Origin of the sequence: Cytobacillus sp. SAFR-174 (genome assembly GCF_051964675.1) — a bacterium.
GTDB lineage: Bacteria > Bacillota > Bacilli > Bacillales > Cytobacillaceae > Cytobacillus.
In genome coordinates, this window is record NZ_JBQCMZ010000020.1 from 1 (window position 1) to 56,749 (window position 56,749).

The following is a 56,749-nucleotide window of genomic DNA, read 5'->3' on the forward strand; positions in this document are numbered from 1 at the left end:
TGGAGCGGGTGAAGGGAATCGAACCCTCATCATCAGCTTGGAAGGCTGAGGTTTTACCACTAAACTACACCCGCATATAGAATTGTTATTTCCCGAATGGTCGGGAAGACAGGATTCGAACCTGCGACCCCTTGGTCCCAAACCAAGTGCTCTACCAAGCTGAGCTACTCCCCGTATAATGGCGCGCCCGAGAGGAGTCGAACCCCTAACCTTTTGATCCGTAGTCAAACGCTCTATCCAATTGAGCTACGGGCGCATCTATTAAAGCAACTCTTATATTATAACGATCTTAAATTCAGATATCAACAACTTTTTTTGGTGCGGCCGAGAGGACTTGAACCTCCACGGGGTTGCCCCCACTAGGCCCTCAACCTAGCGCGTCTGCCATTCCGCCACGACCGCTTAACAAAGCGACAAGTAACATCATACCAAAACGAGATGCGTTAATTCAATGGTAATTAATGGTGCGGGTGAAGGGAGTCGAACCCCCACGCCTTGCGGCGCCAGATCCTAAGTCTGGTGCGTCTGCCAATTCCGCCACACCCGCAATATGAAATTAAAATGGTGAGCCATGAAGGACTCGAACCTTCGACCCTCTGATTAAAAGTCAGATGCTCTACCGACTGAGCTAATGGCTCATTAAAAATGGCTGGGCTAGCAGGATTCGAACCTGCGAGTGACGGAGTCAAAGTCCGGTGCCTTACCGCTTGGCTATAGCCCAATAACAAATGGCGGTCCCGACGGGAATCGAACCCGCGATCTCCTGCGTGACAGGCAGGCATGTTAACCGCTACACCACGGGACCATCCATAAAAACCGTCGGAAATAAAAAAAAGTGACCCGTACGGGATTCGAACCCGTGTTACCGCCGTGAAAGGGCGGTGTCTTAACCGCTTGACCAACGGGCCGTTGTTAGAATTTTCTGGCGGAGAAGGAGGGATTTGAACCCTCGCGCCGCTTACGCGACCTACACCCTTAGCAGGGGCGCCTCTTCAGCCACTTGAGTACTTCCCCAAATATGGCTCCGCAGGCAGGATTCGAACCTGCGACCGTTCGGTTAACAGCCGAATGCTCTACCACTGAGCTACTGCGGAATAATAATAAACCTGATCAATAAAACAGTTAACATCTTATCGACTCTTCATATTATAAGGACGCGGACTATAAAAGTCAAGCATCTTTTTAGAAGAATTTATTAGCCGCTTATCCTGTATTGACCTGCGACAATTATTAAATATAAAGCGTACTTAATCTAATGTCAATTCTTTTTTGAACACTAATTTCCCTTTGCATTTACCGCAGACATATTTCTTCGTATCAACTTTTCTTTTTCTCTGATAAATTTGGCCGCATTCCTTGCACACATAAACAAGAATCTTAGCGGATTTGTTTGTTTTAGGGCGATCAGGCAAGGCTGAACAAAATCGGGGTGCTCCCACTTTCTTCATTAGCATTCTGAAATCCTGATCACGATGTTTATATCCTTTTCCCTCTAAGTGCAAATGATAATGGCAGAGCTCATGCTTAATTATTCCTGCTAATTCTTCAGGTCCAAGCTGCTCATAATACTTTTTGTTAATTTCAACATGATGTGAATTCAGCATATATCTTCCACCAGTGGACTTTAGGCGTGAATTAAAATATGCCTGGTGGCAAAAGGGCTTGCCGAAGCTTTCTAATGATATCTTTTCAACAAGTTTCTGAAGCTCCTGGTCATTCATCGCAATGTTTTCCTTTCTTATCGTAAACATGACAACCTATTATAGCATACATTATATATACCTTTTACAGCTCTGAACTCCTTGCAGAACGAGGGAGCCATTTTCAGATTCCAATTAACGGGAGGTAAATCGTATGCCTGTATGGTTTCAAAATCAAATCCAGCGTGCTTTTTATGAAAAAGACCGCTATCAGATCAAACTGCTGAATCAGTGCTGGTTTTTCTATAGAAAGAAACATTGCTCATAAAAGGCACTAATGTCTGCCGTACAATCCAGTTCCAATGCCGAAGATCCTTAGTCAAACGGAACTCATCGATAGCCAAAAAAAGCATAAGCCAAATCACGCTAGAAATAGTGATTTCCGGTGTGATTTGGCTTATGACTCGAAAACTGTGAAATTATTGGCTTCTATTAATTAGAATGGCCCAGCATTGTTAAAGCGACTCTTCCCTTGTGTTTATCAACTGAGTCAACCCAGACTGTTACCACATCACCAACGGATACGACGTCCAGCGGGTGTTTGACAAATTGGCGGCTGAGTTTTGATATATGAACAAGGCCATCCTGTTTGACTCCAATATCGACAAAGGCTCCGAAATCTACAACATTCCTCACTGTCCCTTGCAATTCCATTCCTTCCTGAAGGTCTTCAAGCTTTAGAACTTCTTTTTTCAAAAGAGGCTTCGGCAGCTCATCACGCGGATCTCTTTCAGGTCTCATTAAAGCGTCAATGATATCCTTCAATGTCAGCTCACCGATTTCAAGCTCCCGGGCTGTTCTGCTGATATCTATGCCTTTGAGCGCCTCTCTTAGCGATGGTGAACCAAGGTCATTTGATTTAAAGCCGAGATTAGCCAGCAATTTATTTACTTCTGCATATGTTTCCGGGTGAATTCCCGTCCGATCCAGAGGCTCTTTTCCATCGATAATCCGCAGGAAGCCTATTGCCTGTTCATAGGTTTTGGCACCAAGGCGGGGGATCTTTTTCAATTGCTTGCGGTCCGTGAACCTCCCCTCCTCTTCCCGTTTTTTGATTATATTTACGGCAACTGTTTTTGACAGGCCGGCTACATGCTGCAGCAATGAAGATGAAGCGGTGTTTACATTGACGCCTACCTGGTTTACTGCTGTCTCTACAACAAAGGAAAGGGATTCAGACAGCTTTTTCTGGGATACGTCATGCTGATATTGACCAACCCCAACTGACTTTGGATCAATCTTAACCAATTCTGCAAGAGGATCCTGGAGGCGTCGGGCGATCGATACAGCACTTCTTTCTTCCACCTGAAAATCAGGAAACTCTTCTCTGGCAAGATCCGAGGCAGAGTAGACGCTCGCCCCCGCTTCATTGACAATCAGGTAGAATATTTCCTCTTTCATGTCCTTTAATATATCTGCGATGAACTGTTCGGTTTCCCTAGAAGCGGTCCCATTGCCGATGGCAACCATTTTTACTTTGTAGTTTTTTAGGATTTGAATTACTTTCTCCCTTGCCTGATTCGTTTTGGAAACAGGCGGATGCGGATATATAACTCCGATATCAAGCACTTTTCCTGTTTCATCCACAACAGCCAGCTTGCAGCCTGTTCTGTATGCTGGGTCTACCCCAAGCACGATCTTTCCTTTTAACGGGGGCTGAAGCAGCAGTTTTCTTAGATTTTCAGAAAAAATCATAATTGCCTGTTCTTCTGCTTTTTCAGTCAGCTCATTGCGTATTTCACGTTCAATCGATGGCATGATCAGACGCTTGTAGCTATCATCAATGGCTTCCTTTACAATCGTGCCTGCAGGAGAACGTTCATCCTTTACCCACTTTTTATATAAGTACTTTAAAATAAATTCGGCATTTGGCTTAATGTTAATCTTTAATACTTCCTCTTTTTCACCGCGGTTTAATGCAAGTGTACGGTGTGGAACAATCTTGCTTACCGGTTCCTCATACTCATAATACATTTCATAAACGCCTTTTTCGTCATTCTCTTTGTTCTTCACAGAGGACTCAATGGTTCCCTTTCTGGCTGTTTCCATACGGATCCATTTTCTGCTCTCCGCTTCATCTGACACCCACTCTGCGATAATATCCTTTGCGCCAGCGATTGCTTCTTCCGGTGTGTTTACTTCCTTTTCATCAGATAAGAATTGTTTGGCTTTTACAGCAGGGGGTTCATTTAGCGAAAAGGTGAGAAGCCACTCAGCAAAGGGTTCCAGCCCTTTTTCTTTTGCGGCAGTGGCTTTTGTCCGGCGTTTTTGCTTATATGGCCGGTATAAGTCTTCTACCTCCTGCAGCTTCACCGCTTTGTCTATTTTGGCTTTTAGCTCTTCCGTCAATTTGCCTTGTTCTTCAATTAAGCGGACTACCTCTTCTTTACGCTGATTAAGGTTTTGTATGTATTGCCAGCGCTCCATGATATCGCGGATTTGAACTTCATCCAGTGCGCCTGTCTGTTCCTTTCTGTATCGGGCAATAAATGGAACTGTGTTTCCTTCTTCCAGCAAGCTGATTGTGTTTTTTACTTGTTTGATGGCTATCGATAGTTCCCCAGAGATTAAATTCAGTATTTGATCTTGTCTATCCAATGTTTTTTCCAAGTTCATTCCTCCATCATAGAGTCTCACTATTCATTTTATCAAAAGAACAAACAAAAAGCTTACCCTGTCTAGAGTAAGCTTCCAAGTATGAAAGTAGCATCATCTGAAGTAGATGGATACTGCTTCTTTATATCTTCCGAGATAAGATCAATAGGGAGAAATGCTTTCAGCAAAGATTTAACCCCATGGATATTAAAGCCATCTGAGTATATCAAAAATTTAGACTCCGCTTCATACGTAAACCGCTGGGTATGAAACACCTGCGGCCTTCCTGACAGATATCCTGTTACCGGCAGGGGATAAGTGAGTTTTCCTGCAGAGGAATAAAGGAAAAATCGAATATTCCCTACACAGCTGTATACAAATTCCCTGGAAGCAAAGTGCACTTTAAACAGCGCCACTGCTGCTCCTCTTTTTTGCAAAAGAATTTCGTTGCAGAGCTTCATAAGCGTATCTACATCTTTCTCATGATGCTTCTCTACAACGGAAACAACAGCAGAAGAAGCCTCATAAGCATATTCCCCGCTTCCAAGGCCATCTGCCAGCACACATACAAAGTATTCATCCGTTGCGGTAAAATAATAGCCATCACCGCAGAAAGATTTGCCTTCTTTAGCTGTCTGGTGTGCAATCACTTCGATGTTATCTCTAACCAATTTGGTCATGAAAGGCACTCCGAGTTATTTGTTTCAGAGTGGATTGCTTCCTGAAGCTTTTTGATCGCACGGCGCTGAAGTCGCGAGACATGCATCTGGGAAATCCCCAGTTTATCTCCAGCTTCCTTTTGGCTCATATTCTCAAGATATGTGTATTGAATAATTAATTTCTCTCTCTCTGACAGGACATGCAGGACTTTCTCAAGCACCAGCATTTGGTTTACTTTTTCAAAGCCCTCGTCCACATTACCGACGATATCCAAAAGGGTGACCGTTCCGCCATCAGAATCAGCTTCGATTGAATGGTCAACAGAAAGAGCCTGATAGCTTTTCCCCATTTCCATCGCTTCAAGCACTTCTTCTTCAGAAACCCCAAGCAAATCGGCTATTTCGTCTACTCTAGGCGACCTATGAAGCTCTGTTGTAAGCTCTTCAACGGTAGCTTTAATTTTCGGGCCCAATTCCTTTATGCGGCGCGGAACATGAACGCTCCAGGTTTTATCCCTTAAGAAGCGCTTAATTTCCCCGATAATGGTGGGGACAGCAAATGCCTCAAATGTTTTGCCAAAAGACTCATCATAGCGGCGGATAGCACCCAATAAGCCGATAATGCCGACCTGGACGATATCCTCATGATAGGATCTTCCTTTTGAGTACTTGCGGGCAATCGCTTCAACTAAATTCTGATATTGAAGAACCAGGGTATTTTGAGCATCTTCATCCTGGTGAAGCTGGTAGGCTTTGATTAAAGCATTTGTTTCTTCTTTGGATTTTTGGTTAGGTTGAGATTGTTTTTGCATCCCTCTCCACCTGCTCTCCTTCTAGGTATTTGGTCATGAAGACCGTAACACCCTCTTTGTGATGAATTCTTACTTCATCCATCAGTGTTTCAATCAGGTATAGACCCAAGCCTCCTTCACGCAGAAATTCCACAGAATCTGTCTGGTCATATGGCCCAATGCCTTGTCTTGCAGATTGGAAATCAAAGCTATTTCCGCTGTCTGCGACCATTACCTCAAGCCGGTCAGTGTATAAACCGAACCCGATGACCACTTCCCCTTGCTCATTCTGTTTGTATGCGTGTTGAACTGCATTGGTGCAAGCTTCACTTGTAGCGATCTTAAGATCTTCAATTTCTTCATATGCAAATCCCATTCTGCTGGCAATCCCTGATAATGTCAGGCGGATTACCCCGACAAACTCCGGCTTGGCCGGAATTTTCACCTCTATATAATCAAATGGCTCGTTCATTGTACTCCACCTTCAATCCCGCTGTTAATATCGATAATATCCGCCAGGCCTGTGATTTCGAAAAGTCTCTTTAAACGGTCCGATAAGCCAACAATTTGAAATTTGCCGTTATTGGCACGGACATTTTTAAATACACCAACAAATACGCCTAAACCGGTACTATCCATATAAGAGACTTCAGATAGGTTGACCACCATTTCTACGCCTTCTTTTTCTGTTAAAGGAAAAAGCTCTTCACGGAGTTTAGGGGCTGTATACGCATCAATTTCTCCGCTTATCATTGCTTCAATCAGCATATCATTTTCTTTTACATCTATAGTAATATTCATAACTGACCCACCTCTTTACATGTCAACTGCTTTTTACTAGTTACCCGCTTTTAAAACCCATTAAACATTTCTTTTTAAAATAATTAAGGTAAAATCATCCCGCAATTGAAAATGCTGAAGTTTTTCAAGTTCTTTATATACGCTATTAACTATTTCCTGTGCATTTAAATGAATGTATTTCTTGATTAATTCCAGCAACGATTCCTTTTCTATAAACCCTTCTTCTGTACGGCATTCAGTAACCCCGTCTGACATTAATATGATCATATCTCCGGGATTTACTCCTTTTTCGTACTGGCGGTATTTAGTTTTTTTATCAATACCAAGAAGCAGGCCTTTCGCAGTCAGCTCGGTAAATTGCTCATTTCCGGCATTATAGAACAGGCCAGGTTCATGTCCTGCAGAACCATATGAGAACATGTGGCTGTTTGTATCATATATTCCATAAAACATGGTAATGAACATGGTTAAATCTATGTTCTGCTCCACTACCCGATTAAGATTTTCAAGGACCGTTTTAGGGTCATTGCGGTTTTCAGGCACACTGTCCATGGCATATTTAATCATGGACATACAAAGGGCTGCAGGCAGGCCTTTACCGATCACATCAGCAATGGCGATGCTGATTGTGCTGTTCTCATCCTGAACAAAGTGGAAATAATCACCGTTCATATGTTTGGCCGGAACACTTATTGCGCCGATATCCAGTCCTTCGACAGAAGGAACCTGCGTGCCCAGCAGGGTTTGCTGAACATTCGCAGCTATTTCCATTTCTGTCCTGAGTTCCTGCTGAATATGTTTTAAGCTCTGATGTTCTCTATAGGCAAAACCATAGCCTATCATGACTTCCAGAAGGATATCAAAAGAATGGTGAACATATTCAGGCAAGTCCGGATAAAGTTCACCCATCAGGCTTTTATGAACGCTGATAATCTCTTCAGGTGAGATTTTGTGCTCGATCGACTTCCTGCTGAACTTCTGGCCCTGATACAGTGCCTGTTCAGATTGTTCCTTAATATAATTCTCAAGAATATCCCGATACTTTGATTCCATCATTTCTCGGAAATCCATAACGCTTCCCCCTAACGAAGCCACTTAGTTGCTTTTATATCTGTACCGGTCCCGGGATTGGAGTCAATTAAGAACTCATCCATTAACCGCTTCACACCTGGCAGGCCGGCTCCTAATCCTCCTGATGTCGAGTATCCATCTTCCATTACTTGGCGTAAATCATTGATTCCAGGGCCGCTGTCTACCGCAACTATACGCAATCCCGCTTTTCCGCCGTCGTATATTTTCTCAATACAGATTTGCCCTTGTCCGGCGTATAAGTAAATATTCCGGGCAAGCTCACTAATGGCTGTAGTGATTCTAGCCTGGTCAACTGTACCAAAACCAAGCTCTTTAGCAACATTCCGCCCAAGCTGGCGGGCTGCAACGATGTCCCATTCGTTTATGATTTTAACGCAGGATTGGTTTTCCATACAGTTACTCCCCCAATTCCTGTTGTAATTTCTCCAAACCTTTTTCTAAATCTAATGCAGTAAGGACATCATCTAACCCAATACCTAACTCAATAAGCGTAATTGCTACGGCAGGCTGTATCCCGGTTATGACTACTTTTGCACCCATCAGTTTGGACATATTTATTACGTCGCCTAGAACTTTAGCGATGAATGAATCAATAAAGTCAATAGATGTTAAATCAATCACGACTCCATTTGCGCTCGTCTCATGGATTTTATGGAGCAGATCCTCCTGAAACTGCAGAGCAGTCTGATCATCTAATTCCCACTGGATGGAGACTAATAGGCAATCGTTCAGCTTTAAAATTGGGATTCTCACTCTCATTCCTCTCCCTCCACCTTCACAATTTTGCGGCTGGTTAACTCAAGAGCCGCTTCTACACCCTTTTTCAAGGTATTTTTTGTGGTGAACTGATTTAAATCAATTCCCAGGTTTACAATCGTCTGAGCAATCTCAGGGCGTATGCCTACAAGCATGCACTTTGCACCGACAAGTCTTACAGCATCTGCTGCCTGTATAATATGATGGGCGACCATCGTATCAACAACCGGCACACCCGTTATATCTATAAGGACCACTTCTGAACGGTGTTTAACCACTCCATTTAAGAGGTTCTCCATAATCTGCTTTGCACGCTCGGTATCAATGGTACCTACAAGCGGCATGACCGTAATTCCTTCGAAAACAGGGATCAGCGGCGCAGACAGTTCCTGAAGGGCAATTTTTTGCAGGGACACAGTTCTTTCCCAAGTAGCCGAATACATATTTACCACTTCATTAACCATGGGAGTCATCCAGCCATCGAACTCGTAAATGACTTTCATTTGGTTTTCCTGGCTGACAATTCCGGCTTCCTGCATGCCCTCGAACACAATCTTTCCGAATGTTTGAAGCCCTTTTGTCACGAAACTGAGCGGCCAGCCCAATCGAACAATTTTCTCAGAGAAATCACTCAATTTTGAAGTGAATTCCTCATTTGAACTTTTTATATTTGAAATAATCAGGTCAATGAATTCCCGGCTTGTCCCGATAAATACCTGATCGGAAACTACCTTCGTAACCCTTTCATCCGCGTTTTCTTTTGTAGCCTTTAGCCAATGATTAAAAATAGAATCTTTATTATTTTGTATAAAATTCAATATTGTCGAATTCATTTGTTCCTCCCTATTTTATCATATATCTATTATTAGCCTTCCAATTCCCCTTTATTGTAAAGAAGCAAAAAAATCTTCCTGTTTTATATATACCAATTAAATGATAACAACGAATGCGAGTCAAATGATACCTATAGGGTCTGAAATTAATAATTCCCATCTTTAGGTTAATTCGACAATTTCTTATGAAAACCCTTTTTCCAGTGCACCGATTTCCCATCAAACAGGAGGTTACTCCCAACTGGAAACGGGTATATTTACAGAAACGGACAATTTTGTATATTAAACGACTTTCTTTTTTACCCTATTGAAAAAAAACTAAACCTATTTGGCTGTAAAAAAATAAAAAACGCCCTTCAAAAGAGCGTTTGCTAAAATTCGATGAGGCCTAAGCTGATTTGCACGGCTTCATCCACTTTTTCCATCATTTCGTCATCGAGATGGGTTATTTTATCGGTTAAGCGTTGTTTATCAATTGTACGAATCTGTTCTAATAAGATGACCGAATCCCTTTCAAAACCATAACGCTTCGCATCAATTTCAACGTGAGTAGGCAGCTTTGCTTTTTGAATCTGAGCTGTGATTGCTGCAACAATTACTGTGGGACTAAACCGATTCCCGATGTCGTTTTGGATGACAAGCACTGGACGGACGCCGCCTTGTTCTGAACCAACAACTGGGGATAGGTCTGCAAAATAAACGTCACCACGTTTGACAATCAAAGGATTATCCTCCGCTAACTAGACGTTCAACTGTGTGTTCTGCCTCGTATTCCGCTTGAAATGCTTCAGATGCAATCGTCAAATTTATTTTCGCCATCTCCATGTAACCACGTCTCATGGACTCGCGAATTTGTCTCTTTTTGCGTTCACGCAAATACATTTTGGTTGCTTGATAAATGAATTCGCTCCGGTTAACGTTTTCCTGTTTAGCAAATCCGTCTAACTCGGTTAAAAGATGCTGCGGTAACTTCACCATTATCTCTGTTGTTGTGCTGGACTCAGACACAAACATACACCTCCACCATCACTACACACCATTTTTATATCTACCATTTTCAATATTACCATTAATAAAGCCCAATGCAAAGGGGATTCTTTAATTCTTCTGTATTATCGGCCAAAAAAATAGTATTTTATGCATGATTAAAGAAAAGCGGAAGCTCTTCTTAACAACAATTAATTTTTTTCAATTATAACAGATAATTAATTCCCCCGATAATTTTACCATCTCTTTTATATATGCGCGGAACCCGGGAAGATACCATACAGGTAACTTCATAGTTGATGGTTTCAAGCTTTTCCGCGATTTCGTCCACCGGAATTTTTTCTTTCCCCTGCTCGCCGATCAGGGTTACCTTTGTTCCTGCAGGCATTTCATGAGGTATCTTAATCATGCATTGATCCATGCATATTCTTCCAACAATCGGAACCCTCACTCCTTCAGCAAGAACCTCCTGCCCCTGAAGCTTTCGGATCCACCCATCCGCATAGCCAATCGGCAATGTTGCAACCCATTCATCTTCTTGTGCTTCATAAGTTGCACCATAACTGACTTTCTCGCCTTTATGGAGCTTTTTCACATGAACAATTGAAGTGTGGAGAGAAAAAGCTTCTTTCAGCTCGAATGGAAGTACATGCTTTATTTCCATGGATGGAGACAGTCCATACATGCTGATCCCCATTCTGACAGCATTCATATGCGCTTTTGGAAACCTGAGGCCTGCCGCACTGTTGCTGGTGTGGACGTACTTCGGCAATACCTCCAGCCAGCCGATCATTTCTTCAAACCTGCTCAGCTGCGTTTCAAAATAGGCGTTGTCTAATGAATCCGCTGTCGCGAAGTGTGTAAATACTCCTTCAAGCAGAAAACGCTTGTCCCTTTTGATAACGCTCTCAATTCCAGCAAGCTCATCCCGGCTGCGAATCCCCAGGCGGCCCATGCCGGTATCAAGCTTTATATGAATATTGAGGGTTCCATTTTCTACATATTCAGCTGCTTTTACCAGCCATTCCTGCTGAAAAACAGTGAGGGAGATGTTATTTGATGCTGCCTCGCCTGCGTGCTCCGGACGGCTCGCTCCCATTACTAAAATTGGCGCTTCAATTTTTTTCATTCTCAATGCGATTGCCTCATCCAGGGTCGCAACCGCCAGGGAGGATGCGCCTGCTTCAAGCGCTGCCTTCGCTACAGCTGCATCTCCATGCCCATACCCATTTGCCTTAACAACCGCAATGATTTTTGCCCCTTCTTTTACATGTTTTTTCATTGACTCTACATTATATGAAATATGGTCCAGATTTATCTCTGCCCAAGTGTCCCGATACATTTTTGTCTGTTCATTCATCGATGTGTTCACGTCCTTTAGCCATTGCTTTATACATGTCGATTATCAAACTCGGCAAATGGTTTGTCAAATGAATATTTTTTTGAAACTGGGTTCTGAGGGTCCGGGAGCCCGGGCTTGATGCGTAAATCCGGGCGCTGAGTCCGAACCTTGGCCTTCTTCTGACTCAAAATGCCTAAACCTCTGGAGCTGAGTCCGAACCTTAGCCTACTTCTGACTCAGAATGCGTAAACCTCTATCGCTGAGTCCTAACTTCATCCTGCTTCAAACTCACAAAGCTATTAATCCAAAATCCAGTATCCGACCCCGTCCATCTTTCCACCCCAACACAAAAAACAGGCCCCCTATGAGACCTGCTTTAGACAATGATTTATTTCACCATTTCTCCTTGTACCGAGCGGGCAATATCGGACATTTCTTCAGGAGATAAATCGTTGGATGCGATCATATAATCCACGCCCTGGTAGGTCCAGGAGATGGTGTTGTCAGAAAGTGCACCAATGGTGAAGCCAAGGTCAACCGGCTCGCCTTTAACAGATGTAACAACGGATGATGTCGGCATGACAGCAGCCTTTTCCTGTACAAGCGTGAATGACTTTTCTCCATCGTATGTCAATACAACGCGCTTGCCGTCTTCTGTTTTCATTTCCTGTTCATCAACCAGCTTTACATCTGCCATGTCCATCTGCGGATATTTAACTGTGAATTCCTGATCCTCCACCTCGGCCATGACTGGCACTTCGAGCTGGGCGCCTGTCATGTTCTTTTGCATGTCAAAGTCTTTCTTATCAAAGCTTGCATTGAACTTTACATTTGAAAATTCTACTGTTACAAGTGCATTTTTATCGGGATCCATAACCTTCACACTGACTGGGGATAAATCGGACTTCTTCAGCTTGATTTCCTGTACAGGAAGCATCTGATTATTTTGGTAGCGTGTTTTGGTTTCAAACACATAATGCTCTTTTGTAGCGGAGAACTTAGCTTCTTTATCCTCCATAATGTCCTTGACTAATGATTCATATAAATAAGCCTGGCTGCTGTTCTGCGGCCAATCACTCTGGAAGCGGAAGCTTTTGTTCAGCGCAGGAGTGAGGACAAAAACACCGTCATTGTTTCGCAGAATCATCTGGCTTTGTTCCTTTTGGGCGTTTTTCAGGTTTACCCGGTAAAAATCCGGATCTTTATGCCACACTTCTATTTCATATGTCTGCGGGTCAGTTCCCATCTGCAGAGTCATTTTTGCCTCTGCCTTGTATCCCTTAACGTCTTCGAGCTTTTTATTAAGATCCTTCACAACATCCTCCTGTGTTTTAGAACCACAGGCAGACAATGCAAGAACAACCAAAAGCCCGGCAAGCAGCATGAACCACTTTTTCTTCATTCCTTCAGCCCCTTTGTCTCATTTCAGTGAGATTGGCCGAACTTCCGGCCTGTCTCTCCTATCGCATTATGAATATATGAGACAACCTTAAGGAATATGCTAGGAGGAATGACAAGCTTGTGAAATTCTTGCTGCAGTAAAAAGTCATTCTTTTTCTATAACCACCTGAGCCACAGCATACTCCCTGCTATGGGAAATCGACAAGTGAACCCCCTCTTTAAATGGCTTTACAATAAACGGCTTACCCTTTTCATCCTTTTCAATTTCAATATCCTGAAAGGAAAGTTCTTCGCCAATTCCGGTTCCCCATGCCTTTGAAAAAGCTTCTTTGGCCGCAAATCTTCCTGCAAGAAACTCTGCGCGCCTTTTTTCCGGCAATTGCTGATAGCCATTCAGCTCTTTAGGCGTCAGAATCCGAGCAGGAAACCGTTCCTGCCTGGCAATAATTTTCCGTATCCTCTCCAGGTCTGCAATATCAATCCCAATACCGGAAATCATCTCTCATCTTCCTTCTATTTATATTAATTGCTGCATAAAGAATACAGTAGAAGCAGGATTATGTACACATGATCCGCTGAATAAGTGTTATGGCATGCTGAAAACCCGCTTTTCAGGCTATGATGTAGATAACTATTTAAGCACGGAGGAGAGCCATGTTTACGAGAACGGAAAGCTTTAAGGAATTTATCCGCTATTACCCTGTTGTTACTGCTATCATTTGTATCCATATTATCATCTATCTATTAACCGTCATTCCCCTTTTCCCAAATTCACTTATATTTGAGAAGCTGGCTGGTGTCAATTTATATATTGTGGAGGGTGAATACTGGCGGCTGCTGAGCCCCATCATCCTGCACAGCGGCTTCTCCCATGTTTTATTTAACAGCTTTTCACTTGTTCTATTCGGTCCTGTCCTGGAAAGGCTCCTCGGGAAAACCAGATTCATTCTGCTTTATATCACTGCGGGGGCAGCCGCCAATATTGCTACACTCATCCTTGAGCCATTAACGTATATTCACGCCGGAGCCAGCGGTGCGATCTTTGGCCTGTTCGGCTACTTTGCAGCAATTCTGGTCTTTCGAAAAGAACTTTTATCCAGGGAAAACTCACAAATTATCCTGACCATCACGATCATCGGGGTCATTATGACCTTCCTGCAGCCAAACATCAATGTGACGGCGCATATATTCGGCCTTTTTGCAGGCTTCCTGATTGGCGCAGCCTCTCGTTCATCTTCTTCATCCGGCATCATAAGGTCAGGCGGATTTTCCGGCATCAGGCCTTCTTTAAAAGGAGTGCCTGCATCAAGGCTTGCTGTTTGGGGAGTTATCGTTATTTTAGCCATAGTGGGGTTTTTAGCCAGATAATAACGCCCACAGCTGGACAGTTAAACAAAAAAAGCGCTCACGGGCGCTTTTCTTTTTGTTTCAGTCCGGTATAAGAATACCATTTATAAATAGCATATACTTCTTTCCTGTCGAGATCCCGAACGGTTCCCCCTGTCCCGCCTGCCCCGGACATAGCCGCGGCTTCTATAGTAGCCAGACTGCGTTTTTTCTGGAAATAACTTTCTTTCATAGATAGGGACTGAATTCGATTTCTTCTCATAAAAACAGTTGTCCTTACTATACCTCGATATCTGAGTGCAAGCTGCTGTGAGCTGATATCCCAGCCTGCATCCCTGTATTTGAGATGTGACCATCCCAGCGCAAGAACCAGCAGCACCAAAGAAAAGTATCCCCACGGCCTGAAAAAGAGGAGCGGCACAGCGACAAAAGGCAGGATCCACAGAAACCCTCTCCACAAATAGCGGTTGAGCGCTCTTTTCGGAGCTTTAAAGAAACCCGGCTGCAGTTCATACTGTGGCAAGTGCGGCTTTAACAGACCGGCAATCCTTGTTTTTTTCACGATCGGCAGGATCATTAGCCGGGCGCTTTCATTGTCTTCAATGGAACCTCCCGCACTTTCGATATAGACAGTCGCCAGGCCAAATGGCTGCCTAAGCAGGTTTTCCCTTATCTGAATAGCCTGTATGCGGTTCAGCGGGATCGTCATTTGCCTCTTTTCGAGCAAGCCTCTGGTGACAATCAATTCATTCTCGTTTTTTATTAATGTAAAACCGGCATATTTCAGCATGCTTCCAATAAGAGCGATCAGCCATGCGATTAGAAAGACAATGAAGACCAGTATACTCACAAAAATTATTCCGTTGGCAATAAATCCTTCGAGCCCGGCAAACACCTTTTCATACGGAATGATTTCTTCAAATTGAAAAACAAAGGCAAAAACAGCTGAAATCACGACTCCTGCCCCGCCTGAAGTTGATGACAGAAGGAACAGTTCGCCAGGTGTAATTTTATAAATCACTTCCCGTTTCTGAACTGCTGGTTCCGGTTCTGAAGGATTGTTTTTGGCAGCTGAAAATGCCTGCTGAATGAAATCCGCATCTTCTTTGGAAATAGCCGTCAATACCGCTTCTGCCTCACCAGCACCGCTTGTGCCCGCTGTCTCCACCTTCATTTTCACAAGTCCAAAGGGTCTTTGCAGCAAGCCTTCCGATAAGTTGAGACTTTGGATTCTTTCAAGCGGAATATATCTTTTCTTCCTAACCAGAACACCATACTCGATTCGAAGCTCGCCTTCCTCCAGTCTATAGGTAAATCTCCACCAGGTAAGAATCCCGATTAAAAAAACCGCGATTATAACCCCTATAGACAGGACAAGCTGAACAATTTCGCCATTTCCTCCTCTGCTTCCAAAGACGACAAAAATAAGAAAAGGCACCAGCATTTCCTTAAGGTGTTTCAGGAAATTGACTGCCGCGGATATTGGGTGCAGCCGTTTCGGATTAGACATCATTTTCTGCAGCCCTTGCCAGCTGAGAAATGAAAAAGCGCAATTCCTCGGCTTCATCCACATCCAATGCCGGTATTTCATGAACGGTAGCTGCTGTCGAGATAGTGACAGTAGCCAGGCGATATTTACGCAATATCGGCCCTTGCCTCGTATCCACATGCTGCACCCGAATCATGGGAACAAGCGTCCTTTTTATCACAAACAGTCCATATTTAAGCTCTATTTCATTTTCCCGGACCTCATACCTCCATCTTTTCCACCTTAAAGATGGGAAAGTCATAATGACGAGGTAGGCATAAGCGGAATAGAACATTAAAGAAGCTCCAAAAACCCAAATAGGCCAATTAAACAGGATGGCAGCAGCAATAGCGCCCCCTGACAACACAAAAGGAAAAACAGAATGGAGCGTGCCGGAGATTCTCCAGGCAAGCAGTCCCCTTGCCGGAATCCTTTTATGCGGCTCTGTAATCATGCAGTACCCCCCGCAATTCCATAAAATTAATAGCATTAAATCCGCTCTTTCACTTCTATAAGTATACATGACAGAAAAAAGAAGTGTCTCCCTTTTATGAAAAAATTGGGGTACTGGTTATATTTCAAAGCTGGATGAATCAATAAAAGTCAGATTGGGGTTCATTTTCAAATCTTCAGCAAGCTTAAACAGGGCGCTGTCCTTCATTTTCGCTTCAATCATGCAATGAATCTCAGGCACTGACCCCTTAATGTTCTGCAGAAAATCCATAAACATATCCACATCAATATAATCCGCATGCGCTCTGAAGTCTTTGTCTGATTTGGGACTGGAAATATGCATTTTCACAGGCAGTTCAGAATGGTCCCATGTTGCTGCTGCCCTTTCCCATTGCCCTATCCAGTCATCATTCATGAAGTTGGCAAGGTGGTGATGGTAATCAAATACCAGCGGAATCCCAAGCTTTTCACAAAGGTAGAGCGTATCATCAAGTGTAAAAGTGGTATCATCATTCTCAAGAATAATCATTTGCTGGATTCCGGCAGGCGTAAAGGCCCAATTATGGATAAATTGTTCGAGAGCTTTTTCTTTATCATCATAGCCTCCGCCAACATGCAGAACACAGCGGTGAGCCGGATTCAGACGCATGCCTTTCAGCAGGGCTTCATGCATAGCCAGCGTTTTGATGGACATATTCAATGTGTCCACTTTCGGTGTATTAAGGAGCACAAAATGGTCAGGGTGAAAATCCACACGCATGGGATGTTCATCCAGAAAGTCGCCGATGCCCGACAGAATTTCTTTGAGTGGACGCATATACTTCCAATCAGAAAGTTCCTCATGATTAGCAAGGGGAATCAGCCGTGAACTGAAGCGAAAAAAATGGATATCATGGGTTGCATTGTGCTTTAGCAGCCTCAGGCAATTCTCCAAATTGGAAACGGCAATTCGCTCCAGTCTTGCAATAGCCGCATCACGGTCCTTAATACTTGAGAATTGTTTGAACGTCATCGTTTGTGATGGCGATGCATTTTTCAGATTCACACTCATCGCAACATACCCAAGGCGTACAATCGTCATGTCGATTCCTCCCGTACAGCTTTTCCCTTTAGTATGTACGGCAGCTGCTGAGAATTTGCATGTGTGGACGCACCCTGCATACAGACAAAATAAAAAGAGAGCAGAATTTCTGCTCTCCAAATTTCTTATCTATAGCTGTTGCTGTTTGAACGGCTGTTATTGTGGCTTGGGCGTTTTCCAGTGTGGCCCTGGCGGGATTTGTATGATCCTTTTTGGCCGCCCTGTCTGCCTCTGCCATTGTATCCTCCGCGGCTGCGGTCATTTGGCTTTCTGTCGCGCTTAGATGGAAGCGGCTTTTCCTCTGTTAATTTAACAGGGGTTGTATCCGGTTCTTTTGTCAGCATCTTCAGCACTGCCTGGACAACTATTGAAGCGTCCTTTTGTGCCAGAAGCTGATCTGCCGCTTCTTTATAGCTTCCAAGATTGTTTTCCTCGATGGTTTGCATGATTTTTTCCATTACAGCTTTTTGCTGGCCCTCTAGTGCCTCATCCAGTGTTGGAGCATCCATGCGTTCCATCTTTTTCTTAGTTGTACGTTCCACAACATGCAGATACGATTTCTCGCGCGGATTGATGAAGGTCATCGCAACACCCGTTTTTCCTGCACGTCCGGTCCGGCCGATGCGGTGAACATAGCTTTCAGGATCCTGAGGGATGTCAAAGTTGTAGACGTGCGTGACGCCGGAAATATCTAATCCGCGCGCTGCCACATCTGTTGCCACAAGGACATCAATGCTTCCCTCTTTGAACTTCCTGAGAACAGAAATACGTTTAGCCTGGCTTAAGTCACCATGGATTCCTTCAGCCATGTATCCACGAAGATTCAAGGCTTCAGCCAATTCATCAACACGGCGCTTTGTGCGTCCGAATACGATCGCCAATTCCGGTGATTGAATATCCAGAAGTCTTGTCAGCACATCAAATTTATTTTTTTCATGCACTTCCACATAGAATTGTTCAATAGATGAAACAGTCATTTCCTTAGCTTGTACGCGGACAACCTGAGGGTCCTTCATAAAGCGTTCTGCCATTCTGCGGATTGGCGCTGGCATTGTAGCAGAGAAGAGCAGTGTTTGGCGCTCTTCAGGAATTTGCGCAAGAATCGCTTCAATATCATCAATGAATCCCATGTTAAGCATTTCATCCGCTTCGTCAAGGATGGCCGTATGGACATGGTCCAAACGCAAAGTTTTGCGGTTGATGTGGTCCAGAATACGTCCTGGCGTTCCCACGATGATATGCGGTTTGTTCTTTAAAGCGCGGATTTGGCGATTAATATCCTGACCGCCATAAATGGAAAGGACTTTCGTTCTTTTTCCGTAGCCGATTTTATACAGTTCTTCCGATACCTGAATCGCCAGCTCACGTGTTGGGGCAATAACAATTCCCTGAATAAAATCTTTCGTGTTGTCGATTTTATCAATCATCGGGATTCCGAATGCAGCCGTTTTTCCTGTTCCTGTCTGCGCCTGCCCGATCAGGTCTTTATTCTCCAAACTTAACGGAATGGTCTGTGTCTGAATAGGAGTCGCTTCTTCAAATCCCATTCGTTTCAGTGATTTCATTGTCTCCGGGCTGATGCCCAAGTCTTGAAACTTTGTCAATGTATTCATTCTCCTTCTAATCATAGAAAAATTTTGTCCCTGCAAACCTGCAGGCAGGAGTTCTCCTGAAAAATTGGCCTATGAGTCACTCTTCCGGACGATTATAAGAAATGTTATGACACCTTGTAAGGAGCCTTTTTACCGGCATACCCGGCATCTAGATGCTGTAACTTCTCATTTTTATAAAAAGTGCGGTTATGTTTCGTTAAGAAGAGTCCCACTCACTATGAAACCCGCTTGAGGAAAGGATGAGGGTAAATTCTATCCAAATTGTTCACGGACAATCAGGTCTCTTAAGATAAGCACATTTAAGCACTCATCTAATTATGGCCTTACTGAAGTATGCTTTTTCAGCAATACTTCTGTATTTAATGAAAAAAGACATTCTCCTGCTGGAGTATGTCCGGGTTCTCAAAAGAAGTTCCTGTTGGCACTTTGGTGTTTATATTACCATTTTCAAGTAAGCATTGCAAACTTGAAGGGCTGGCTGAAAACCTTATCATTCAGGCTTTTTTTGCAGAAAGCCAAGGATCTCCTGAAAGAGGCGGTCCCCTTCCCCGCAATGGCAGATAAGATGCTTTGAGTCTTTTATAAAAATTAATTTTTTGGCCGATGAACCAATATTATTATATAAATATCTGGCGCTTCTCGGAGGCACAACTCCATCACTTTCACCTTGCGCAATCAATGTCGGCACAGTGATCTGATTTAAAATAGGCCGGATAGAAGCCACAAGCCTGCGGAATTGCAGTGTTGCTGTAATCGGTGTCGCACTGATTTTCCGCTTATATCTGACGAACATTTCATTGTCAGCCAGATTCCCCCTGAAAGCATCTCTTACCATCTCTTTAATATCGAAGAATAGCTGCTTTGGGTTTACGTAATAGGCAGCAGCACTAAGCAGGACCAATTTATCTACAGGGTAATGAACCGTTAAATAGCTGGCGATCAGGCCTCCCATTGAAAAGCCGATGACATAAACTTTATCACAGCGGCTTATCAGCCTCTTCAGCTCTTCCTCTGCATGCTCAATCCACTTGTTATAGGCAATTCCTTTTAGCTTCAATTCATCGCCATGACCCGGCAATGTCGGCACGGAAATCTCCCAGTCTGTATGCTCTTTTAAGTACTCTGCCAATGGTTCCACTTCAAATGGAGCTCCTGTAAAACCATGTATGCACATGCAGCCAATCATTCACGAGTCACCGCCATTTTTTCAATTTATGTTCATTTTATTTTACACTTTTTCCTTTTTGCCATACTAATCAAACCTGTTGGAAGATAAAAATTACAACGAAGGAACTATATAAAGTGAAACTTCAATCAGTGGGGGGTTCTTTTTCCCACTGATTGTTAGTTGAACCAATCGGGCCTTTACGGGCAGTTTGACCCCCGCTTATCCTACTTTGATTCCTCTGAGTCTGTAAGCGGGGGGGCCTACTGCCCGTTAGACTGCGATAAAAATAATTTAAACCCCTGTTCCACGTGAAACAGGGGTTTATTTCCTATAATAACAGATATATACATTTGTTTGTTTTTCAAAATAATCTTGCTGAAAATCTTCATGCTGTATCAGTCCTGCATCCCTTCTGTTAAAGCTAAAAGGTTGTCAAAAAAACTATTGAAGAGCTGATACAACTTCTTCAAGCTTCATGCCACGGGATGCCTTGACTAGCACAATGGTTTCCTGGTCGACATGTTTCTTCAGTTCTTGAATGAGATTCTGTTTGTCAGTAAAGGCTGCCACCCGTCCATAAGGCAGGACTTCCTTCGCCCCCTTGGCGATAAATTCACCAAGCTTGCCGAAAGTAAACACGTAATCAACCTTTTTTGCATCCACAGATTTTCCAGTGGAGTAATGGAAATCCTCCTCCTGCGGACCAAGCTCCAGCATATCGCCAAGAACGAGAACTTTCTTTTTATAGCCAGGCAGATTGGCGACCAGTTCAATGGCTGCATTCATGGATGTCGGACTGGCATTATAGGCATCATTAATAATTTTTTCACCCATTTTACCCTCGAGCAGCTCCATTCTCATATTCGTCAGCTTTAAGCTTACAAAGCCTTCGTTCATCTTTTCGTACGGAACGCCGAAATGGGATGCTGCACTCATCGCTGCCAGGGCATTTAGAACATTATGGGTGCCCAGTACAGGCAGATAAAATTTCTCGCTGGATCCATTGATCCCAAATGTGCTGCCCTTGTCACTCTGCTCGATATCCACCGGATACACATCGTTTTTCCCGGTTCTCCCAAAGGTTCTTAATGCAGCCGTACCATTGTAGGTTTTCAGCTTTTCATCAAGAAGAGGCTCATCACCGTAATAAATAACCAGGCCATTTTCCTGAAGGCCATTTATGATCTCCAGCTTCGCTTCGGCAATTCCTTCTCTGGAACCTAAATCCTGCAGATGGGATTCACCTATATTCGTAATGATCACGGCGTCCGGACGGGCAAGCTTCGTAAGAAAATCGATTTCTCCCCTTCCGCTCATTCCCATTTCCAGTACGGCGATTTCCGTATCTTCCTCAAGTGCCAGGATGGTTAGGGGCAGACCGATATGGTTGTTATAGTTGCCTTCCGTTTTTTGAACCTTATAGTTTAGTGACAGAAGATTTGCGGTCATATCCTTGGTCGTTGTTTTGCCGTTGCTTCCTGTGATTCCTGCGACCTTTACTTTTAATTCATTACGATAGCTTCTCGCCAATTCCTGAAGAGCTGTCAATGTATCTTCAACAATGAGGATTGGAAGATGCAGTGGAGGATTGGGAACATCCTTTTGCCAAAAGGCTGCGGCAGCCCCCTTTTCAATGGCATCTTCTACAAATCGGTGGCCATCCGAATTTTCCCCTTTGAAAGGAACAAATAAATTGCCCTTCCCGATTTTTCTGGAGTCAATGCTCACGCCCTGTATGGATGTGTCATTAAAAGAAGATACGTCATTATCTACTTTAATCATCTGTGTAATTTCTTGAAGTGTTTTCTTAATCATATGGCGCCTCCAATTGGGCAAAATCAGAAGACAGTAGATAATCCTGATTTTGCCATTTATGTATGAACAAAAGGAACACGGCAAAAATGCCGTGTTTCCTTCAACAGTTATGCCCTTTTACATGGTGTGTTTAATGCTTTGTTTCTCAGCATGACGTTCGATGGCCAGATTGACAAGCTTTTCAATCAGCTGAGGATATTCTACTCCCGTATGCTTCCACAGAAGCGGGAACATGCTGAAAGGTGTAAAGCCCGGCATGGTGTTGACTTCATTAATGTATAGCTTACCCTCTCTTGTTAAGAAGAAATCAGCCCGGACAAGACCTGAACAGTCAAGGGCCTTAAATGCCTTAATGGCCATGTCGCTCAGTTCACTGTACTCACTTTCGGAAATTTCAGCAGGAATGATTAATGCTGTGTCTCCATCCTCATATTTCGCTTTATAGTCATAGAATTCAACCTTCGGCACAATTTCACCGGCAACAGAGCATTCCGGATTATCATTGCCCAGCACGCCAGCTTCAATTTCTCTTGCAGTGACGCCTTCTTCGATAATGATTTTACGGTCAAATTGGAAAGCTTCTTTAAATGCTCCTTCAAGCTCTGAGCGGTTCATGCACTTGCTGATGCCCACACTGGAACCCAGGTTGGCCGGTTTTACGAAACACGGGTAGCCGAGTTCTTTTTCCACTTTTTCATACGCTGCCTCTGTTTCACTTTCCCACTCACTTCGGATAAACCAGACATACTTCACCTGCGGCAGGCCTGCCTGTGCAAATATATTTTTCATGATGACCTTATCCATGCCCGCTGATGAAGCCAATACTCCATTCCCCACATATGGCAGGTTTAAGAGCTCAAGCAGCCCCTGAACTGTGCCGTCTTCCCCGTTCGGACCATGAAGCAGCGGGAAGATGACATCAAATGGGCCTTTCTCCTGTGCATCCTGGAAAAGGGTCGGTGCCAATGCTGTTGGTGGAAGTGCTTCCCCCTGGGAGAATTCCAGCTCCTTTACATTGGAAACAGGACCCTGCAATTGAGGGCCTTTCACCCATCGGCCTTCTTCAGATATATAAATAGGATGAATTTCAAATTTCTCTAAATCCAATGCTTTAATGACAGCCATTGCAGTCTGCATAGAAACTTTATGCTCCGCTGACTTTCCGCCGTATAAAAGGCCAACCTTTGTTTTCATAAAAAGAACCTCCAATATTCAATCATGGACTAACCGGCTTTTCATGCCGTTTTATTTTTCTTAAACTGATTTATATGTGCATTCAAGCTATTCTATATTGTAACACTTTCACATTTAAGAAAGGGAGTGATTACATGTTCAATTCTTCAGGAATTTTTTTCTGCCTATACGCCCATATTTCTATATGTATGACAGAGCGCTGAAAAAGGAAACTTTTCTTATCTTAAACATAAATAATTTCCTTTTTCGGAAATAATTATTTTAGGAAAACGTTTACCTCGTTGCCATACAGCAAAACCCTTAATCCGCAAGTAATAATCAGAGTTTTTTTATTATTAAAACAAAAGTTTTATCTATTAACTTTTGCTGCAAAAAAGGATATAATCCCCCTAACAAAAACAATTGTATTTTTTAGGAGGACAAAAATAATGAAGTTCGGTTTGCTTCCCAGAATTATTGCTGCTATTGCATTGGGTATTTTAATAGGTTCTTTTTCTCCCCAATGGCTTATTCAGCTATTTGCTACTTTTAATGGACTGTTCGGAAACTTTCTTGGTTTCGCGATTCCGTTAATTATTATCGGATTCATCGCGCCAGGAATCGGCAGCATGGGGAAAGGGGCAGGGAAACTGCTTGGGATTACAACCGGTTTTGCTTATGCTTCCACAGTCACTGCCGGTTTAATTGCCTATTTTTCTGCGACGGTGTTATATCCTATTCTATTAAAAAACCAAAACTTCAAAGAGTTTGAGAATCCTGAGGATGCTTTGCTTTCACCCTTTTTCCAGGTGGACATGCCTCCGGTAATGGGTGTCATGACGGCACTGCTGATTTCATTCACTTTAGGCCTGGGATTGGCCGCAATCAAAGGAAACACTCTGCAAAATGCGATGAATGATTTCCGTGATATTATTGAAAAACTGATTGAAAAGGTCATCATTCCTTTGCTTCCTGTCCATATTTTCGGGATCTTCGCCAATATGACGCAGGGCGGCCAGGTTGGCGCCATTATTTCTGTATTTGCCAAAGTCTTTGTCATGATTATTGCTCTTCATCTTTTATTTTTACTGCTTCAATATTCAGCGGCAGGCAGCCTGATGAAAGCCAATCCGCTAAGACTCATGAAAAATATGATGCCTGCTTACTTTACGGCGCTTGGAACCCAGTCATCCGCATCCACGATTCCTGTTACGCTTAAACAGGTTAAAAAGCTTGGTGCACGCGAAAAAGTGGCGGATTTCTCTGTACCATTACTGGCAACGATTCATCTTTCCGGAAGCACAATTACCATTGTGAGCTGTGCGATTGCCGTAATGATGCTGCAGGGACAAACCACATCATTTGCAGAAATCCTGCCTTTCATATTAATGCTTGGAATTACAATGATCGCGGCTCCAGGTGTTCCCGGAGGAGCTGTCATGGCCGCACTTGGTCTGCTAGAAAGCATGCTCGGATTCAATGAAACCATGCTCGCGCTGATGATTGCCCTATACCTTGCCCAGGACAGCTTCGGAACTGCGTGCAATGTAACTGGTGACGGTGCATTGACCCTGCTGTCTGATAAGGCAAGCGGCAAAGAGAAGAAGCTTCAGCCACAATCGGCTGTGAAAGCCGGCTGATTGAAAAAAGATGTCCCTGCCGGGGCATCTTTTTTGGTTTAATGACAAGAATGCCACAGTCAAAGCAGACTGTGGCATTCAATTATTCCTAATGGCCCGATAGGTTTGCACCGGGTTTACGGTGAACCCCTAAACGGTTAATCAAGTTCGAGCTTGGTGCGTTTAATCCGGTCAGGCGGACTAAAACTCCCTGATCCCGAAGTTTCAGCACTATTTTATCGATGGCAGCGACACCTGAGTCATCCCAGACATGCGCCTGTGTAAAATCAATTTCAACTTCTTTTAATTCTTCGTTAAAGTCGAATGCTGCTACAAGTTCATCTACAGAAGCAAAGAAAACTTGGCCTGTTACAGCGTATATTTTCTTATCTCCTTCAATTCGTGAAGCAACATGCACTTTCGAAATTTTAGCGACAAAGAAGATCGCACTCAGGATAATCCCGGCAAAAACTCCTTTGGACAGGTCATGGGTAAAAACAGTTGTCACAGTCGTTACTATCATAACAATCGAATCTGTGACAGGCGTCTTAGCAAGGCTCTTTATGGATGACCAGTCGAATGTTCCGATCGATACCATGATCATAACACCAACTAGAGCAGCCATCGGTATTTGCACAACAATATTGCCTAATACTAAAATCAGAAACATCAGGAATGCGCCGGCTACTAGCGTTGACAGCCTGCCTCTTCCTCCGGATTTCACATTAATGACGGACTGTCCAATCATCGCACAGCCTGCCATTCCGCCGAATAAACCGGACACGATATTTGCAATTCCCTGTCCGCGGCTTTCCATGTTCTTATCACTGGCCGTATCGGTCATGTCATCCACAATCGATGCAGTCAGCAGAGATTCAAGCAAGCCCACAATCGCAAGGGCAATAGAGTAAGGGAAAATAATTTTCAGAGTCTCAAGGTTCAATGGAACATCCGGTATAAAGAATGCCGGAAGAGCTGATGTGATGGTTCCCATATCGCCAACTGTGCGCACATCACTCTTTGTCATGATGGCAATGATCGTAATAACAATTATCGCTACCAGAGGAGATGGCACGGCTTTCGTAAATCTCGGGAAAAGATAAATAATCGCCAATGCACCGGCAACCATTGCATACATCACCCAAGTTGCATCTACAAATTGCTCCAGCTGAGCCATAAAAATTAAAATCGCCAGTGCGTTAACAAATCCAATCATAACGGCACGGGGAATAAATTTCATAAAGCGGGCCAATTTAAGCACACCAAATAAGATCTGCAGGACTCCCGTCAAAATAGTCGCAGCAAATAAATACTGCAGTCCTTGATCAGCTACTAAAGTAACCATCAATAACGCCATCGCACCGGTTGCAGCAGAAATCATTCCAGGCCTTCCGCCTACTATAGCAATGGTTACAGCAATACAGAACGAAGCATACAATCCAATCATCGGATCGACACCCGCAATAATAGAGAAAGCAATCGCCTCAGGAATCAGCGCCAATGCCACTACGATTCCAGCAAGGATGTCTCCCTTCACATTGCCAAACCATTGTTCTTTTTTTGTTAAAACTCTCAAATAAACACCTCGTTCTAATAGATTTATAGTAATGACTTTGAACTCTCATCAAAGTCGGGCCGACAAAAACATATAGAATCATAACACATATACTTATATTTACAAGCTCTCATGTAAGCGCAAATAACCCTTATAATCTTGTTTTTTCTTTTGAAATCTCACGATTACTATATATCCAACAAAAAAAATGACCCTGAAACAGAGTCATTTTTAACCGATAGGTGAACAAATCTCAATATAATGCCCATCCGGATCTTCCACATATGCCACTTTCTGTCCCCAGGGTTTTTCAACAGGATCGAGCAGGACTGGCACCCCTGCGGCCTTGAGCTTTTCCACAACAGCTTCCACTTCTTCCGTCACAAAACCAAGCTCGAATGTCTGCTCCTTCCTCGCTCCATCCGGTATTGGCAGCCCGGTGACTTCCCGTCCGCCTTCTCTCGTATTGAAGGAAAGAATGGTGCTGCCTGTATCATACTCGATGTAAGTTCCAAATTCATTCCTAAGCTTCAGGCCCAGCAATTCACCATAAAAATGCTTCGTTCTTTCCAGGCTTTCCGCATATAAAATAACATAACCCATCTTCAATTCCAATTATGTTCACCTCTTCATAATTTCTATTCATGATATGATTTCAATATAGGAGGTATTTTCTCCTTTTAAAAGAATGTAAAACTATGGAATGATTATTATTAGACGTGCGGTTTTTTACTAAGATTTAATGGAGGTGTACCTGCTTTGATCGAAGATATTGCCCTAAAGGCAAAGATTCGTCCCATACAGGAAGAGGATTTGCCCATTTTATGGAACTATATTTATGGAACGGACAGCCCTGAGTGGAAAAAATGGGATGCTCCCTATTTTCCTCTTGAGCATAAAGACTATGAAACATATAAACAGGAATTCCTCCTAAAGGCAGAAGAACATCCGCCTCGCAGCATGGTAATTGAAGCATCTGAAAAAGTGATCGGCACCGTGGGATATTACTGGGAGCATCGCGGTTCTAACTGGCTTGAGGCTGGTATTATTATTTACGATTCTGATTATTGGAATGGCGGGTATGGCACGGAAGCACTTACTCTCTGGGTCGATTATCTTTTTTCATCGCTCCCGCTTGCCCGGGTGGGCATTACCACCTGGTCCGGCAACAAAAGAATGATGAAAGCAGCTGAAAAGATTGGCATGCAGCTTGAAGGAAGAATGCGAAGGTGCCGGATCGTAAACGGGGAATATTATGACAGCATCCGGATGGGTGTACTGAGGGAAGAGTGGGAGAAAAAGGCATAATAAAAAGGCTCGTTTTTTAGCGAGCCTTTTTATGTCCTGCTTTCCAGCACGTGAAGATAACCTCCTGCAATCTTACTGATTTCTTCGGATTTCCACTCCGGAAAAACAGCGATAAAGCAAGTAGCAGGACCAGCTGATTTATTAAGGTCCAAATGGTTTTCAAAATCATTCTCCTTAAATTCTTTATTGGAGAATAGGCCATTCAGTTCCTTCAGTATTCCTTTTGAACCTATTGGAAGAGTTACAATCTCATCTATCGAATTTATTGCTTTAAATAGTTTCAGGGGTGCTGCCTCCGCCTCCCTCTCAATCAGCTCCTGGCCCACCAATGGGGAACCGATCACCGCTATCCTTGTATCATCTGTATTCGTTAGGGTATCAGCAGGAAGCTCTCCCTTCCTTTTGCCAAGTACAGATAAGCCTACCGCAGATTGAAGCAGGTTAAAGTTGCTTTCTGTACTGCCGGTGATTTGCAGTTCCGTAAGGCCTAATTCATCTGCGCCCTTTTTAATGCCCTGTATAAGCTGGTCCCAGGCATCATCTCCGCAGAAATTCTGAAGGACAGCAGCAAATGGCTGAGCACCTGCAGACATGCATTCCATGACAGCAACACGGAAGGAATAATACGAAACGGTCTCGTAAGGAACACGGACAGCATCCTGCTCTTTCTCGCCGATTGCTCCGCTGTTATCACTGGCTACCACAATGGTTTCTTCAGCATTAAAAGGGAAGCTTAAGACATCCCTCACTGCTCACCACCTGCTTCGGCCAAAGCCGGTCCCACGAACTTAACAAGTCTTGGAATCGCTATATAAGCAATAACAGCATTAATCACAGAACCTATAAAAAGGGAAGGCACAATTGCCAGGTAAAAGGCCTGCCCCATTAAGAAGATAAATGGAAGCGGGGCTGCAAAGGCATTGCCTAACACAAAAAGAATCCCAGCAAGCCAGTGCCTGCCTCTCTGGTATAATGAGCTGAATACAAAGGCGAGAAATGCCATTTCAACGGCAATCAGGAGATGAAGGGGCCCTAAAGGCAAGCCGCCCAATAATGCTGACAGCAGATGCCCGATGGCTGCAACGGCCGCTCCGCCATAGCCGCCAAACAGCACAGCGGCGAACAAAGCAGGAAATGAATCCAGTGCCACGCTTCCGATAAGGGCCGGAACTTTAATCGCTGCACCGATTGCTGTCAATGCAATCAGCATGGCGGCCATGCCCAATCGCATGCTTTTCATTACTTATCCTCCTTGCGCTTTCCTTCACGGAATACATTCGCACTGCGCACATATTCTACATCTTTCTGGTTCAAGCGGAAATTAATCACCCTGGCCAGGGCAAAGAAGTAATCAGACAAGCGATTCAGGAATTTCAGTGCTACTGCAGAAGTTTCCGGATCCGCTTTTTTTAGTGAGACCACAAGACGCTCCGCTCTCCGGGTTACTGTCCTGGCAATATGAATGGATGCAGATGCAGGTGCTCCTCCAGGCAGAATAAACCTTTCCAGCTTTGGCGCTTCTTCAATCAATCTATCAATCTTAGTCTCCAAATAATCAACAGAATCCTTCGTCAATTTAAGCTCCCGCTTTTTCGTAACATTCGCCAGGTCGCCTCCACAGTCAAAAAGCTCATGCTGAATCTTCTCCAGATCCTCCAGGACATCCTGAAAAATGGCCGGATCCAGCTGTGTCATGGCCTGCCCGACAAAACAGTTGACTTCATCCACTGTTCCATAGGCTTCAACCCTTACATCATCCTTCTCCACTCTGCCTCCGATAATGCTTGTTTTTCCCTCATCACCAGTCCGTGTATAAAGTTTCATCAGCGATTCCCCATTTCATTTTATTTTTTGATTGATGCCATACCAAATCAAATCGACTCTATCTGCAGCAGCAGCGGCATCCTGAAAGGCCCATCCTGCTGCATCCCGCCACTTTCGGTCAAGCGCCTCCATCGGAACAATCCCTTTTGAAATATCAGCTCCGATTAAGACGATTTTCCGGTTAACATCTTCTTTTTCCCATTGGAGCCACTTTTTTAGCATCTCCTGCCATTTGTCCCGAATCTCTTCAAACTCCAACTCTTGTGTCCACTCCCGAATCATTGCCTCAATTCCCTCAAAAATAATCAGGCTTTGATCCAGATCGCCAGCCGACTCACTTTGATAAGCTGAAATCCATTTATGAGGAGTGTCTGCCAATTGATAAAAATCCTTCACCCATTCGGACTTCCCGTTAAACCTGCCTCCTGTAATGAAGTGCATCGCTCTCCCCTCCTAAACGCTTCCCGTGTCCATCTAAGCTCATAACCTCTTCCAAATGGAACTTGCCACTCCCAGAATTCTTTTTGCTCCGGTGCATACTTTACAAGAAGATACTTTATGACTCCGCCATGTGTAATAATAGCTGCATCTCTGTTATTTCCCTGAAGCAATTGATCTGTTAAATTCTGCCACCCTTTATCCACTCTTGCTGTGAAGGATGCAAAGGATTCTCCTCCAGGCAGCACCCCTGAGAAAGGGTCTTCCAGCCATTTTTGATATGCCTCGTTATCTTTCAGCTCTTGATATGTCCTGCCTTCCCACTCTCCAAAATGCATTTCTCTCCATTCAGGACAAGGTTCAATAGAATGATCCGGGAAAAGAATAGCCGCCGTCTTCATGCATCTGCCTAAATCACTTGCAAAAATTCTTCTGTAGCCTTGATGGGCCGGGGCAAGCTTATTCTTATGTTCCGGACACAGAGGAGAATCTGTCCACCCCAGATAAGCATGGGACTTATTAGCTTCTGTCAGCCCATGACGAAATAATGCAACAGCCACAGTATCATCCATAAAAGCACCTCCGTCCCTTCCACACTGGCCCCAAGGACATCCCCTGTCATTCCGCCAAACCAGGCAATGACTTTTCTTGATAATAATACGAAAAACAAGATTGAAAAAAGAACCATGAAAAGAAATCCAACAATAGCCGGGTAACCAGCCAGCCAAGCAGCTGCCGCGGCGGCCAGAAGGAAGACAGGATAAATAGACAGGGTGGTTTTAACAGCAGCCTGCTGAAATAATGAGCCCAGCCCCTCTTTTTTGGCCCCCTTAACGTTTATCAGCAATGTCCCCATTACCATCTTGCTTAAAAAGGGAATCATGGCTATTAAAAAATAGGAAGTTGGATTTGATAAAAGCACAATTTCATAGATAAATAGAAACCGGGCACCCAGCAGGACAATAACAGACAGCACCCCGAACGCCCCCACCCTGGGATCACTCATGATTTCAAGCCGCTTCTTCTGATCGCGATAGGAGAAGAACGCATCGCTCGCATCCATCCACCCATCAAGATGGATCCCGCCAGTCAGTAAAATGCCGGCCAGCCAAACCGCAAAGGCTGCTGCCAATGGTGAAAAGGGAGTCCATTCAAGAAAAGCATAAAGAATAAATGCATAAATCCCACCCTGAATGAGGCCGGCTATAGGGAAAGTTCTGATGGCCTTCTCCAGATGAGGCTTATCCATGGGCAGGGAAATCGGAATGGGAATGCTTGTGAAAAATTGAAGATTGATCAATAATCCTTTAAGCCATTTCATTCTGTTTTCTCCAGCTAAAGACGATTTCCTTTAATTTTTCCCATTCAAGATGCTTTAGCATCGCTTCAGACAGCTCATCATATTTGCTGTCATCCACTGTTTCCGGATGAGCGGCTGCAGGTCCATCAGAAAGGGAATCTTCAACAGGAATTCCATGCTGGCCTATGTAAGGGAGAACAGCAAGTACCGGAAGCCCGGTTTTTTCTTCTATCCAGCTTTTCCCGTCCTCAAAAAGCTCCGGATTCCCATGAAATTTATTAATAATGATGCCTTTTACCCGGTCTCGCTCCTGAGGACTTAATAGCTCCAGCGTTCCGATTATACTTGCGAAAATTCCGCCTCTTTCAATGTCCGCTGCCAAAATCACGGGAACATCCGCCATTTCCGCAGCCTTCATATTAGCAAGCTCTTTTTCCTTTAAATTGATCTCGACCGGGCTCCCTGCTCCTTCCAGTACCAGAATCTCATACTTCTCCTGCAATTTCTGAAGTGACAGCGTAATTGCTTCAAGGCCCTTTTTATAATAATCACTCTGATAAGAGCTTCCTAAAACAACTTCTGCATGATCCCCAAGCATGATAACCTCGGATTGGCAGCCGGGCATAGGCTTAAGTAAGATGGGATTCATCCATTCGTTCGCTTCAGTCTTGGCGGCCTCTGCCTGCAGTCCCTGCGCTCTGCCGATTTCCTTTCCTTTTTTGGTTTGATACGTATAGTTGCACATATTCTGAGATTTAAATGGAGCTACTCGATATCCTTCATTTGCAAATGCCCTGCAAAGAGCAGTAGCAATCAGGCTTTTCCCGACATCGGATGAAGTCCCCTGAATCATGATCCCTTTCATGCCGGCTCTCCTTTCATTTGAATAGGAATGCCTGCTTCAACAAGATAGGCTTCATCAGCCATCTTTACGATTTTCCTGTGGAGCATCCCCAATAGTTTCGCATATGTAAATACCAATTTGTTTTCGCCAATTGGCTCATTCAGGACTTCATTGCTGACTATGATCAAGGTCCTGCCTTTTTGGCGGATTTCGTTGATGGCCTGGAGAATATCTGATGAAAGTTTTTCCTGGAATTCTCTGGACCGCCAACTATCCTCCGCTCTAAAAAGCTCATTATTCAAGAGAGTGGTCAGGCAATCGAAAAGAATGATATCCTTATGGGTAAAGTTTCCCGAGATCTCTTCAAGGGCGGAAGGCTTCTCCCAGGTTTTCCAGCCCAAGCCGCTCTTATCCCGGTCATCCTGATGCCTCTGAATCCGCGCCTTCATCTCGGAATCGTATGCTTTTCCGGCAGCAATGTAATGAAGCTTTCCGTCTGTTTTCTCTGCGAGCCTGGAAGCAGTCCTCTCTGCAAATGAGCTTTTTCCGCTCCGCACGCCACCCGTGATAAAAATCAGCGAACTTTCCGCCATTCTTTCATCGCCTCCATCAGCACATCATTGTCTTTCGGCCCCTTAATCGCAAAACGCAGCCATCTTCCTTCCAGGCCGGGGAAATTCATCGTGTGCCTCGGGATAATTCCCTTTTCCAGTAAAAATTGAAATAAAATCAGCTGCTCATCCATGCGGGGATCCCTTAATAAATAAAAGTTTACGGCAGAAGGAGAAACAGCAAAATTCAAATTCCGGTAAAATGAAACCAGCCTCTCTCTCTCCTGCCGGATCAAATTCTTTGTCAGCCTGACATGTTTCTTGCTGTCCAGACACCACTCTCCTGCTTTTAAAGCAAGGGCATTCACGCTCCAGTGCGGTTTCAGAGCAGCCGCTCTTTCAATCAATCTCTCACCTGCCATCATGTATCCAAGGCGCAGGCCGGGTATCGAAAACATCTTCGTCATGGAGCGCAGCACCACAACATTTGAATCCTTTCCTATTACAATAGATTGATAGTCCAAGGCAAAGTCATAAAAAGCTTCATCCATAATAAGCAGGCAGCTGTGAATCTGACACTTCTCTATCAGCTTCTCCACCAAATCTTTAGGGTAGTAGACGCCTGTCGGATTATTTGGGTTGCAGAAGAAAATAGCATCAGCAGCTTTAAGACTTTCGGATAGCGCTTCCATATTCAGATTCCAATCTTCAGGCTCCAGCTGATAATAAGAGACTGTACAATTATTAACCCGGCAAGCCTCTTCATATTCCGAAAAAGCCGGCTGAATAATCAGTGCATGTTTCCCTGCTATCATCCTGCCAATCAGGGTAATCAGCTCGGCGCCTCCATTTCCCACCAGAATCTGTGTTTCCTTTATCCCTTCTGCAGCCGCCAGTTTGCTTTTTAAAAGCACTCCATGTGGATCCGGATAATCGGTTATATAGGGGAATAGGCTTCCCCACCTGTCTTTTAATTCACTGGGAGGGCCCAGGGGATTGATATTGGCACTGAAATCAATCCGCTCCTCAGGCATTTGCTTATCCATCGCTTCATATAAATATTGCGGATTAGATCCGTGTGAAGGCCAGATCAAGAAACATCCCTCCTGTCCATAATAGAAGCAAAAATAGGAAAACTGCTTTGTTCATAATCGAGATACTTTTTATGATATGTTCTTTTTCAAGCATAACCATTGGCTTCCCCATTGTCGCACGGTTAGAGATGACATCCTTATAAAAATTGATTCCGCCCAGCTGCACCCCCAGAAGTGCTGCAACAGCCGCTTCCCCCCAGCCGCTATTCGGGCTCGGATGCTTCGGTGCATCTCTTAAAAGGATTGCCCATGCCTCCCCATATGGAGCATACTCCGGCTTTTGTGTGAGCATGATGCAAACCGATGTCATCCGGCTTGGAATCCAGTTTACGATATCATCCGCTTTAGCAGAAGCCCATCCAAAATCCATATATCGTTCATTCATGTGGCCAACCATTGAATCACATGTATTAATGGCCCGGTAGATCAGAGCCAGCGGTGCACCGCCAATCATGGCCCAAAGTAACGGAGCAGTAATGCCATCACTTGTGTTTTCCGCCACTGTCTCCACGGCAGCCCGGACAATGCCTGGTTCATCCAGCCGATCTGTATCCCTGCCGACAATGTATGAAAGCTTTACTCTTGCTGCTTCCATATCCCCTTTTGCCAGAGGCTCATATACCTCCAGCGCTGCCTCTTTTAAACTCTTTTGAGCAATGGCTGTGAATATAAGAATTCCTTCTGCCAGGATGCCTGCGATCGGATGAATTTCATAGAAGAGCCGGGTAATGAAAAGGGTGATGCCACCTGCTGCCAGCACCACGATTAATAGCACGAGGCTCCCTTTTAATTTTCTAAAGCGGCCTTTATTCAGAGCTTGTTCCAGTTTATGTATCAGGGCACCCATCCACCTGACCGGATGCGGCCAGTTTGGCGGATCCCCTATCAGCTTATCCAGTAACCAGGCAAAGGTTAGCGCGAACAGGTGATATAAAATCATCTTTTTATCCTGCTTTGCGATTTTTTTATCGCCTCAACGGTACATTCGTAGACACCCTTGCCAATCACTTTGCCAAGCGGTGTAATGGTACCCGCATACTCCAGGTTTTCTCCCTGCTGTGCGGCGGCAATCAAAATACTGTCAGTTGATGTTCCGGTCGCTATCGTCCCTGTGACGGCATCTATAACTTTCTGATCATTTAGTGCTCTGGTCTTAGCCTCGGTTGCGGTCATAATGGATTGGATAAAGGCTTCCTCTGTAAGATGGCCATTAACGAAAATCCAAGTATTGATTGTACCTGGAGTCAGATGATAGGAATGCTCTTCACTTTTCGAAGCATCAACCGCATTGCCGACACCGGCTGTCACGACCACATACACAGAGAATGTATCTTCTTCATAAAATTGGCTGCTGTAATCCTCAATATATACAGCGGTCATCATCCCCACAGTTTCCCCGGGTTCAAAGCCGATTTCCCGTACAAATTCCGCCATCTCTGCCCGATGATCGCTGCAGTCATAATTCTTGCTCACATGCCGGTTAAGAAAAATCCGATTCCAGCCAGTCCCCGATCCGGTTACACCTGAAGACATGGTTTTAAGCGGAAATGGCGAGCGAAGGACCAGCAAATCCTCCCGTACCTCCAGGCTGGCTGGATCGATGCGCTTCTCTAATTGGCTTTCTGCCTGTGAGCGCTCAGGCACCAGCACCATCTGAGGGGCCGCCACTCTTGGATGCGGCAGCTTCTCGATCTTCGTCCTGTAAACCTCCCGTATCCGCCCTTCTTTTAAAACCTCATTAGGAACATGGTTAATATTGACTTCACCATTCTCCAGCAGCAATAGGCGGTCACAGTACAGGCCGGCCAGATTCAAATCATGGAAGATGGAGATCACCGTCAGTCCGCAGTCCTTTGACCATACGGAGAGGAGATCAAGCAGTTCTTTTTGATAAGACAAATCGAGATGGTTCGTCGGCTCATCCAGCAATAATATTTCCGGCTCCTGGGCAAGGGCCTGTGCTAAAAACACCCTCTGTCTTTCCCCGCCGGATAATTGCTGAATATCAGCATCCTGAAATCGGGAGATGCCCGTCTGTTCCATAACCCGGTTAACCGCTTCTTCATCCTTGCTGGTCCAGCTCTGGAACCAGCCCTTTTGATGAGCATAGCGGCCAAGGGAAACGGTTTCCTTTACGGTATATGAAAAGGCCTGAGAGGAATGCTGGGGCAGAACAGCCATGATTTTCGCCAGTTCTTTCGGTGTATATTCTGAAAGGTTCTTACCTTTGATCACAATATCACCTGATGTATGGGGCAAAATGCCGCTCAGCATCTTCAGAATCGTCGTCTTGCCGCTTCCATTCGGCCCCAATATCCCGAAAAGCTCCCCTTTTTCCACTTCAAAGCTGATATTTTTTACAACCGGCGCACCGGCATACCCGCCAGTGATTTGCTGGACTCTTAGCATGATTTACCACTTCTTTCTGAACAGAAAAGCGCAAGCGCCTTGCCCCGAAGGAACGCAGACTAAGATCGCCACGTCCTGTGGCAACGTCTGCATGACCCGCATCCTGCGGGCCTCAAGCACAAGACGAGCCTCACAGAAAGGCGTTATTTGCCTTTTTGGGAGGATTGCCCGAAATGTGGAGGCGACTGCCCAGGGACGACAGGCATAAGACGGTTCCTGTAAGAAGGCGTTTTTCCTTCTGAAAGGAAACGGCTTATGACCCCGAGTCCCTAGGAGCCGCAACAAGACAAGCTTGTGACCTCGAGGGGGTAGGCGCTGGAGCTAGACAGTTACCTAAGTTCAAAGTTGTACTTTCTTACAATTTAGAAAAGCGCAAAACGCCCTTATGCGCTTAAAGTTTATTCCTTCTTTTCATTAAAATAACCCCAAAAGCAGGTGCACCGATTAAGGCTGTAATCACACCGATCGGAAGCTCGGCAGGGGCAATGATCGTCCGTGAAACCAGATCGGCAATAATAAGGAAACCTGCTCCCACCAGAATGGATAGCGGCAGCAAATGCCTATGATCCGGTCCCCATAACATCCTGGCCAGATGGGGAATCACAAGTCCGACAAACCCGATCGTTCCAGACACAGCAACAGCCGCACCCGTTAAGATGGAGCCTGCTATCAGGACCATCATCTTTCTCTTCTGAACGTCCACCCCGATATGCCGGGCCTTTTCCTCTCCGAAGCTCATAGCATTAAGCTCTTTGCTGTTTACTAACAGAAGAACCGCACCTATCACAAAGAAGGGAAGGATAATGTTAATATACGCCCAGCCTCTCATCGACACACTTCCAAGAAGCCAGCCGATGATCTGTCTTAGCTCTTCACCAGTCAGAGCAATCATCAGAGAAATTAGAGCGCCAAGAAAAGAACTGAAGATAATGCCCGTTAAAATAATCGTTTCCACTTTCATGGATCTTTCAATATTTCTCGCAAAAAGCAAGACAGCAAAAATGGTTAAAAAGGAAAATAAGATGCTGAATAAAGGCAGCGTAAACATTCCTGCAAAGGGAATGGATAAGCCAAAGAACAAGGTTAAAACTGCACCGAGTGAAGCCCCGGAAGAAACTCCAATGGTATATGGATCTGCCAGCGGGTTTCTTAATAAACCTTGAAAGGCGGCTCCCGCAATGGCAAGAGACGCCCCAACCAAGCCTGCCAGCAATACGCGCGGAAGCCTGATGTCCATAATGATATTTGCATGCATGCTATCTGTGTTTTCCAATGAAACAAAGGGAAAAATCTCAGCGCTTATTACTCTGATGATCGTCATGGGATGAATGGACACTGTTCCAATTGAAATCCCCATCAGCATGGCACAAAGCAGGAAAGCTGCTGCTGTTACATAAGCCAGTAATTTATTATTTAAATACGTCCGGATATACTGCTTTTGCAAGTTCTTCGACTCCTTCAATAATACGAGGGCCAGAGCGGGTTACCATATCGGAATCAACATCGGCAACCTGCTTATTTTTCACTGCGGTAATATCCTGCCAGCCATCCCGGCTTAAGACATTGCCGACAGCATCTTCAGTGTAATAGCCATGAGTTGTGATGATCACGTCCGGATTTCGTTCGATAATCGCTTCCGGATCCATCTTCGGCCATCCTTCTTCCGAAATAATATTTTCCGCGTTGATGGCACTCAGCATTTCGTCCATAAATGTCTCAGTGCCTGCTGCATAGATTTCTGGAGCAGGTGAAACTTCAACCATTACCGATTTGCGGTCCTCTTCTTTTATCCCATTCGCTTTTGTTTTGATTTCCTCAAGCTGGCTCTTCATGTCTGACACAAGTGTTTCTGCTTTTTCTTTCTCTCCCGCTGCCGTTCCAATCATTTCAATGGATTCAAAAACCTGATCAAAGCTCTTCGCGTCATTGACAACAAGGACGGTCACACCCGCATCCTTTAATTGCTGAAGACCTGCTTCCGAACTTTGTGCGCTTGAAGCATGGGCAAGAACAAGGTCGGGGTTTAAAGAGATCACTTTCTCTACATTAAATTCCAAGCCTCCAACCTTTTCCTTTTCTGCGGCTTCTGGCGGGTAGTTATCAAAGTCGGAGACCCCAACCACTTCTTCTCCCAGCCCCAACTCGAATGCTATTTCAGTGTTACTTGGAATCACGGAAACGATTCTTTCAGGCTTGGCTTCAATGACCACTTCATTATCCAGCGCGTCATTTATCGTTACAGGAAATGCAGCATTCTGCCCTTCCTCAACCTTTTTCTCTTCTTTTGGCTGTTCAGCACTCCCGCCGCAGCCTGCAAGCAATCCTGCAGCAAACAGCATAGTTAATAAAAATGCATAAAACTTTCTCATTCTCAGCAATCCTCCTAGAACTTTCGACAGAATTCGAGTGGTGCCTGTCACCACCGTTTTAAAATAAAAAAACATCCCCTCGAACGGCAAGGAGATGTTGGTATGGTCATTTAAAAAATGCAGAATAGATGGCCGGACCAAACACCTCCCTATCCTCGTAGGTTTATGGGTGCTTAAGAATCAGGCAGGTCTCCTGGCTCATGGTCAATGCGTTCTGCTCCTTCCCATACTTGGGTGTACAGTGGATTTGCAGACAGCTACCATTTACAGTGGCGGGACCGCGCTGGAATTTCACCAGCTTCCCTATTAAGTCTTCAAAAGCGCTTGCTTTAAAGCCCTTTTGAGAAGACACCTGTTCTATTGCGGTTATAAAATTTTCTATTTCCGATTATACACCATCCCGCAGAAAAAGTAATAGAAATTTGCTGAATGTTGTAAAAAAGTTCAGAATTCTAACGCGAGTATATTTTCCATTCCCTTGTCTTCTTATCGAACACAATCTTCGCCTCACATGGCTCTTTCACTATGGCTTCATACTCATCATACATATCATCCATATTCGCAAAATCACCAATAATCCAAATAGGAATCTCAATCCTGACCCGATTCTGTTCAATATCCTTAATGGAAAGGACCGCTCCTTCTTTCATAAGGGGCTTTAATGAAAGCAGGACATCTCTGGTGATTGGAGGATACGTCTTTTTCTTTTTAATGCCAAGGAGCGTTTTTTCTACCTTCATCTGTTCCATTTTCCCGGGGATCACTTCTCCAAGCATACGGTAAAAATCGTTCAGATCGCGGTAATATGTGCGGTTAAACCAGCCATCATCATGAGCAAGGTACACATACCGGTTGCTCAGATAATTGTAAAAAGGCAGCTTAAGATGTTCTTTGACATGGCCGAGATAAAGAAGTTCCGCAATGGTCTGGCCGGGAAGCTCATTCACCGCTTCCTCTTCCTCGAAGTCGATCCAGCAAAAATCGCCATAGCCGTATACATCATCCCCAACCAGCCTGCCCAGCTTGTCCCTTGATACATAATCGAACATCGTGTGAGTATTAAAGTCCCCATGTTCAAAACGATGCTTTAACAGCAGCAGATTATTAATAGAATCTGAAAGAGTCTGGGCAAACTCTGCAAACTCAATTCCATAAGTCATCACATACTGATCCTGTTCATTAAGGTGGATGTAGATGAGATCACGAATAGTTTGATTCCTTCTTTTCAATGACGAAACCCCCGAACCGTAGCCTAATTGATAAAAGACAGCTTCTTATGAAACTGTCTGCCAAACTTCCAGTATTTTATCCTCTTATTGTAGCAAAAATATCTGAAAATATCTTTCCAGATGAGAAAAAATTTTTAATCCGTTTTTTTTGAAAATACAGGAAACCAACATCATAATATATTCGTCTAACTAGTGAAATCTCTTTCTCCATTGTAAGGTTAATTTTTCCTTTGATAGGATAAAGTGAAACTTCAATCAGCAGGGAGTGCTTTTCTCCCGGCTGATTGTTAGTTGAGGCCCACAGGAAGTGGGTCACAAAGACGTTGCCACAGGATGTGGCGTTTTTAGTCTTTGTTCTTCTTTTCGGGCCTTTACGGGCAGTTTGACCCCCACTTATTCTCCCTTGATTCATCTGATTCTAGATGTGGGGTCTTACTGCCCGTTAGACTGCGATAAAAATGTAAAAAGGTAAAGAAACCAGGTGTATATAATGAACCAGAATAATAGATTCTCAGACCGATTCGATTGGACGTTATGCTTTCTTCTGCTGCTGTTTTTTCTCATCAGCTGCATTGCGATTTACAGCGGACAATCCTCCAATCAATATGAAGGGAATTTTGTTATCTCACAAATCAAAAATTATATTGTAGGTGCCGTCATTGTAGGGATTGTCATGTATTTTGACAGCGAGCAAATCCGGAGACTCACATGGCTGCTATACGGTTTAGGCATCCTATTGCTTATCGGGCTATTCATTGCACCGGAAAGCATTGCACCAGAGCGCAAAGGGGCTACATTGTGGTATATCATTCCCGGACTCGGTTCAGTGCAGCCTTCTGAATTTGTAAAGGTGTTCCTTATTATCGCCCTCAGCAAAATCATCGCTGACCACCATCTGAAGTATCAGGCTAAGACAGCCGGAACGGACTTTTATCTCCTAATTAAACTAGGGGCAGCCACATTGCCTCCATTAGGATTGATTATTATCGAAGACCTGGGTACTGCCCTTGTCATCATCGCGATATTAGCAGGAATCATCCTGGTATCCGGAATCACCTGGAAAATTCTTGTTCCGATTTATGGAATCCTGGGTGCTTTAGCAGGAACGGTTCTATACCTGGTGATCATAGCACCGGAGATTTTAGAGAAATACCTTGGGATTGACCCCTATCAGTTCAGCAGGATTTATTCCTGGCTTGACCCGGTCAATCATAAGCAGGGGGCCGGAATGCAGCTGTATAATTCCATGCTCGCTATCGGCTCGGGATTAATTTCCGGTAAAGGCTTTACCGACAGGCAGGTATATGTGCCGGATGCCCACACTGATTTTATCTTTAGCGTCATTGGAGAGGAGTATGGCTTCTTCGGCGCCAGTGTCGTAATCAGCCTTTTCTTTCTGCTTATCTATCATTTAACGAAAACTGGCCTTGAGACGTCTGATCCTTTTAATACCTATATTTGCGTAGGGGTCATCAGCATGATCACCTTCCATGTTTTTCAAAATATCGGAATGACCATTCAGGTTCTGCCAATCACCGGCATTCCGCTGCCGTTTATCAGCTACGGCGGAAGCTCACTTATGGGAAACATGATGGCCATGGGACTGATATTCAGCATTCGCTACCATCATAGAACCTATATGTTCTCAACCGATTCAAATTATGTTGCAAAATAATTCCAGCCGCGTATAATAACAGTAATATATTTAGTGTCTATGATGAAGAGAGTAGCAAAGGGCTCTTTCCTATAAGCGAGACAGGGCCGGTGCAAGCCTGTCGGAAATCCTATTTGTGAAGCGCACTTCGGAGATGCATAGCTGAAAGAAAAGTAGGCTGTGCCGGGTAAGGAGTCCCGTTACCAAATCCCTAAAGGAATGTGTTCTACTAATATGAAACGTCCTTTCGCAAGAGGTCCTTTGGACAATCAGAGTGGTACCGCGGGCAGATTCAGCTCGTCTCTATATTTATATAGAGGCGGGCTTCTTTATTTTTCAGGGGGTGTGTGTTTTAAATGATGGATTTCAAAGCTATATTCGCAGCACAGCTGGCATCTGTGCTGAATGGGCATCTTTCTGAGAAAGCCATTTCAGACTTAATCGAAACGCCAAAGAATCCGGTACATGGTGATCTTGCTTTTCCCTGTTTCACACTGGCAAAAGCATTCAGGAAATCCCCTGCCTCCATTGCAGAAGAGACCGCTTTCCAGATAAAAGGATCGTATATTGAAAGAGCTGAAGCTGCCGGGCCATACATTAATATCTTTTTTTCCAAAGGTGCTGCAGGTGCAATCATACTGGAAAAAATCCTGAAAGAAGGAAAGGAATTTGGACTGCTGAAGGATGGTGCAGGCAAAACAGCCGTGCTTGATTTCTCTTCGCCCAACATCGCAAAGCCTTTTTCCATGGGTCATCTGCGATCAACCGTCATTGGAAATGCCCTCGGAAACCTCGCCGAAAAATGCGGTTATACAGCGGTCAGAATTAACCACTTAGGCGACTGGGGCACACAATTCGGCAAGCTGATCACCGCTTATAAAAAGTGGGGGAATCCGGATAAAGTGAAGGAACATCCGATCAGGGAGCTGCTCAGCCTTTATATACGGTTCCATGCAGAAGCAGAGGCAGATCCATCGCTTGAAGATGAGGCACGTTCCTGGTTCAAAGAGCTTGAAAACGGAAATAAAGAAGCACAAGCCCTCTGGAATTGGTTTAGAGATGAATCATTGAAGGAATTCCAGCGGGTTTATGACAGGCTTGGCATCCATTTCAACTCATACAATGGGGAAGCTTTTTATAACGATAAAATGAAACCCGTCATAGATGAGCTGATGGCAAAAGATCTGCTGGCTGAGTCTGATGGTGCAGAGGTCGTTCAGCTGCCTGATGAAGACCTGCCTCCATGCCTAATCAAAAAATCCGACGGAGCGACTCTTTATGCAACACGCGATCTGGCTGCGGCTTTTTACAGAAGGGAAAACTATCAATTTGATCACTCCCTATATATTGTCGGCCAGGAACAAAGCATCCATTTCAGGCAGGTCAAAAGCGTGATCAAAAAGATGGGCTATGAGTGGGCGGACAGTATGAAACATGTTCCGTTCGGCCTCTACTTAAAAGATGGAAAAAAGATGTCTACCAGAAAAGGAAGAGTCATCCTTCTGGAGGAGGTTCTGGATGAAGCAGTTCTTCTCGCAAAGAACAGTATCGAGGCTAAAAATCCCGGTCTGGAAAATAAAAATGAAGTCGCTGAAGCAGTCGGCATCGGAGCCATTTTGTTCCATGATCTGAAAAATGACCGCATGAACAATATTGAATTTTCACTTGAAGATATGCTGACATTTGAAGGAGAGACAGGTCCTTATCTGCAATATACCAATGCACGGGCCTATTCCCTGCTCCGCAAGGCAGATGATATACCATCTGCCGCAAGCGGGCTATCCGATCCTTACAGCTGGGAAATTATTAAGCTGCTCTATCAATATCCTGAGAAAATCAGACAATCTTATCGGCAGCTTTCCCCTTCCGTTTTCGCTAAATTTCTGATTGATGTTGCCCAGGCTTTCAATAAATATTACGGACAGGTAAGAATACTGGAGAAGGATGCCGGCATCCAGGCAAGACTTGCCCTCGTCAAAGCAGTCACCATTGTTCTTACAGATGGAATGCAGACACTCGGCATGAAGGTGCCCCGGCAAATGTAAAAGGAGAAGCCGTTATGGCCTCTCCCTTTTTGCCTTTGTCCGGGCTTTGGCTTTCTGCATTTTCACAAGGCTTCTTACCAGAAATCCGCCGACAAAAATGGCCATCAGCACTAAACCGGTATAATTCAAATGTATTAATTTCAGAATCACACTGGCGACTGTCGCCATATATAAGGCACCAAGCATATAAGTAATCTCTTCGTTCTCAAAATAGGAGGTAAGTTTCGCACCAAACTGTGAGCCAATGAGCCCTCCTCCTACGAGTGAAAGGCCAATCCAATAATCAATGCTGACAGTGGAAACGTAGGACAGGAAGCCTGCGGATACGATTAACATGACAGCAAACAAGCTGGTCCCTACCGCATTTTTCGGCATCATCCCTAAATAGGCGACCGATAAAGGCACCATAATAAAACCGCCGCCCACCCCTAATGTAGTAGAAACAAATCCTGCAAAAAATCCAATCAGCACCATCTTCACAATGGAAGGCGAATGTTCAGAAGAGTGAACAGCATTGGCTGATTTTTCCCTTCTTTTCAGCATGCTCAAAGCAAAATAAGACAGCAATATGATATAAAAAACGGGCACGGCCCACGTGTCCCAGCCTTTATTCTCAAGAAACAGAACAAATGGATGGGCGGCCTGAGTAGCTGCCATTCCGCTTAATCCAAGTATCAGCCCCTGCTTAAGCCTTATATTCTTCAGCCTGATATGAGCGGAGATGCCTGAAAGGGACGTCCCAATCGAAAACAGTAAACTCGTGGTGATCGCTTCTACTGGAGAAAAACCAAAAAGCATAAGCGTTGGAGTAAGAATGAATCCCCCGCCTACCCCAAAAAACCCCGAGAGCACACTGATAAGCGCTCCGAGAATAATAAAGAAAACATATTCCATTTATATTCCTCACTAACTGTCTCTGCTATTAATCCGTACTATATCACTTTACCATAATTGGCAACGGTTATACTGTTGTTCTTTATTTATAATAATTATAAATAAGTATTGATTATAATTTAGTATTTGTTATAATTAGTATATAAATTACTTAGGGGGAATTACGATGGAAAAATTATATGATGCATTAAACGTACAAATAGCTAACTGGAGTGTCCTATATACGAAATTGCACCGCTACCACTGGTTTGTAAAAGGCCCTCTTTTCTTTACCCTTCATGAAAAGTTCGAAGAATTATATAATGAAGCGGCGGAAGTTGTAGATGAGGCAGCGGAACGCCTGCTTGCAATCGGCGGTTTACCTGCAGCAAGCTTGAAGGAATTCCTAAGCATTACGACTCTTGAAGAATCTAATGGGGAAAAGAAAGCAGAAGACATGGTTGCTGCTCTTGCTTCGGATTATAAACATATTAAGGAACAATTAATCTCTTTAGCCCAGCTTGCAGAGGAACGGGAAGATCAAGTGACAGCCGATTTCGCCATCGGGTTAATGGAAAAATTGGATACGCATATTTGGATGCTGCAAGCCTACTTAGGAGAATAATCGATTTTGGCAAGAGAGTCAGTGAGAATGATCACTGGCTCTTATTTTTGTGCTGAAAAAATTTTTGCCCTTTGGACACTCTAAGGTGTTATGATTTATCTGATTGCTTCATTTTTATTTCGGAAAGGAGTCTCCATAATGGCAAACTTAAAATATTCATTCTTTATTTTTCTCGGCGCATGCAGTTACGGCGTTCTGGCATCCATTGTTAAACTGGGACTTCAGGCCGGCCACTCTGTTCCCGAACTGACCGGAAGCCAATATTTAATTGGGCTCCTTTTATTATTGCTTTCTTTCCCATTTATCAAAAGAACGAAAATCACCCTTACACAAGCAGCAGCTTTGTTATTGACCGGTGCCTCCTTAAGCTTAACGGGCATTCTGTATGGAATGAGCCTTGATCGGAACCCGGCCTCCATCGCTGTTGTTCTTTTATTTCAGTTCACCTGGATTGGAATTCTTTTTGAAGCATTATATGAAAGAAAGATGCCCAGCAAAGCAAAAATCATTTCTTCGATCCTGCTTATTATAGGAACGGTATTTGCAAGCAACCTGATTAATTCCGGGTCACATGCTATTCAAGCAGATGGCCTGATTTATGGCTTATTATCTGCGGTTACATTTGCCGTGTTCATTTTTGCAAGCGGTAAAGCAGGCAAAGGAATTCCAACCATACAGAGGAGCATCTTCATCACATTTGGCGGACTTCTTCTGGTTGCAGCTGTTTCAGGTCCCGTCTTAATAAGCGGCGGCATTCAGCTTGGGGGCCTATGGAAATTCGGACTGCTGATGGCATTGTTTGGCGCTATTTTCCCTATTGTCTTCTTTGCAATCGGTTCACCCCACTTAGATTCAGGGCTTGCCACAATTGTAGGCTCTGCCGAACTTCCGGCAGCTGTTGCTGCCGCTATGCTGATCCTTGGGGAAAGGATATCAGAAGCACAGACTTTCGGGATTGTGCTGATCCTGATTGGAATCAGCATACCGCAGTTTTCATTTAGAAAAGCAGCAAAGGATCGTTTGAGCACGTAGGATTTTTTATGGCGGGATTCGCTGGGTACCGCCTGGGGCGGCGACCTGCTTGACGAAAGGAGGCTTTGGATGTCATTCCAGGGTCTTTTTTCTTTGTAAGCCGGTGTTTTGCGGTGGGTTATTGCTGGTGAAGCTGGGTTCGGACTTTGGCTTGGTCTTTTCTGCTTTCTGTGTCTATAGTTGGTCCGGGTTCTGACTCTGGCGCTCCTCTTTCTGCTTTCTGTGTCCGAAGTTGGACCCGGGTTCTGACTCTAACTCGCTCTTTTCTCCTTTCTGTGTCCGAAGTTGGACCGGGTTCTGACTCTGACTGGCTCTTTTCTCCTTTCTGTGTCTGAAGCTGACCCGGGTTCTGACTCTGACTGGCTCTTTTCTCCTTTCTGTGTCCGAAGTTGGGCCGTGTTCTGACTCTAACTGGCTCTTTTCTCCTTTCTGTGTCTGAAGCTGATCCAGGTTCTGACTCTGGCGCTCCTTCTTCTGCTCTCTCTGTCCAAAGTTGAATCGTACTTTTTATTTTCCAGGCTTTTTCTCTTCACAAAATCAAACAACTTCAGTAAACTATTAATACCTATAAAACCAATGAGAAAGGTCGGAAAATAGATGGCAAATACACCCGTTTCGATTCCCCGTCCGCTCGTAAGAACCAATCAATGGTCAATCGTATTAAGTGTTTTAGCTTCGTGGTTTACCGGAGAAGCCTGGATTCTCGCCATTCCCCTGCTTGCAGGTACAATGGGCCTATTGTTCGGTTTCAATCCGATTATGCGTACAGCAAGGTATTTTCTTAGAAAAAGTCCTTCTGAGTACATTCCCGAAGACTGGGAGCAGCAGCAATTTAATCAGGTGATTGCCGTTGCCTGTCTCGCACTTGGGCTGATCAGCTTTCTGCTGGGATGGACAGCTGCAGGGTATGTTTTTACAGCTATGGTCGCTCTTTCAGCATTTATTGCCATTCTGGGATTTTGCATCGGCTGTTTTATCCGCTTTCAGCTTAACCAATATAAATACCGAAAATCGTAAGGCAGCCATCGAGGCTGTCTTTTTCTTTTCCTTTTTCACCCAGCTAGTTTCAAAGGACTTTTTAAGGGGTACATATTTCATAAGTAAAATATTCTGAGGTGAAAAAATGAAAACTGCCAGTAAGTTTCTTTTAACAAAAGAAGATATGACTAACCCCGAAGTTGTGCCTGAGTGGGTTATTCAAGAATATAAAACATTTCATGATACAGTTACAGATAAAACCTTCCCGTGCTATTTTGGAATGACTGCCGAAATGCGCGGCGAATTGAGATATGCCTATATTACAAAGGAAGACTGGTCTAATCTGCCAGGGGCTCTTGAATCCTTTATCGAGCTCTTTGACGCACCAAAGCTTATTCGTCATGGCCTATTTGTATTTGTGGAGCCGGAAAAAGATGAAAAGCCGCTTGAGCATTATAGAGAAAATTTCTGGAATATCCTTCAGTATTTGCATAAGGTTGATACTAAACCGTGGCCGAAGGATTATCCGACAGATCCGGACCATCATTTATGGGCGTTTTCTTTTGCGGAGGAGCCATTCTTTGTGTTTGGCAATGCGCCTGCATATAAGCAAAGAAAGACCAGGGATTTAGGCAACAGTCTTGTGCTTGGATTCCAGCCGCGCCGTATTTTTGAAGGTCTAGAAGGCACCTCTAAAGGCGGCGTTATGTCCAGGGAAAAAGTAAGGGAGCGGGTTGAAAAATGGGATGGCCTCCCTACCCATCCAAACATCAGCCATTATGGCGATCCCGAACACCGTGAGTGGAAGCAATATTTTATCGGTGATGACGTTAAGCCAATCGAAGGGAAATGCCCTTTTCATCATAAATAATCGGGCAGTTCGGTGCAAAAACTGCATAAATAAACAAGGAACCGTTCTCAGTGAACGGTTCCTTATTTATGTGTCATATATTGATTAATGCGGCTGCCGATCGCAGATAATACTTCTTTACCGGCTGCCTGATTTTGGAGCCTGTCCACAAGTACTGCAGCGAAGACTGTCTTTCCTTTATGGGTAAATATGGCGCAATCATGCTCTACTCCGGGAAGTTCGCCTGTTTTATTGGCAACCTTGACTTTTTCCTCGTCTATCGTATTGGCAAGTTTGTTTTTAAACTGCTGGTTTTCCAATATATACAGTGCTTTTTCAGTATACTTCCCTGATAGTATTTTTTGTTCTGCCAATGCCTTCATGCCACACGCCATATCCCTGGCAGTCGTGGTGTTGTCAATGCCGTTTTTCAGTGCTTCAAAATCCATCATCTTTCTGTTTAATGATGTATTATTAAACCCCGAATTATTGAAAAGCTGATTGATTTTCTCTATACCGAGCAGTTCAATGATAAGATTAGTCGCTGTATTATCAGACACAATGATCATAAGGGTCATTAGGTCTGTCACCTTGATCTTCAAATCTCTGGCCATGGCTTGCAAAACACCCGATCCGCCAACCCGGGCTGAAGCAGTAACTTCCACTTCCTCCTCAAGCTGAAGCAGCCCTTTCTCCGCCTGTGAAAGTCCCGCAAGTAAAATCGGCACCTTTATTAAGCTGGCTGAAGAGAAAACGGCATCGGCATCTTTTTCGATGAAACCATCCTCAGTATGGATATATACGGCAACGCGGCCTTCACAGCAGCTGGCCAATGTAAGAATTTCCGCCTTAAGAGTATGAAAGTCCATTTTATTTCGCAACCGCTACTTGAGGCCGGTTATGGTCGCCAGTTACTTTTTCATTATATAAATGGCAGGCCACAAAGTGATCCTTCTCAATCTCCTGCCACTCAGGCTTCATGGAAGCACAAGCCTCCATCGCATAAGCACACCGCGTGCGGAATACACAGCCGCTTGGCGGATTCATTGGACTTGGGAGCTCCCCTTCCAAAATGATTCTTTCCCGGTTATCCTCGACATCAGGGTCAGGGATGGGAATCGCCGACAGCAAGGCCTGTGTATAGGGGTGAAGCGGATTTTTATATAAGTTTTCGCTTGTGGTTAATTCCACCAGATGCCCTAAGTACATAACGCCGATTCTGTCGCTGATATGCTTAACCATTGAGAGATCATGGGCGATAAATAAGTAGGTCAGCCCTTTTTTCTTCTGAAGCCCCTTAAGCAGGTTCACCACCTGGGCTTGTACCGATACATCCAGTGCTGAGATCGGCTCATCAGCAATAATGAATTCCGGGTCCAGCGCAAGAGCACGGGCAATTCCAATTCTTTGCCTCTGTCCGCCGCTGAATTCATGCGGATAACGGTTGGCATGATCGCGGTTAAGACCCACATCCTCCAGGAGCTGATAGACCCGCTCAAGCCGTTCCTTCTTATTCGGATATAACCCATGAACCTCCATGGGCTCGGAAATAATCTCCTGTACGGTAGAACGCGGATTCAAGGAGGCATACGGATCCTGAAAAATCATCTGCATCTTCCTGTGAAAAGCAAACCTCTCTTTTTCAGTCATGTTATGGACATTTTTCCCGTCATACAGGACTTCACCTTCTGTACGGTTATATAAACCAATGATGGTACGCCCTGCAGTTGATTTTCCGCAGCCGGATTCACCGACAATCCCGAATGTTTCTCCCTGTTTGATATGAAAGGAGACATCATCAACAGCCTTCAGGGTTTGTCCTTTTCCCATTGAAAAATGCTTTTTTAGATTGTTGACCTGTAAAAGTGCTTCTTTTGCCATGTTTATTCCCCCGTCTCTTGCCAGTAACGTCTAGCTGCACATAGTTCCTTTTCATAGATGGTATCTTTCAAGTCGATAACTTCGATGTTTTTACCGGTATTTGGAGAATGAAGCAGCTTTCCATCACCATAATAAATGCCTACATGATGGAGTTTGCCTTTCCCTTCTTCATAAGCAAAGAATAATAGGTCCCCTGGTTCAATGGCATCCAGTTCGACCGGCTTCCCTGAATCCGCCTGATCATGGGCATCACGGGGAATGATCACTCCATTTGCTTTGCACATCGAATAGCTGAACCCTGAACAGTCATATCCATAGCTGCTCATGCCGCCCCATAGATAGGGAAGGCCTATAAATTGTTCACCCGCAGCAATGATGTCTCTGCCGCTGCCTTTCCGTATAGCTTTGATTGATTCAAAGACCTTCACGTCAGCAGATTTTAAGAATCCTTCTCCTTCAGTTGTCTGCACCTGGACCCACTCGGTTTCTTCTTTCAAGACTGGAAGTACAGTTTGATAACTTAGAATAAGTTCCGGCTCTCTGTCAATCGAATAGAGTGTTGCTTTTTTGTTATGGATGACAGCAGCTTTTTCACTATCAAGCTTCCAATCTTCATTCTGAGTCAGCTGGGCCTTCGGCAACCAGCCGGGATACCCTCTCTGGTCCTTTGAAGAGGGCTGGCTCGGAACAATAACATGTACCCATCCATCTCTCTCCTCCAATACAATCACTTCTTCTCCGTACAGAACTTGTGATTGCACAAGATTCCCGTCGCAAAGCTCCAGCCGGGGCTCATAGGTGAGCTTTTCAAGCCAGGTATCCAGATTAACTGGGTTGGTGATGGCTTCAGTGTCAATTTCTCTTGATGAATCGCTAGCTGTCCACAAGGTCGCAGCCGGAACCGAAACCAGCCATTTCTGCTTAGTTGCCAAACCGAATTCCTCCTTTTTAAAATTGTCAGGATGTCAATTCCTGCTTGTTCACTGCCAATGATACATTTCTAATGCCAAGGCCAGGTTCAGATGGCAGGGTAATTTTGCGGCCGGAATAGCGGATTCCGCCTTCCACAATTTCTTTTGCCATCATCAATGGGGCGTCAAAATCAAAGCGGGTTATATTCTTTTTGCTGGCTGCAAAATGGGCTGCGGCCGTAATGCCGATCTTGGTTTCAATCATGCTGCCTACCATGCATTCCATCCCGCATACTTCAGCGAGCTGATTAATGATCTGCGCCTGATAGATGCCCCCTGATTTCATCAGCTTGATATTAATCAGGTCAGCACTTCGCGTTTTAATGACTTCAAATGCCTGCTTCGGAGTAAAGACACTTTCGTCTGCCATAATCGGTGTATCAACCGCATCGGTCACCTGCTTAAGGCCCTCTATATCCCATGCCTTCACAGGCTGTTCGACAAGCTCAATGTTCAAGTCCAGTGCTTCCATTTTCCGGATGGCATAAATAGCATCCTTTGGTTTCCAGCCCTGATTGGCATCCAGGCGGATTTTAATTTTCGATCCTACCCGGGTGCGGATCTCCCGTATTCTCTCTATATCTGTTAAAATATCATCCTTGCCTACCTTTACCTTGAGGACATCGAAGCCTTGCTGAACATAGGAAACGGCATCTTCTCCCATTTCCTCAGGGCCATTGACGCTTACTGTATAATCCGTTTCCACTTCATTCTTATGTCCGCCCAAAAATTGGTAAAGAGGCAGTTTGCATTGCTGTGCAAGACAATCGTATAAAGCCATATCCACCGCTGCCTTTGCACTCGAATTTCCTATTAAAGCGGACTGAATCCCCTGGAAAATCTCCTCATAGTTTAGAAGACTCTTATTGATCAGCATTGGCTTTAATACATGATGAATGGCTGACTCTATGCTTGAAAGGCTGTCCCCGGTGATCACCACAGTGGGTGGTGCTTCCCCCCACCCGGCTATTCCGTTATCACATGTTACTTTTACAACAAGCGTTTCAGCTGTCTCAACTGTTCTCAAAGCTGTTTTAAATGGTTTTTTCAGTGGTACTGCAGCTCTAAATGTTTCGATCGTGTTTATTTTCATCTATACCACCCTTTTACTTAACTCCGCTTTCGATTGTCAGCTTTTTACCGGCTGCATCCAATTCTGCCCTTACACCTAATGGCACAGAAATATGCGGAGAGCAATGGCCGATATGAAAGCCTTTAACAGCAGGCTTATTCACCCTTTTGATATACGTATCCAGAACTTCATCCAGTTCCAGGGAAAGTTCTCTTTCCGGAACACAATTATTAAAGTCCCCAATGATAAAGCCGGCCGCATCCGCAAGCTTCCCGGCCATATGCAGCTGGTTTAGCATGCGGTCGACCGCACGGGGCTCTTCGTTAATGTCTTCAATAAGCACAAGTTTATCTTTTGTATCAATTTCAAAAGGTGTTCCGATTGTACTGGCCATAAGAGACAGGTTTCCGCCCGTTAAGACACCCGCGGCACTCCCGTTCACCATCGTCTCCAATTCTGAAATTCCTTCTGGATAGTCAAGTGTGACCGGCTCAAATAACTGGTTAAAATATTGCTTGGATAGCGGATCCGCATCCTCTTTGCCAATATCAGAGGCGAGCATCGGCCCATGGAAGGTGACCAATCCTGTCTCTTGGCGAATGGCTGTGTGCAGGAATGTTATATCGCTGTATCCCCAGAAAATTTTCGGGTTTTCTTTTATCAGACTGTAGTCGATTTGGGACGCAATTCTCCCGGTTCCATAGCCGCCGCCTGCACAAATGATGGCTTTGACTTCCTTATCCGCAAACATGTTATGTAAATCCGCCAGACGGTCTTCATCCTTCCCGGCCAGGTAACCATATTGATCTGTCACATGCTCGCCCATCTTTACCTTTACACCAAGCTCTTCCAAAAAAGAAAGAGATCGTTTCAGGTTCTCCTGATTGGGCGGGCTTGCCGGTGCTATAATTCCAATCGCAACACCTTTTTTCAGGCGCTGAGGTTTGATTGCCATGCTGTCACATCCTTTTCGTTTTATAGCATTATATGCTCCTGCAGCAAAAGCATTATTTGGGAAATGAAATAATTGTCGAGGATATAAGCTAAATTTCGGGAAAATGCATTATTTTTCTGGAAATAATCTCGAAAAGCGCAGAGCGCCCGCTTATCGGCGACAAGCATAAGACAAGCGCTGGCAGAAGGCGTTTTTTGCCTTCAGAAGTGATTGTCCGAAAAACGAAGGCGACTGCTTAGGGACGACAAGCAAAAGACGATTACTGTAAGAAGGTGTTCTTTCCTTCTGGAAGGAATCGTCTTATGACCTCGAGTCCCTAGGAGCCGCAGTTAGCCAAGCTTAAGACCTCGAGCCGATGGCGCTCGGAGCTAGACAGTTATCAAAGTTCAAAGATCCTTATTCTTCAAAAAAAATATACTTCTGAAAAAAAGGGATGTTCACACGAACACCCCTTTTCCTGTCACTTTCACATCAAGCCAAAGAAGTATTACTTCTTATCTGCCCATTTAAGCTCCAGGTATCCAACCGGATGGCGGACGATTCCTGAAACAGCATCATTATAGAGATATACCTGGTTGTAGAAATGGATAGGGATAATCGGCATTTCTTCGAATAAGATTTTTTCCGCTTCATACATCAGCTCAAAGCGCTTTGCTTCGTCTGCTTCATTCTTCGCATCCTTGATCAGCTGATCGTACTTTTCATTGCTCCAGCCAGTGCGGTTCATGGAATGTCCTGTCTGGAAGTTTTCAAGGAAGTTGATTGGGTCAGCATAGTCAGCAAGGAATGAGCTTCGTGATAATTGGAATTTAAGCGCTTTTTGTTCTTCAGCGAATACATTCCATTCCATGTTGGCAAGCTTCACTTCAACGCCAAGATTTTCCTTGAACATTTGCTGAAGAGCTTCTGCGATCTTTTTGTGAGAATCACTTGTGCTGTACGTTAATGTAACTTCAGGAAGTGTTTCATAGCCTTCCTCTTCCATACCTTTTTTAAGAAGGGACTTCGCTTCTTCTACATTCGTTTGGACAAGATCTCCTGCTGTTTCACGGAAATCCTTGCCATCAGCATCCTTAAATCCATAGGATACAAATCCGTATGCAGGCTTTTCTCCATTCTTGGTTACAAAGTCAACGATTTGCTTTTGGTCTACTGCCATTGCGAAAGCTTTACGGATGTTTTCATTCTGGAATGGCTCCATATTTACGTTAAATCGGTAGAAGTAATCACCGGCCTGGTCTTCAACCTTTGCTTCACCCAATAGCTTTTCACTCAGCTCAGATGGAACAGCCGATACATCAAGCTCTCCGGTTTGATACATCTGGTATTCTGTATTGGTATCGTCAATGATCGCCCAATTAATTTTATCCAGTTTTACATTTTCAGCATCCCAGTACTGATCGTTTTTCTCCATTACAAAGTGGCTGTCATGCTCCCACTCTGTCAGGTTGAAAGGACCGTTGCCCACAAAAGATTCTGCTTCAGCAAACCACTGAGGGTTCTCTGTTGCTACTTTTTCATTGATTGGGAAAAATGCAGGGTTTGTGATTACACTTAAGAAATAAGCCTGCGGACTAACTAAAGTCACTTCAAATGTTTTGTCATCAACGGCTTTTACTTTTACATCATCAGCAGAGCCTTCGCCGTTGTTATAAGCTTCTCCGCCTTCAATGAAGTAGCCTAGGAAAGCTGCTGAGGAACCTGTGTCAGGATTTAAAAGACGCTTCCAGGCAAATTCGAAATCACCTGCTGTTACAGGATCGCCATTTGACCATTTTGCACCCTCACGGATATGAAAGGTGTAAGTCTTTCCATCTTCTGAGATATCCCATTTTTCAGCAATGGCTGCTTCTGGCTCATGATTTTGTCCCAGACGTGTCAAACCTTCCATTAAGTTGTTCAGCGCACTCCAGGAAACAGAGTCAAAGCCGATTGGAGGGTCAAACGAAGTCGGCTCCTGGCCATTGTTCAAATAAAGCACTTTTTCAGCACTTTCTTCTTTCTTGCCATCATCCTTGCTGTCTGTTTCTTTGCCGGCATTTTCATTTGCCGTACAGGCTGCCATAACAAATAGCAGCACACCTGCAAGCAGCAGCGATAAAAACTTTTTCATTCCTTTTCCCCCTCTTAAAATATATTTCTTTATCTATCAGATGCCTGTCTGACAGCTGATAGAATCATAACTTTCACCGTACCGGGTCCGGCACTGCGAAAGGAAGTACCTACTTTACACCTGCAAGCATTTTCTGTGCCCGCTCATCCTGGAGCCAGCAGTCCACATGATGATCCTGGCTTAAATGAGTTTTATAGGGATAAACCCGGTCACATACTTCCATTGCGTATCCGCAGCGGGCAGCAAATGGGCATCCTGCCGGCGGAGCGAATAAATCCGGCGGCGATCCGCCTATGGGAATAAGATCGGCTCCATCCAGGTCAAGACGCGGAACAGAATTCAGCAGGCCCTTCGTATAGGGATGCTGCGGATTATAGAAGATTTCCCTTCGTTCTCCGGCCTCCACTATTTTCCCTGCGTACATCACGGCAATGCGGTCTGCTACTTGAGCGACAACCCCCAGGTCATGGGTGATGATAATGATGGATACTCCAGTTTTTTTCTGGATATCTTTAAATAAGTCCAATATTTGCGCTTGAATCGTTACATCAAGTGCAGTAGTTGGTTCATCGGCAATCAGCACTTCCGGCTCACAGACAAGGGCCATGGCAATCACGATCCGCTGCCTCATCCCGCCGCTGAATTGATGCGGATAATGCTTCAATCTTTCGGATGGATTTGGTATTCCAACTAAATTCAGCATTTCCAGCGCCTTTTTACGGGCATCCGGCCGTGAAATGGTTTCATGCTGCATAATTCCTTCTATAATTTGCTCCCCGATGGTAATCGTAGGATTCAAAGCCGTCATAGGATCCTGAAAGATCATCGAAATGTCTGCGCCGCGGATATCCCGCATTTCAGACTCTTTTAATTTTGTCAGGTCCTTCCCTTTAAAGAGAACAGCGCCACCCGCTATTCTCCCGGGTGGGGATGGGATCAGCCGCATGATGCTCTGGGACGTCACGCTTTTCCCGCAGCCGGATTCACCGACAATCGCCAGGGTTTCCCCCTTGAAGAGATCAAATGATACACCCCTTACAGCCTGGACTTCCCCCCCATAAGTGGTAAATGTGACATGCAGGTCTTTTACTTCAAGTACTTTCTCCATGCTGCTACCTCCTTAACTTCGGATCGAGGGCATCCTGCAATCCGTCTCCAAGCACATTAAATGAAAACATGGTCAGGGAGATGAAAAAGGCAGGGAAGAACAGGCGCCACCAGTGACCTGATAGAATAGTAGACAGCCCATCATTGGCCATGGATCCCCAGCTGGCAAAAGGCGGCTGAATGCCTAATCCCAGAAAGCTCAGGAATGCTTCTGCAAAGATGGCCGATGGCACTGTTAATGTCATCTGTACAATGATAGGGCCCATCGTGTTCGGCAGCAGGTTTTTCTTTATAATCCTCGATGTTTTTGTTCCGAAAGTCTTTGATGCCAGTACAAATTCATAGTTCTTGATCTGCAGAACCTGTCCGCGGACAATCCGGGCCATCCCGACCCAGCCTGTTACGGAAAGTGCGAATATAATGGTGAACAAACCAGGCCCCATTACAACACTGATTAAAATAACAACGAGCAAATATGGGAGTCCATACAGAATTTCGACTACCCTCATCATGGCATTATCTGTTCTGCCGCCTTTATAGCCGGCAATCCCGCCGTAAATGACTCCAATTGCAAAATCAATCATGGCTGCCACGATTCCAACGAATAAGGAAATCCTTGCTCCGTACCATGTTCTTGCGAAAACATCCCGGCCCAATTCATCAGTTCCGAACCAATATTTTGAAGATGGCGGAAGATTCTGATTGGCCAATGACTGCTGTGATACATTATGCGGGGAAATCATCGGGCCGAATATGGCCATAAAGGCTAAAGCAATAAGAAAGAATAGCCCTGCCATCGCCAGTTTATTTTTCAAAAGCCGGCGCCATGCATCCTGCCAATAAGAAAGGCTTGGCCTTACAACTGCTTCCGCTGCATCCTCGTCTTTGGCCTTTGGCACAAACCAGTCATCCGGAATA

The 56,749-nt window shown here is 44.5% G+C and carries 56 protein-coding genes, 11 tRNA genes, 1 pseudogene, 1 riboswitch and 1 other annotated feature (1 of these 70 cut by a window edge); of the genes and pseudogenes, 10 read left to right on the forward strand and 58 right to left on the reverse strand.

The window, feature by feature from the left end:
• The 12 genes from ACTHRG_RS18105 to ACTHRG_RS18160 form a co-directional block, all read right to left on the reverse strand.
• Positions 1–74: transfer RNA gene (locus ACTHRG_RS18105), tRNA-Gly, on the reverse strand.
• A 23-nt stretch (positions 75–97) separates the two neighbouring features.
• Positions 98–174 (reverse strand) — tRNA-Pro (locus ACTHRG_RS18110).
• 5 nt (positions 175–179) lie between these two features.
• Positions 180–256: transfer RNA gene (locus ACTHRG_RS18115), tRNA-Arg, on the reverse strand.
• Positions 257–316: 60 nt separating this feature from the next.
• A tRNA-Leu gene (locus tag ACTHRG_RS18120) sits at positions 317–402 on the reverse strand.
• Between the two features lie 60 nt (positions 403–462).
• Positions 463–547, reverse strand: a tRNA-Leu gene (locus ACTHRG_RS18125).
• 15 nt (positions 548–562) lie between these two features.
• Positions 563–638: transfer RNA gene (locus ACTHRG_RS18130), tRNA-Lys, on the reverse strand.
• Between the two features lie 8 nt (positions 639–646).
• Positions 647–721, reverse strand: a tRNA-Gln gene (locus tag ACTHRG_RS18135).
• 8 nt (positions 722–729) lie between these two features.
• Positions 730–805: transfer RNA gene (locus ACTHRG_RS18140), tRNA-Asp, on the reverse strand.
• A 31-nt stretch (positions 806–836) separates the two neighbouring features.
• Positions 837–908 (reverse strand) — tRNA-Glu (locus ACTHRG_RS18145).
• Between the two features lie 15 nt (positions 909–923).
• Positions 924–1,014, reverse strand: a tRNA-Ser gene (locus ACTHRG_RS18150).
• Positions 1,015–1,019: 5 nt separating this feature from the next.
• Positions 1,020–1,094: transfer RNA gene (locus tag ACTHRG_RS18155), tRNA-Asn, on the reverse strand.
• Between the two features lie 153 nt (positions 1,095–1,247).
• A complete protein-coding gene (locus ACTHRG_RS18160; protein WP_076263028.1) occupies positions 1,248–1,721 on the reverse strand; it encodes a SprT family protein in 474 nt (157 codons plus the stop codon).
• Positions 1,722–1,854: 133 nt separating this feature from the next.
• Between ACTHRG_RS18160 and cmpA the strand changes: the two genes are divergently transcribed.
• Positions 1,855–1,968 carry a cortex morphogenetic protein CmpA gene (cmpA, locus tag ACTHRG_RS18165; protein WP_009336300.1) on the forward strand — a complete coding sequence of 38 codons (114 nt, stop codon included), beginning with the start codon at positions 1,855–1,857 and terminating at the stop codon, positions 1,966–1,968.
• Positions 1,969–2,132: 164 nt separating this feature from the next.
• Here the strand turns inward: cmpA and ACTHRG_RS18170 are convergent, their stop codons facing one another.
• The 14 genes from ACTHRG_RS18170 to acpS form a co-directional block, all read right to left on the reverse strand.
• Positions 2,133–4,310, reverse strand: a complete 2,178-nt coding sequence (locus ACTHRG_RS18170; protein ID WP_076263025.1) for a Tex family protein — start codon at positions 4,308–4,310, stop codon at positions 2,133–2,135.
• 68 nt (positions 4,311–4,378) lie between these two features.
• Positions 4,379–4,975: a PP2C family serine/threonine-protein phosphatase gene (locus tag ACTHRG_RS18175; protein ID WP_076263023.1), complete on the reverse strand. Its 597-nt coding sequence runs from the start codon at positions 4,973–4,975 to the stop codon at positions 4,379–4,381.
• A complete protein-coding gene (sigB, locus tag ACTHRG_RS18180; protein WP_061792715.1) occupies positions 4,972–5,766 on the reverse strand; it encodes an RNA polymerase sigma factor SigB in 795 nt (264 codons plus the stop codon). The genes ACTHRG_RS18175 and sigB overlap by 4 nt, the downstream gene beginning before the upstream one ends.
• Positions 5,744–6,217, reverse strand: a complete 474-nt coding sequence (rsbW, locus tag ACTHRG_RS18185) for an anti-sigma B factor RsbW (protein WP_076263021.1) — start codon at positions 6,215–6,217, stop codon at positions 5,744–5,746. Before rsbW ends, sigB begins: the two co-directional genes overlap by 23 nt.
• A complete protein-coding gene (locus ACTHRG_RS18190; protein WP_035331808.1) occupies positions 6,214–6,546 on the reverse strand; it encodes an anti-sigma factor antagonist in 333 nt (110 codons plus the stop codon). Before ACTHRG_RS18190 ends, rsbW begins: the two co-directional genes overlap by 4 nt.
• Before the next feature lie 60 nt (positions 6,547–6,606).
• On the reverse strand, positions 6,607–7,617 hold the full coding sequence (locus ACTHRG_RS18195) for a PP2C family protein-serine/threonine phosphatase (RefSeq protein ID WP_076263019.1): 1,011 nt from the start codon (positions 7,615–7,617) through the stop codon (positions 6,607–6,609).
• Positions 7,618–7,628: 11 nt separating this feature from the next.
• A complete protein-coding gene (locus tag ACTHRG_RS18200) occupies positions 7,629–8,030 on the reverse strand; it encodes an anti-sigma regulatory factor (protein WP_035331811.1) in 402 nt (133 codons plus the stop codon).
• 4 nt (positions 8,031–8,034) lie between these two features.
• A complete protein-coding gene (locus ACTHRG_RS18205; protein WP_009336309.1) occupies positions 8,035–8,397 on the reverse strand; it encodes an STAS domain-containing protein in 363 nt (120 codons plus the stop codon).
• Positions 8,394–9,227: an RsbT co-antagonist protein RsbRA gene (locus ACTHRG_RS18210; protein WP_076263017.1), complete on the reverse strand. Its 834-nt coding sequence runs from the start codon at positions 9,225–9,227 to the stop codon at positions 8,394–8,396. The genes ACTHRG_RS18205 and ACTHRG_RS18210 overlap by 4 nt, the downstream gene beginning before the upstream one ends.
• Positions 9,228–9,598: 371 nt before the next feature.
• Positions 9,599–9,949, reverse strand: a complete 351-nt coding sequence (gene ndoA, locus ACTHRG_RS18215; protein WP_009336311.1) for a type II toxin-antitoxin system endoribonuclease NdoA — start codon at positions 9,947–9,949, stop codon at positions 9,599–9,601.
• Between the two features lie 4 nt (positions 9,950–9,953).
• Positions 9,954–10,235 carry a CopG family ribbon-helix-helix protein gene (locus tag ACTHRG_RS18220; protein WP_035331931.1) on the reverse strand — a complete coding sequence of 94 codons (282 nt, stop codon included), beginning with the start codon at positions 10,233–10,235 and terminating at the stop codon, positions 9,954–9,956.
• A gap of 184 nt (positions 10,236–10,419) precedes the next feature.
• Entirely contained in the window at positions 10,420–11,574 is a 1,155-nt protein-coding gene (alr, locus tag ACTHRG_RS18225) for an alanine racemase (RefSeq protein WP_076263015.1), read from the reverse strand.
• Between the two features lie 370 nt (positions 11,575–11,944).
• The gene (locus tag ACTHRG_RS18230) at positions 11,945–12,958 is read right to left on the reverse strand and encodes a LolA family protein (RefSeq protein WP_076263013.1); all 1,014 of its coding nucleotides are present in this window, start codon (positions 12,956–12,958) and stop codon (positions 11,945–11,947) included.
• Between the two features lie 144 nt (positions 12,959–13,102).
• Entirely contained in the window at positions 13,103–13,456 is a 354-nt protein-coding gene (acpS, locus tag ACTHRG_RS18235) for a holo-ACP synthase (protein WP_076263010.1), read from the reverse strand.
• 155 nt (positions 13,457–13,611) lie between these two features.
• On the opposite strand from acpS, the gene ACTHRG_RS18240 reads away from it, so the two are divergent.
• A complete protein-coding gene (locus tag ACTHRG_RS18240; protein ID WP_440231733.1) occupies positions 13,612–14,325 on the forward strand; it encodes a rhomboid family intramembrane serine protease in 714 nt (237 codons plus the stop codon).
• A gap of 37 nt (positions 14,326–14,362) precedes the next feature.
• On the opposite strand, the gene ACTHRG_RS18245 is transcribed toward ACTHRG_RS18240, so the two are convergent.
• From ACTHRG_RS18245 to ACTHRG_RS18275, 7 genes are all read right to left on the reverse strand, one after another.
• Entirely contained in the window at positions 14,363–15,817 is a 1,455-nt protein-coding gene (locus tag ACTHRG_RS18245) for a PH domain-containing protein (RefSeq protein ID WP_440231734.1), read from the reverse strand.
• A complete protein-coding gene (locus tag ACTHRG_RS18250) occupies positions 15,807–16,286 on the reverse strand; it encodes a PH domain-containing protein (protein ID WP_440231735.1) in 480 nt (159 codons plus the stop codon). Before ACTHRG_RS18250 ends, ACTHRG_RS18245 begins: the two co-directional genes overlap by 11 nt.
• A 117-nt stretch (positions 16,287–16,403) precedes the next feature.
• On the reverse strand, positions 16,404–17,366 hold the full coding sequence (uvsE, locus tag ACTHRG_RS18255; protein WP_440231736.1) for a UV DNA damage repair endonuclease UvsE: 963 nt from the start codon (positions 17,364–17,366) through the stop codon (positions 16,404–16,406).
• A 125-nt stretch (positions 17,367–17,491) separates the two neighbouring features.
• Positions 17,492–18,970 (reverse strand): DEAD/DEAH box helicase, encoded by a 1,479-nt coding sequence (locus ACTHRG_RS18260; RefSeq protein ID WP_335689765.1) that lies wholly within the window; start codon positions 18,968–18,970, stop codon positions 17,492–17,494.
• Positions 18,971–19,469: 499 nt separating this feature from the next.
• Positions 19,470–20,165 (reverse strand): alpha/beta hydrolase, encoded by a 696-nt coding sequence (locus ACTHRG_RS18265; protein ID WP_076262998.1) that lies wholly within the window; start codon positions 20,163–20,165, stop codon positions 19,470–19,472.
• A 423-nt stretch (positions 20,166–20,588) separates the two neighbouring features.
• Positions 20,589–21,962 carry a UDP-N-acetylmuramoyl-tripeptide--D-alanyl-D-alanine ligase gene (locus ACTHRG_RS18270; RefSeq protein WP_440231737.1) on the reverse strand — a complete coding sequence of 458 codons (1,374 nt, stop codon included), beginning with the start codon at positions 21,960–21,962 and terminating at the stop codon, positions 20,589–20,591.
• Between the two features lie 117 nt (positions 21,963–22,079).
• Entirely contained in the window at positions 22,080–23,156 is a 1,077-nt protein-coding gene (locus ACTHRG_RS18275; protein ID WP_076262994.1) for a D-alanine--D-alanine ligase, read from the reverse strand.
• Between the two features lie 428 nt (positions 23,157–23,584).
• On the opposite strand from ACTHRG_RS18275, the gene ACTHRG_RS18280 reads away from it, so the two are divergent.
• Positions 23,585–24,775 (forward strand): dicarboxylate/amino acid:cation symporter, encoded by a 1,191-nt coding sequence (locus ACTHRG_RS18280; RefSeq protein WP_076262992.1) that lies wholly within the window; start codon positions 23,585–23,587, stop codon positions 24,773–24,775.
• An 88-nt stretch (positions 24,776–24,863) separates the two neighbouring features.
• On the opposite strand, the gene ACTHRG_RS18285 is transcribed toward ACTHRG_RS18280, so the two are convergent.
• Together ACTHRG_RS18285 and ACTHRG_RS18290 are read right to left on the reverse strand one after the other, a co-directional pair.
• Entirely contained in the window at positions 24,864–26,330 is a 1,467-nt protein-coding gene (locus ACTHRG_RS18285) for a SulP family inorganic anion transporter (RefSeq protein WP_076262989.1), read from the reverse strand.
• A gap of 210 nt (positions 26,331–26,540) precedes the next feature.
• Positions 26,541–26,924 carry a VOC family protein gene (locus tag ACTHRG_RS18290; protein WP_076262986.1) on the reverse strand — a complete coding sequence of 128 codons (384 nt, stop codon included), beginning with the start codon at positions 26,922–26,924 and terminating at the stop codon, positions 26,541–26,543.
• Between the two features lie 147 nt (positions 26,925–27,071).
• On the opposite strand from ACTHRG_RS18290, the gene ACTHRG_RS18295 reads away from it, so the two are divergent.
• A complete protein-coding gene (locus tag ACTHRG_RS18295) occupies positions 27,072–27,617 on the forward strand; it encodes a GNAT family N-acetyltransferase (protein WP_076263034.1) in 546 nt (181 codons plus the stop codon).
• A 29-nt stretch (positions 27,618–27,646) separates the two neighbouring features.
• Here ACTHRG_RS18295 and ACTHRG_RS18300 read toward each other — a convergent pair whose 3' ends face one another.
• The 14 genes and pseudogenes from ACTHRG_RS18300 to ACTHRG_RS18365 all read right to left on the reverse strand — a co-directional run bounded on the left by ACTHRG_RS18300 (position 27,647) and on the right by ACTHRG_RS18365 (position 39,675).
• Positions 27,647–28,366 (reverse strand): ATP-binding protein, encoded by a 720-nt coding sequence (locus ACTHRG_RS18300; protein WP_076262983.1) that lies wholly within the window; start codon positions 28,364–28,366, stop codon positions 27,647–27,649.
• Positions 28,363–28,857 (reverse strand): ECF transporter S component, encoded by a 495-nt coding sequence (locus ACTHRG_RS18305; RefSeq protein ID WP_440231738.1) that lies wholly within the window; start codon positions 28,855–28,857, stop codon positions 28,363–28,365. Before ACTHRG_RS18305 ends, ACTHRG_RS18300 begins: the two co-directional genes overlap by 4 nt.
• Complete coding sequence (locus ACTHRG_RS18310; RefSeq protein ID WP_076262977.1) at positions 28,857–29,441, reverse strand: cob(I)yrinic acid a,c-diamide adenosyltransferase; 585 nt, start codon at positions 29,439–29,441, stop codon at positions 28,857–28,859. Before ACTHRG_RS18310 ends, ACTHRG_RS18305 begins: the two co-directional genes overlap by 1 nt.
• 15 nt (positions 29,442–29,456) lie before the next feature.
• Positions 29,457–29,882, reverse strand: coding sequence for a bifunctional adenosylcobinamide kinase/adenosylcobinamide-phosphate guanylyltransferase (locus ACTHRG_RS18315; protein WP_076262974.1), 426 nt, complete (start codon positions 29,880–29,882; stop codon positions 29,457–29,459).
• Positions 29,834–30,451 carry a histidine phosphatase family protein gene (locus ACTHRG_RS18320; protein WP_076263031.1) on the reverse strand — a complete coding sequence of 206 codons (618 nt, stop codon included), beginning with the start codon at positions 30,449–30,451 and terminating at the stop codon, positions 29,834–29,836. Before ACTHRG_RS18320 ends, ACTHRG_RS18315 begins: the two co-directional genes overlap by 49 nt.
• Entirely contained in the window at positions 30,409–31,200 is a 792-nt protein-coding gene (gene cobS, locus ACTHRG_RS18325) for an adenosylcobinamide-GDP ribazoletransferase (RefSeq protein WP_076262972.1), read from the reverse strand. The genes ACTHRG_RS18320 and cobS overlap by 43 nt, the downstream gene beginning before the upstream one ends.
• 127 nt (positions 31,201–31,327) lie before the next feature.
• A pseudogene (locus tag ACTHRG_RS18330) lies at positions 31,328–32,044 on the reverse strand (cobyric acid synthase); the annotation flags it as partial.
• Entirely contained in the window at positions 32,041–32,616 is a 576-nt protein-coding gene (locus tag ACTHRG_RS18335) for a bifunctional adenosylcobinamide kinase/adenosylcobinamide-phosphate guanylyltransferase (protein WP_076262966.1), read from the reverse strand. The gene ACTHRG_RS18335 and the pseudogene ACTHRG_RS18330, both read right to left, overlap by 4 nt.
• The gene (gene cobD, locus ACTHRG_RS18340) at positions 32,598–33,668 is read right to left on the reverse strand and encodes a threonine-phosphate decarboxylase CobD (protein WP_076262964.1); all 1,071 of its coding nucleotides are present in this window, start codon (positions 33,666–33,668) and stop codon (positions 32,598–32,600) included. The genes ACTHRG_RS18335 and cobD overlap by 19 nt, the downstream gene beginning before the upstream one ends.
• Positions 33,643–34,608 carry an adenosylcobinamide-phosphate synthase CbiB gene (gene cbiB / locus ACTHRG_RS18345; RefSeq protein ID WP_076262960.1) on the reverse strand — a complete coding sequence of 322 codons (966 nt, stop codon included), beginning with the start codon at positions 34,606–34,608 and terminating at the stop codon, positions 33,643–33,645. Before cbiB ends, cobD begins: the two co-directional genes overlap by 26 nt.
• Positions 34,605–36,077: an adenosylcobinamide amidohydrolase gene (locus ACTHRG_RS18350; protein WP_076262957.1), complete on the reverse strand. Its 1,473-nt coding sequence runs from the start codon at positions 36,075–36,077 to the stop codon at positions 34,605–34,607. Before ACTHRG_RS18350 ends, cbiB begins: the two co-directional genes overlap by 4 nt.
• A gap of 391 nt (positions 36,078–36,468) precedes the next feature.
• Positions 36,469–37,521, reverse strand: coding sequence for a FecCD family ABC transporter permease (locus ACTHRG_RS18355; protein ID WP_440231741.1), 1,053 nt, complete (start codon positions 37,519–37,521; stop codon positions 36,469–36,471).
• Complete coding sequence (locus tag ACTHRG_RS18360) at positions 37,487–38,446, reverse strand: helical backbone metal receptor (RefSeq protein ID WP_440231742.1); 960 nt, start codon at positions 38,444–38,446, stop codon at positions 37,487–37,489. The genes ACTHRG_RS18355 and ACTHRG_RS18360 overlap by 35 nt, the downstream gene beginning before the upstream one ends.
• Positions 38,447–38,612: 166 nt before the next feature.
• Positions 38,613–38,817: riboswitch (cobalamin riboswitch) on the reverse strand.
• An 81-nt stretch (positions 38,818–38,898) separates the two neighbouring features.
• The gene (locus ACTHRG_RS18365) at positions 38,899–39,675 is read right to left on the reverse strand and encodes a hypothetical protein (RefSeq protein ID WP_440231743.1); all 777 of its coding nucleotides are present in this window, start codon (positions 39,673–39,675) and stop codon (positions 38,899–38,901) included.
• 490 nt (positions 39,676–40,165) lie between these two features.
• Here ACTHRG_RS18365 and ACTHRG_RS18370 point away from each other — a divergent pair, with 490 nt between their 5' ends.
• Together ACTHRG_RS18370 and argS are read left to right on the forward strand one after the other, a co-directional pair.
• Positions 40,166–41,350, forward strand: a complete 1,185-nt coding sequence (locus ACTHRG_RS18370; RefSeq protein WP_440231744.1) for an FtsW/RodA/SpoVE family cell cycle protein — start codon at positions 40,166–40,168, stop codon at positions 41,348–41,350.
• A 30-nt stretch (positions 41,351–41,380) separates the two neighbouring features.
• Positions 41,381–41,637, forward strand: a binding site (T-box leader).
• A gap of 51 nt (positions 41,638–41,688) precedes the next feature.
• Complete coding sequence (gene argS, locus ACTHRG_RS18375; RefSeq protein ID WP_440231759.1) at positions 41,689–43,374, forward strand: arginine--tRNA ligase; 1,686 nt, start codon at positions 41,689–41,691, stop codon at positions 43,372–43,374.
• Between the two features lie 12 nt (positions 43,375–43,386).
• On the opposite strand, the gene ACTHRG_RS18380 is transcribed toward argS, so the two are convergent.
• Positions 43,387–44,268, reverse strand: a complete 882-nt coding sequence (locus ACTHRG_RS18380) for a sulfite exporter TauE/SafE family protein (protein WP_076262612.1) — start codon at positions 44,266–44,268, stop codon at positions 43,387–43,389.
• Between the two features lie 166 nt (positions 44,269–44,434).
• On the opposite strand from ACTHRG_RS18380, the gene ACTHRG_RS18385 reads away from it, so the two are divergent.
• The 4 genes from ACTHRG_RS18385 to ACTHRG_RS18400 all read left to right on the forward strand — a co-directional run bounded on the left by ACTHRG_RS18385 (position 44,435) and on the right by ACTHRG_RS18400 (position 47,753).
• A complete protein-coding gene (locus ACTHRG_RS18385) occupies positions 44,435–44,872 on the forward strand; it encodes a Dps family protein (protein WP_076262610.1) in 438 nt (145 codons plus the stop codon).
• A 138-nt stretch (positions 44,873–45,010) separates the two neighbouring features.
• A complete protein-coding gene (locus tag ACTHRG_RS18390) occupies positions 45,011–45,904 on the forward strand; it encodes an EamA family transporter (protein ID WP_076262608.1) in 894 nt (297 codons plus the stop codon).
• A 597-nt stretch (positions 45,905–46,501) separates the two neighbouring features.
• Positions 46,502–46,921, forward strand: a complete 420-nt coding sequence (locus ACTHRG_RS18395; protein ID WP_076262606.1) for a DUF4395 domain-containing protein — start codon at positions 46,502–46,504, stop codon at positions 46,919–46,921.
• Between the two features lie 106 nt (positions 46,922–47,027).
• On the forward strand, positions 47,028–47,753 hold the full coding sequence (locus ACTHRG_RS18400; RefSeq protein ID WP_440231745.1) for a YqcI/YcgG family protein: 726 nt from the start codon (positions 47,028–47,030) through the stop codon (positions 47,751–47,753).
• 62 nt (positions 47,754–47,815) lie between these two features.
• Here the strand turns inward: ACTHRG_RS18400 and ACTHRG_RS18405 are convergent, their stop codons facing one another.
• The 8 genes from ACTHRG_RS18405 to ACTHRG_RS18440 form a co-directional block, all read right to left on the reverse strand.
• Positions 47,816–48,601, reverse strand: coding sequence for a serine hydrolase (locus tag ACTHRG_RS18405; protein WP_440231746.1), 786 nt, complete (start codon positions 48,599–48,601; stop codon positions 47,816–47,818).
• A gap of 1 nt (position 48,602) precedes the next feature.
• Entirely contained in the window at positions 48,603–49,613 is a 1,011-nt protein-coding gene (locus ACTHRG_RS18410) for an ABC transporter ATP-binding protein (protein WP_440231747.1), read from the reverse strand.
• A gap of 2 nt (positions 49,614–49,615) precedes the next feature.
• Positions 49,616–50,545 carry a C40 family peptidase gene (locus ACTHRG_RS18415; RefSeq protein ID WP_440231749.1) on the reverse strand — a complete coding sequence of 310 codons (930 nt, stop codon included), beginning with the start codon at positions 50,543–50,545 and terminating at the stop codon, positions 49,616–49,618.
• 25 nt (positions 50,546–50,570) lie between these two features.
• Positions 50,571–51,677, reverse strand: a complete 1,107-nt coding sequence (locus tag ACTHRG_RS18420) for a dipeptide epimerase (RefSeq protein ID WP_035331882.1) — start codon at positions 51,675–51,677, stop codon at positions 50,571–50,573.
• A gap of 13 nt (positions 51,678–51,690) precedes the next feature.
• Positions 51,691–52,611, reverse strand: a complete 921-nt coding sequence (locus ACTHRG_RS18425) for a S66 peptidase family protein (protein WP_440231751.1) — start codon at positions 52,609–52,611, stop codon at positions 51,691–51,693.
• 487 nt (positions 52,612–53,098) lie between these two features.
• The gene (locus ACTHRG_RS18430) at positions 53,099–54,724 is read right to left on the reverse strand and encodes a peptide ABC transporter substrate-binding protein (protein ID WP_440231752.1); all 1,626 of its coding nucleotides are present in this window, start codon (positions 54,722–54,724) and stop codon (positions 53,099–53,101) included.
• A gap of 109 nt (positions 54,725–54,833) precedes the next feature.
• A complete protein-coding gene (locus ACTHRG_RS18435; RefSeq protein ID WP_440231753.1) occupies positions 54,834–55,832 on the reverse strand; it encodes an ABC transporter ATP-binding protein in 999 nt (332 codons plus the stop codon).
• 4 nt (positions 55,833–55,836) lie between these two features.
• Positions 55,837–56,749, reverse strand: the 3' portion of a protein-coding gene (locus ACTHRG_RS18440; protein ID WP_076262589.1) for an ABC transporter permease. The gene runs 44 nt beyond the window's last position; only the last 913 of its 957 coding nucleotides appear in the window; its start codon lies off the right edge, out of view — the gene reads right to left on this strand; the stop codon is at positions 55,837–55,839.

Excerpts from the sequence above, each read along its gene's own strand:
- ACTHRG_RS18160 (WP_076263028.1), bottom strand. The coding sequence starts at position 1,721 with ATGAATGACCAGGAGCTTCAGAAACTTGTTGAAAAGATATCATTAGAA.
- cmpA (WP_009336300.1), top strand. The coding sequence starts at position 1,855 with ATGCCTGTATGGTTTCAAAATCAAATCCAGCGTGCTTTTTATGAAAAA.
- ACTHRG_RS18175 (WP_076263023.1), bottom strand. The coding sequence starts at position 4,975 with ATGACCAAATTGGTTAGAGATAACATCGAAGTGATTGCACACCAGACA.
- sigB (WP_061792715.1), bottom strand. The coding sequence starts at position 5,766 with ATGCAAAAACAATCTCAACCTAACCAAAAATCCAAAGAAGAAACAAAT.
- rsbW (WP_076263021.1), bottom strand. The coding sequence starts at position 6,217 with ATGAACGAGCCATTTGATTATATAGAGGTGAAAATTCCGGCCAAGCCG.
- ACTHRG_RS18190 (WP_035331808.1), bottom strand. The coding sequence starts at position 6,546 with ATGAATATTACTATAGATGTAAAAGAAAATGATATGCTGATTGAAGCA.
- ACTHRG_RS18195 (WP_076263019.1), bottom strand. The coding sequence starts at position 7,617 with ATGGATTTCCGAGAAATGATGGAATCAAAGTATCGGGATATTCTTGAG.
- ACTHRG_RS18200 (WP_035331811.1), bottom strand. The coding sequence starts at position 8,030 with ATGGAAAACCAATCCTGCGTTAAAATCATAAACGAATGGGACATCGTT.
- ACTHRG_RS18205 (WP_009336309.1), bottom strand. The coding sequence starts at position 8,397 with ATGAGAGTGAGAATCCCAATTTTAAAGCTGAACGATTGCCTATTAGTC.
- ACTHRG_RS18210 (WP_076263017.1), bottom strand. The coding sequence starts at position 9,227 with ATGAATTCGACAATATTGAATTTTATACAAAATAATAAAGATTCTATT.
- alr (WP_076263015.1), bottom strand. The coding sequence starts at position 11,574 with ATGAATGAACAGACAAAAATGTATCGGGACACTTGGGCAGAGATAAAT.
- ACTHRG_RS18230 (WP_076263013.1), bottom strand. The coding sequence starts at position 12,958 with ATGAAGAAAAAGTGGTTCATGCTGCTTGCCGGGCTTTTGGTTGTTCTT.
- acpS (WP_076263010.1), bottom strand. The coding sequence starts at position 13,456 with ATGATTTCCGGTATTGGGATTGATATTGCAGACCTGGAGAGGATACGG.
- ACTHRG_RS18240 (WP_440231733.1), top strand. The coding sequence starts at position 13,612 with ATGTTTACGAGAACGGAAAGCTTTAAGGAATTTATCCGCTATTACCCT.
- ACTHRG_RS18245 (WP_440231734.1), bottom strand. The coding sequence starts at position 15,817 with ATGATGTCTAATCCGAAACGGCTGCACCCAATATCCGCGGCAGTCAAT.
- ACTHRG_RS18250 (WP_440231735.1), bottom strand. The coding sequence starts at position 16,286 with ATGATTACAGAGCCGCATAAAAGGATTCCGGCAAGGGGACTGCTTGCC.
- uvsE (WP_440231736.1), bottom strand. The coding sequence starts at position 17,366 with ATGACGATTGTACGCCTTGGGTATGTTGCGATGAGTGTGAATCTGAAA.
- ACTHRG_RS18265 (WP_076262998.1), bottom strand. The coding sequence starts at position 20,165 with ATGATTGGCTGCATGTGCATACATGGTTTTACAGGAGCTCCATTTGAA.
- ACTHRG_RS18270 (WP_440231737.1), bottom strand. The coding sequence starts at position 21,962 with ATGATTAAGAAAACACTTCAAGAAATTACACAGATGATTAAAGTAGAT.
- ACTHRG_RS18275 (WP_076262994.1), bottom strand. The coding sequence starts at position 23,156 with ATGAAAACAAAGGTTGGCCTTTTATACGGCGGAAAGTCAGCGGAGCAT.
- ACTHRG_RS18280 (WP_076262992.1), top strand. The coding sequence starts at position 23,585 with ATGAAGTTCGGTTTGCTTCCCAGAATTATTGCTGCTATTGCATTGGGT.
- ACTHRG_RS18305 (WP_440231738.1), bottom strand. The coding sequence starts at position 28,857 with ATGAAAAGCATGCGATTGGGCATGGCCGCCATGCTGATTGCATTGACA.
- ACTHRG_RS18310 (WP_076262977.1), bottom strand. The coding sequence starts at position 29,441 with ATGAAACTTTATACACGGACTGGTGATGAGGGAAAAACAAGCATTATC.
- ACTHRG_RS18315 (WP_076262974.1), bottom strand. The coding sequence starts at position 29,882 with ATGCACTTCATTACAGGAGGCAGGTTTAACGGGAAGTCCGAATGGGTG.
- ACTHRG_RS18320 (WP_076263031.1), bottom strand. The coding sequence starts at position 30,451 with ATGGATGATACTGTGGCTGTTGCATTATTTCGTCATGGGCTGACAGAA.
- cobS (WP_076262972.1), bottom strand. The coding sequence starts at position 31,200 with ATGAAATGGCTTAAAGGATTATTGATCAATCTTCAATTTTTCACAAGC.
- ACTHRG_RS18335 (WP_076262966.1), bottom strand. The coding sequence starts at position 32,616 with ATGGCGGAAAGTTCGCTGATTTTTATCACGGGTGGCGTGCGGAGCGGA.
- cbiB (WP_076262960.1), bottom strand. The coding sequence starts at position 34,608 with ATGATTTTATATCACCTGTTCGCGCTAACCTTTGCCTGGTTACTGGAT.
- ACTHRG_RS18350 (WP_076262957.1), bottom strand. The coding sequence starts at position 36,077 with ATGCTAAGAGTCCAGCAAATCACTGGCGGGTATGCCGGTGCGCCGGTT.
- ACTHRG_RS18360 (WP_440231742.1), bottom strand. The coding sequence starts at position 38,446 with ATGAGAAAGTTTTATGCATTTTTATTAACTATGCTGTTTGCTGCAGGA.
- ACTHRG_RS18370 (WP_440231744.1), top strand. The coding sequence starts at position 40,166 with ATGAACCAGAATAATAGATTCTCAGACCGATTCGATTGGACGTTATGC.
- argS (WP_440231759.1), top strand. The coding sequence starts at position 41,689 with ATGGATTTCAAAGCTATATTCGCAGCACAGCTGGCATCTGTGCTGAAT.
- ACTHRG_RS18380 (WP_076262612.1), bottom strand. The coding sequence starts at position 44,268 with ATGGAATATGTTTTCTTTATTATTCTCGGAGCGCTTATCAGTGTGCTC.
- ACTHRG_RS18385 (WP_076262610.1), top strand. The coding sequence starts at position 44,435 with ATGGAAAAATTATATGATGCATTAAACGTACAAATAGCTAACTGGAGT.
- ACTHRG_RS18390 (WP_076262608.1), top strand. The coding sequence starts at position 45,011 with ATGGCAAACTTAAAATATTCATTCTTTATTTTTCTCGGCGCATGCAGT.
- ACTHRG_RS18395 (WP_076262606.1), top strand. The coding sequence starts at position 46,502 with ATGGCAAATACACCCGTTTCGATTCCCCGTCCGCTCGTAAGAACCAAT.
- ACTHRG_RS18400 (WP_440231745.1), top strand. The coding sequence starts at position 47,028 with ATGAAAACTGCCAGTAAGTTTCTTTTAACAAAAGAAGATATGACTAAC.
- ACTHRG_RS18405 (WP_440231746.1), bottom strand. The coding sequence starts at position 48,601 with ATGGACTTTCATACTCTTAAGGCGGAAATTCTTACATTGGCCAGCTGC.
- ACTHRG_RS18410 (WP_440231747.1), bottom strand. The coding sequence starts at position 49,613 with ATGGCAAAAGAAGCACTTTTACAGGTCAACAATCTAAAAAAGCATTTT.
- ACTHRG_RS18420 (WP_035331882.1), bottom strand. The coding sequence starts at position 51,677 with ATGAAAATAAACACGATCGAAACATTTAGAGCTGCAGTACCACTGAAA.
- ACTHRG_RS18425 (WP_440231751.1), bottom strand. The coding sequence starts at position 52,611 with ATGGCAATCAAACCTCAGCGCCTGAAAAAAGGTGTTGCGATTGGAATT.
- ACTHRG_RS18430 (WP_440231752.1), bottom strand. The coding sequence starts at position 54,724 with ATGAAAAAGTTTTTATCGCTGCTGCTTGCAGGTGTGCTGCTATTTGTT.
- ACTHRG_RS18435 (WP_440231753.1), bottom strand. The coding sequence starts at position 55,832 with ATGGAGAAAGTACTTGAAGTAAAAGACCTGCATGTCACATTTACCACT.